The sequence below is a fragment of the Vibrio sp. 10N.286.49.B3 genome (assembly GCF_002873395.1).
Classification (GTDB): Bacteria; Pseudomonadota; Gammaproteobacteria; order Enterobacterales; family Vibrionaceae; genus Vibrio.
In genome coordinates, this window is record NZ_MCUV01000001.1 from 1 (window position 1) to 57,671 (window position 57,671).

47 protein-coding genes are annotated in these 57,671 nt (G+C 39.7%); 25 read left to right on the forward strand and 22 right to left on the reverse strand.

Annotation, left to right across the window (positions count from 1 at the left end):
* A partial coding sequence (locus tag BCU68_RS00005; protein ID WP_133126115.1) for a VWA domain-containing protein occupies positions 1-2,491 on the forward strand: 2,491 nt, incomplete at its 5' end.
* A 106-nt stretch (positions 2,492-2,597) separates the two neighbouring features.
* Here BCU68_RS00005 and BCU68_RS00010 read toward each other — a convergent pair.
* From BCU68_RS00010 to BCU68_RS00040, 7 genes are all read right to left on the reverse strand, one after another.
* Complete coding sequence (locus BCU68_RS00010; protein ID WP_102562744.1) at positions 2,598-3,791, reverse strand: class I SAM-dependent methyltransferase; 1,194 nt, start codon at positions 3,789-3,791, stop codon at positions 2,598-2,600.
* Positions 3,792-3,893: 102 nt separating this feature from the next.
* Positions 3,894-4,223: a TusE/DsrC/DsvC family sulfur relay protein gene (locus tag BCU68_RS00015; RefSeq protein WP_102562745.1), complete on the reverse strand. Its 330-nt coding sequence runs from the start codon at positions 4,221-4,223 to the stop codon at positions 3,894-3,896.
* 143 nt (positions 4,224-4,366) lie between these two features.
* Positions 4,367-5,029, reverse strand: coding sequence for a Bax inhibitor-1/YccA family protein (locus BCU68_RS00020; RefSeq protein WP_102562746.1), 663 nt, complete (start codon positions 5,027-5,029; stop codon positions 4,367-4,369).
* A 195-nt stretch (positions 5,030-5,224) separates the two neighbouring features.
* Positions 5,225-6,001: an amino acid ABC transporter ATP-binding protein gene (locus BCU68_RS00025; protein ID WP_277868775.1), complete on the reverse strand. Its 777-nt coding sequence runs from the start codon at positions 5,999-6,001 to the stop codon at positions 5,225-5,227.
* A 36-nt stretch (positions 6,002-6,037) separates the two neighbouring features.
* Positions 6,038-7,135: an amino acid ABC transporter permease gene (locus BCU68_RS00030; protein WP_102562747.1), complete on the reverse strand. Its 1,098-nt coding sequence runs from the start codon at positions 7,133-7,135 to the stop codon at positions 6,038-6,040.
* Between the two features lies 1 nt (position 7,136).
* Positions 7,137-8,339, reverse strand: coding sequence for an amino acid ABC transporter permease (locus BCU68_RS00035; protein WP_102562748.1), 1,203 nt, complete (start codon positions 8,337-8,339; stop codon positions 7,137-7,139).
* A gap of 78 nt (positions 8,340-8,417) precedes the next feature.
* On the reverse strand, positions 8,418-9,446 hold the full coding sequence (locus tag BCU68_RS00040; protein WP_102562749.1) for an amino acid ABC transporter substrate-binding protein: 1,029 nt from the start codon (positions 9,444-9,446) through the stop codon (positions 8,418-8,420).
* A gap of 441 nt (positions 9,447-9,887) precedes the next feature.
* Here BCU68_RS00040 and BCU68_RS00045 point away from each other — a divergent pair, with 441 nt between their 5' ends.
* A complete protein-coding gene (locus tag BCU68_RS00045) occupies positions 9,888-10,829 on the forward strand; it encodes a bifunctional precorrin-2 dehydrogenase/sirohydrochlorin ferrochelatase (protein WP_102562750.1) in 942 nt (313 codons plus the stop codon).
* Between the two features lie 64 nt (positions 10,830-10,893).
* On the opposite strand, the gene BCU68_RS00050 is transcribed toward BCU68_RS00045, so the two are convergent.
* Complete coding sequence (locus BCU68_RS00050; RefSeq protein WP_102562751.1) at positions 10,894-11,379, reverse strand: YajQ family cyclic di-GMP-binding protein; 486 nt, start codon at positions 11,377-11,379, stop codon at positions 10,894-10,896.
* A gap of 16 nt (positions 11,380-11,395) precedes the next feature.
* Positions 11,396-12,460 (reverse strand): 3-deoxy-7-phosphoheptulonate synthase, encoded by a 1,065-nt coding sequence (locus BCU68_RS00055; protein WP_102562752.1) that lies wholly within the window; start codon positions 12,458-12,460, stop codon positions 11,396-11,398.
* 210 nt (positions 12,461-12,670) lie between these two features.
* On the opposite strand from BCU68_RS00055, the gene BCU68_RS00060 reads away from it, so the two are divergent.
* Together BCU68_RS00060 and BCU68_RS00065 are read left to right on the forward strand one after the other, a co-directional pair.
* Positions 12,671-13,558 (forward strand): putative PEP-binding protein, encoded by an 888-nt coding sequence (locus tag BCU68_RS00060; protein ID WP_102562753.1) that lies wholly within the window; start codon positions 12,671-12,673, stop codon positions 13,556-13,558.
* A gap of 133 nt (positions 13,559-13,691) precedes the next feature.
* Positions 13,692-14,189: a DUF4442 domain-containing protein gene (locus BCU68_RS00065; protein WP_102562754.1), complete on the forward strand. Its 498-nt coding sequence runs from the start codon at positions 13,692-13,694 to the stop codon at positions 14,187-14,189.
* A gap of 6 nt (positions 14,190-14,195) precedes the next feature.
* On the opposite strand, the gene BCU68_RS00070 is transcribed toward BCU68_RS00065, so the two are convergent.
* Entirely contained in the window at positions 14,196-15,578 is a 1,383-nt protein-coding gene (locus BCU68_RS00070; protein WP_102562755.1) for a hypothetical protein, read from the reverse strand.
* A gap of 96 nt (positions 15,579-15,674) precedes the next feature.
* Between BCU68_RS00070 and BCU68_RS00075 the strand changes: the two genes are divergently transcribed.
* The gene (locus BCU68_RS00075; RefSeq protein ID WP_102562756.1) at positions 15,675-16,523 is read left to right on the forward strand and encodes a S1-like domain-containing RNA-binding protein; all 849 of its coding nucleotides are present in this window, start codon (positions 15,675-15,677) and stop codon (positions 16,521-16,523) included.
* A 140-nt stretch (positions 16,524-16,663) separates the two neighbouring features.
* Here BCU68_RS00075 and BCU68_RS00080 read toward each other — a convergent pair whose 3' ends face one another.
* From BCU68_RS00080 to BCU68_RS00105, 6 genes are all read right to left on the reverse strand, one after another.
* Complete coding sequence (locus BCU68_RS00080) at positions 16,664-17,764, reverse strand: alkene reductase (RefSeq protein ID WP_102562757.1); 1,101 nt, start codon at positions 17,762-17,764, stop codon at positions 16,664-16,666.
* Between the two features lie 17 nt (positions 17,765-17,781).
* On the reverse strand, positions 17,782-18,165 hold the full coding sequence (gene gloA / locus BCU68_RS00085) for a lactoylglutathione lyase (RefSeq protein ID WP_241901231.1): 384 nt from the start codon (positions 18,163-18,165) through the stop codon (positions 17,782-17,784).
* Between the two features lie 225 nt (positions 18,166-18,390).
* Positions 18,391-19,821, reverse strand: coding sequence for a 16S rRNA (cytosine(1407)-C(5))-methyltransferase RsmF (rsmF, locus tag BCU68_RS00090; protein WP_102563144.1), 1,431 nt, complete (start codon positions 19,819-19,821; stop codon positions 18,391-18,393).
* A gap of 108 nt (positions 19,822-19,929) precedes the next feature.
* A complete protein-coding gene (locus BCU68_RS00095) occupies positions 19,930-22,587 on the reverse strand; it encodes an MlaD family protein (RefSeq protein WP_102562759.1) in 2,658 nt (885 codons plus the stop codon).
* A complete protein-coding gene (locus BCU68_RS00100; protein ID WP_102562760.1) occupies positions 22,580-23,827 on the reverse strand; it encodes a paraquat-inducible protein A in 1,248 nt (415 codons plus the stop codon). Before BCU68_RS00100 ends, BCU68_RS00095 begins: the two co-directional genes overlap by 8 nt.
* 21 nt (positions 23,828-23,848) lie before the next feature.
* On the reverse strand, positions 23,849-25,645 hold the full coding sequence (locus BCU68_RS00105) for an ABC transporter ATP-binding protein (RefSeq protein ID WP_102562761.1): 1,797 nt from the start codon (positions 25,643-25,645) through the stop codon (positions 23,849-23,851).
* A 109-nt stretch (positions 25,646-25,754) separates the two neighbouring features.
* Between BCU68_RS00105 and BCU68_RS00110 the strand changes: the two genes are divergently transcribed.
* The 14 genes from BCU68_RS00110 to rmf all read left to right on the forward strand — a co-directional run bounded on the left by BCU68_RS00110 (position 25,755) and on the right by rmf (position 46,682).
* Positions 25,755-26,246 carry a GAF domain-containing protein gene (locus BCU68_RS00110; RefSeq protein WP_102562762.1) on the forward strand — a complete coding sequence of 164 codons (492 nt, stop codon included), beginning with the start codon at positions 25,755-25,757 and terminating at the stop codon, positions 26,244-26,246.
* A 101-nt stretch (positions 26,247-26,347) separates the two neighbouring features.
* Complete coding sequence (gene proQ, locus BCU68_RS00115) at positions 26,348-26,983, forward strand: RNA chaperone ProQ (protein ID WP_102562763.1); 636 nt, start codon at positions 26,348-26,350, stop codon at positions 26,981-26,983.
* A gap of 17 nt (positions 26,984-27,000) precedes the next feature.
* Entirely contained in the window at positions 27,001-28,995 is a 1,995-nt protein-coding gene (gene prc / locus BCU68_RS00120; RefSeq protein ID WP_102562764.1) for a carboxy terminal-processing peptidase, read from the forward strand.
* 144 nt (positions 28,996-29,139) lie between these two features.
* The gene (locus tag BCU68_RS00125; protein WP_102563145.1) at positions 29,140-29,826 is read left to right on the forward strand and encodes a hypothetical protein; all 687 of its coding nucleotides are present in this window, start codon (positions 29,140-29,142) and stop codon (positions 29,824-29,826) included.
* Positions 29,827-30,063: 237 nt separating this feature from the next.
* On the forward strand, positions 30,064-32,670 hold the full coding sequence (gene pepN / locus BCU68_RS00130) for an aminopeptidase N (RefSeq protein WP_102562765.1): 2,607 nt from the start codon (positions 30,064-30,066) through the stop codon (positions 32,668-32,670).
* Between the two features lie 77 nt (positions 32,671-32,747).
* Entirely contained in the window at positions 32,748-32,966 is a 219-nt protein-coding gene (locus BCU68_RS00135) for a DUF2835 domain-containing protein (protein WP_102562766.1), read from the forward strand.
* A gap of 225 nt (positions 32,967-33,191) precedes the next feature.
* Positions 33,192-38,033, forward strand: coding sequence for an NAD-glutamate dehydrogenase (locus tag BCU68_RS00140; RefSeq protein WP_102562767.1), 4,842 nt, complete (start codon positions 33,192-33,194; stop codon positions 38,031-38,033).
* Between the two features lie 47 nt (positions 38,034-38,080).
* Positions 38,081-39,091 carry a quinone-dependent dihydroorotate dehydrogenase gene (pyrD, locus tag BCU68_RS00145; RefSeq protein ID WP_102562768.1) on the forward strand — a complete coding sequence of 337 codons (1,011 nt, stop codon included), beginning with the start codon at positions 38,081-38,083 and terminating at the stop codon, positions 39,089-39,091.
* Between the two features lie 174 nt (positions 39,092-39,265).
* Entirely contained in the window at positions 39,266-39,808 is a 543-nt protein-coding gene (locus BCU68_RS00150) for a cell division protein ZapC (RefSeq protein ID WP_102562769.1), read from the forward strand.
* Between the two features lie 506 nt (positions 39,809-40,314).
* A complete protein-coding gene (gene rlmKL / locus BCU68_RS00155) occupies positions 40,315-42,441 on the forward strand; it encodes a bifunctional 23S rRNA (guanine(2069)-N(7))-methyltransferase RlmK/23S rRNA (guanine(2445)-N(2))-methyltransferase RlmL (RefSeq protein ID WP_102562770.1) in 2,127 nt (708 codons plus the stop codon).
* 18 nt (positions 42,442-42,459) lie between these two features.
* On the forward strand, positions 42,460-42,702 hold the full coding sequence (locus tag BCU68_RS00160) for a glutaredoxin family protein (protein WP_102562771.1): 243 nt from the start codon (positions 42,460-42,462) through the stop codon (positions 42,700-42,702).
* A complete protein-coding gene (locus tag BCU68_RS00165) occupies positions 42,680-44,596 on the forward strand; it encodes an ABC transporter ATP-binding protein (RefSeq protein ID WP_102562772.1) in 1,917 nt (638 codons plus the stop codon). The genes BCU68_RS00160 and BCU68_RS00165 overlap by 23 nt, the downstream gene beginning before the upstream one ends.
* A 6-nt stretch (positions 44,597-44,602) precedes the next feature.
* Positions 44,603-46,348: a DUF3466 family protein gene (locus BCU68_RS00170; RefSeq protein ID WP_102562773.1), complete on the forward strand. Its 1,746-nt coding sequence runs from the start codon at positions 44,603-44,605 to the stop codon at positions 46,346-46,348.
* 160 nt (positions 46,349-46,508) lie between these two features.
* Positions 46,509-46,682: a ribosome modulation factor gene (rmf, locus tag BCU68_RS00175; protein WP_102562774.1), complete on the forward strand. Its 174-nt coding sequence runs from the start codon at positions 46,509-46,511 to the stop codon at positions 46,680-46,682.
* Between the two features lie 133 nt (positions 46,683-46,815).
* Here rmf and fabA read toward each other — a convergent pair whose 3' ends face one another.
* Together fabA and BCU68_RS00185 are read right to left on the reverse strand one after the other, a co-directional pair.
* Positions 46,816-47,334, reverse strand: a complete 519-nt coding sequence (gene fabA / locus BCU68_RS00180; RefSeq protein ID WP_102562775.1) for a bifunctional 3-hydroxydecanoyl-ACP dehydratase/trans-2-decenoyl-ACP isomerase — start codon at positions 47,332-47,334, stop codon at positions 46,816-46,818.
* A gap of 72 nt (positions 47,335-47,406) precedes the next feature.
* A complete protein-coding gene (locus BCU68_RS00185) occupies positions 47,407-49,050 on the reverse strand; it encodes a Lon protease family protein (RefSeq protein WP_102562776.1) in 1,644 nt (547 codons plus the stop codon).
* Between the two features lie 185 nt (positions 49,051-49,235).
* Here BCU68_RS00185 and matP point away from each other — a divergent pair, with 185 nt between their 5' ends.
* Together matP and BCU68_RS00195 are read left to right on the forward strand one after the other, a co-directional pair.
* Complete coding sequence (gene matP / locus BCU68_RS00190; protein WP_102562777.1) at positions 49,236-49,685, forward strand: macrodomain Ter protein MatP; 450 nt, start codon at positions 49,236-49,238, stop codon at positions 49,683-49,685.
* Between the two features lie 22 nt (positions 49,686-49,707).
* Complete coding sequence (locus tag BCU68_RS00195; protein ID WP_102563146.1) at positions 49,708-50,019, forward strand: DUF3634 family protein; 312 nt, start codon at positions 49,708-49,710, stop codon at positions 50,017-50,019.
* On the opposite strand, the gene BCU68_RS00200 is transcribed toward BCU68_RS00195, so the two are convergent.
* The 4 genes from BCU68_RS00200 to BCU68_RS00215 form a co-directional block, all read right to left on the reverse strand.
* Positions 50,016-50,429 carry a response regulator gene (locus BCU68_RS00200; protein ID WP_102562778.1) on the reverse strand — a complete coding sequence of 138 codons (414 nt, stop codon included), beginning with the start codon at positions 50,427-50,429 and terminating at the stop codon, positions 50,016-50,018. The genes BCU68_RS00195 and BCU68_RS00200 overlap by 4 nt on opposite strands.
* 410 nt (positions 50,430-50,839) lie before the next feature.
* Positions 50,840-52,552 (reverse strand): ATP-binding protein, encoded by a 1,713-nt coding sequence (locus BCU68_RS00205; protein ID WP_102562779.1) that lies wholly within the window; start codon positions 52,550-52,552, stop codon positions 50,840-50,842.
* A complete protein-coding gene (locus tag BCU68_RS00210) occupies positions 52,552-53,760 on the reverse strand; it encodes an FIST N-terminal domain-containing protein (protein ID WP_102562780.1) in 1,209 nt (402 codons plus the stop codon). Before BCU68_RS00210 ends, BCU68_RS00205 begins: the two co-directional genes overlap by 1 nt.
* A gap of 59 nt (positions 53,761-53,819) precedes the next feature.
* On the reverse strand, positions 53,820-54,182 hold the full coding sequence (locus tag BCU68_RS00215) for a hypothetical protein (RefSeq protein WP_102562781.1): 363 nt from the start codon (positions 54,180-54,182) through the stop codon (positions 53,820-53,822).
* Between the two features lie 253 nt (positions 54,183-54,435).
* Here BCU68_RS00215 and ccoN point away from each other — a divergent pair, with 253 nt between their 5' ends.
* From ccoN to ccoP, 4 genes are read left to right on the forward strand one after another with little or no spacing between them, the layout of a single operon-like run.
* Positions 54,436-55,863, forward strand: coding sequence for a cytochrome-c oxidase, cbb3-type subunit I (ccoN, locus tag BCU68_RS00220; protein ID WP_198591662.1), 1,428 nt, complete (start codon positions 54,436-54,438; stop codon positions 55,861-55,863).
* Positions 55,864-55,875: 12 nt separating this feature from the next.
* Positions 55,876-56,496, forward strand: coding sequence for a cytochrome-c oxidase, cbb3-type subunit II (ccoO, locus tag BCU68_RS00225; protein ID WP_102562783.1), 621 nt, complete (start codon positions 55,876-55,878; stop codon positions 56,494-56,496).
* 9 nt (positions 56,497-56,505) lie between these two features.
* On the forward strand, positions 56,506-56,679 hold the full coding sequence (locus BCU68_RS00230) for a CcoQ/FixQ family Cbb3-type cytochrome c oxidase assembly chaperone (RefSeq protein WP_102562784.1): 174 nt from the start codon (positions 56,506-56,508) through the stop codon (positions 56,677-56,679).
* Positions 56,679-57,656 carry a cytochrome-c oxidase, cbb3-type subunit III gene (gene ccoP, locus BCU68_RS00235; RefSeq protein ID WP_102562785.1) on the forward strand — a complete coding sequence of 326 codons (978 nt, stop codon included), beginning with the start codon at positions 56,679-56,681 and terminating at the stop codon, positions 57,654-57,656. Before BCU68_RS00230 ends, ccoP begins: the two co-directional genes overlap by 1 nt.
* Positions 57,657-57,671 lie beyond the last annotated feature (15 nt).

The window sequence follows — 57,671 nt, forward strand, 5'->3', positions numbered from 1 at the left end:
TATTCCAACCACGCAAGATGATGTCTATGAGGGCGATGAGACCTTTGGCCTTGTGGTCACAGAAGCAAACGATATCACCACCAATGGTGATCCGGGCGTCACCGGTCAAGCGACCATCATCGATGATGAACTTCCACCTACAGCACCTGTGGTTGGAACAGCAACAGCATCAGTATCTGAGGAAGGGTTATCAAATGCTATTGCTGATGAAACGGATAAAGGGGCTTCTGGCGATAAAGATACAACCGATGAAGTGACTTTCTCTGGCACGATTGCAATTTCAGATGTTAACGACAATATAGATACCGTTGAACTTGTTCTTCCTTCCAATCCGAGTTCTTTAACATCGAATGGTGTAGGTATTATATGGAGTCAATCTGATAGCCAAACCTTAATAGGTAAAGCAGGAAGTGAGACAATAGTTGAGATCACCATTGATGATGCTGGTGCTTATGATGTCACTTTAAGTGGCCCTGTTGACCATACTGATGGAGACAATGTTGAAGATATTGTTTCATTGAATATTGGCGTGAAAGTGACAGATGATACTAATTTAAGTACTACTGGGACACTATCGATTAATATCGAAGACGATAGCCCTGATGCCGCTGAAATAAGCCATGATGTGGCAGCTGAAACTAAAGAAGGAGCGAATGTTCAATTAATTCTTGATGTTTCCGGTTCTATGGGGAACAACGCCGGTAATGGTAAGAGTCGTTTGCAGGTCATGAAAGAATCTTCAATCCAACTTTTGCGAGAATATGAGTCAATTGGTCAAACAAAAGTTCAAGTTATTAAATTTTCTAGCTCGGCTTCGGTGTTTGGCTCCTCAACAACCGTATGGATGTCAGTAGATAGTGCGATCAGCTATATTAACGGATTATCTGCAGGTGGTGTAACGGATTATGATCATGCAGTTTCTGTGGCAGAGGATAACTGGAATGTTAATGATGCTGACAAAATAGTGAATGGTTCCAATGTTAGCTACTTCCTCTCGGATGGTGTACCTGTTGGTAGTGATAATGGAAATAGCAATGCAATAAATAGCACCGAACAAGAAGCATGGGAAACACACTTAAAAGATAACGATGTGACAGCGTTAGCCTATGGGATTGGCGTTAATGTACCAGCATCAGATTTGGCAACGGTTGCTTATGATGGTTTAACTGAGCAAAATATAGACCCAGTCATTGTACCTGATGTTACGCAGTTACCTCCTGTACTACTTCAATCGGTCTTACAACCAGTTGGCGGTAATCTACTTAATGATCAAGTTGGTGGAGATGTTACAGGTATTGGTGCGGATGGTGGGGTAGTCAAATCAATCACTCTTGGTGGGTTAACGGTTACTTTTGATGGTGATGACAGTGTAAGCCAGTCAGGTTCTGAATCAGATGTAACTTATGCATTTGACTCATCAACCAATACACTTTCTATTTATATTGATGAGCAGCACTCATTTGTCGTTGATATGGATGATGGCGGCTATAGCTTCTTTGGTGCATCAGGTCGTTTATCTCAAGAGTATGATTTTGGGTATACACTTATTGATAATGACGGTGATACCAGTTCCAGTAATGTTGTCTTCACGATTGATCCAAATAAAGTCTATGCTGATGTTATTTCTTCGACTGATATTGTTGATACTGTCACCGTTTCAGCAGCAGGGCAAGTAGTTTGGCAACCAACTGGGCAAACAGGGGAAACCTTCTCATTGGTGGATTCACAAGCGGGCTTGGCAATTGATGTGGGTTCAGCAGCTGATAATGTACATGTCAGTTCTGGTGACGATGCCATATTCTTAGGAGACAGTAATTCCGCTCAAGATTCTAATAATACGGCTGAAACTTTACTAAATAGTTATGCTGTGGGTAAAGATTCGGACTTCCTTGTTAACCCTAATGATGAAACCAGCGCATTTAATATCAATACTAATACAGCCTATGCTGACTTAGCCCATGGTGGCGCCGGTGATGATACTATCTTTGGTGAAGAAGGCACTGATATCATCTTTGGTAGTTCTGGTGATGATAAGCTCGATGGTGGCGAAGGTGATGATGGTCTTCGAGGTGGTACTGGTGATGATGTTTTAATCGGTGGTGCTGGTGACGATATCCTGATTGGTGGCCTTGGTGATGACATTTTAACCGGGGGAGATGATGATAATTTATTCAAGTGGGTTGATGCTTCTCTAGATGATGGCACCGATGTTATTACCGACTTTACTGATGGTGAAGACAAGATTGATCTCAGTGAGCTTTTAGCTGATACCAATAGTAATGATATGAATGACTTGCTTGCTAATATTTCAGTAGAAGTCGATGGTGATAATATTAATCTCATTATACCTCATGACAATGATACACAATCACAAACGATAGTGCTTAAAAATGGTGCGACGGAGTTTAGTAGTTATGTTGATGCCTCAAGTGGTGAAATCACGAGTGTCACTAACTTCTTAAATGACATCATGGTGAATAATACGCCTTAATAATAGGTTTAATAAGCGCTTCGCTATAGAAGCTCTCATTGAAACAAAAAAAGCATGTTCAATACGAACATGCTTTTTATTACTCGCTTAATTTGTGAAAAGCGTATTATAAAACTTTACAAGCGAAGCCTTTCAAGTAGAAACCTTCAGGATAAGCAGTATCTGTTGGGTGATCGGCGGCTTGCTCAAAGCGTTCGATAAACTTCACACTGCGTTTTGCATCTAATGCTGCATCTGCAATAATTTTTTGGAATAGCGGCTGATCCATTAGCCCAGAGCAAGAGTAAGTCAATAGGGTTCCGCCAGGCTTTAGGATTTGCATTGCTAGCATATTAATATCTTTATACCCACGACAAGCTCCATTTAGCTGTGCCTTTGACTCAGCAAATTTTGGTGGGTCCATAATAACGACATCAAACTTTGTGCCTTGATCACGGTATTCACGTAGCAACTTGAATACATCGGCATTTAAGAATACTGCACGCTTCTTGCTAATATCAAATCCATTTAATTCTGCATTGGTTTTTGCAGTATCAAGAGCCGGTTGAGATACATCGGCATTAATCACGCGGCTTGCACCAGCTTTAAGTGCATATAAACCAAATCCACCAGTATATGAGAAGCAGTTTAAAACCTCTTTCTCATGACAATATTTCATTGCTTGCTGGCGGCTATCACGTTGATCTAGGTAAAATCCTGTTTTATGACCACCTTTAATATCGACGTTGATCTTGATGCCATTTTCTTCAATAACGACAGACTTTGGTGGCTCATCACCATGAAGTACGCCCATTGTTTCTTCTAAGCCTTCTTTTTTACGTACTGATACATCAGAGCGCTCATAGATATTACAGCTAGGGAAGCATTCGATTAGAGCTTCAATGAGGGTTGATTTTTGATATTCAGCGCCCGCACTTAGTAGTTGGCATACTAAGAAATCTTGATACTTATCAATAGTAATGCCAGGCAAACCATCAGATTCTGCTGCAATTAAGCGATAACCCGTCAATCCATCACGCTCAATAATATCTTCACGTAGTAATTGAGCATCTTTAATGCGTTGTACGAAAAATGCTTTATCAATATCTTGCTTTTTGAAGCTCCACACTCGCGCACGAATTTGCGAATTTGGTGAATATGCCGCTTTAGCTAGCCATTGACCATCATTAGCAAATACATCGATGGTTTCTCCAAGCTCTGGTTCACCTTCGATACGTTGGATTCCGCGAGAAAAAACCCATGGGTGTTGACGACGAAGAGATTTGTCACGGCCTTTGACTAGGTAAATAGCAGGTGTCATTAGATAGCTCTATGTAGATAAGGTAATAGGGTATTGTCTGTGATGTATGTCATAAAAGCAAATAAGAAAGTTATTTGCGATAGAGATTTTAATAAAACTACATTAGAGACATTTTGCTGGTTTAGGTAACCCTGCCAGTTTTGTTGCTTGCTTAGCTGGACCTTGTTTAAAAAGCTTAAATAAATATTTGCTATTGCCTTTCTCTGGGCCGTGCGCTTTCTCAATGGCTTTAACCAACATACGCACTGCAGGGGAGGTATTAAATTCTTCATAGAAGTGGCGAACAAACAGAACAACTTCAATATGAGCCTCGGTTAATTCAATGCCTTCTTCATTTGCTAAGATAGCGATCATTCCTTCATCCCAATCTTTATAATTTAATAAGTAACCTTGAGCATCCGTTGCAATATCATTGCCGTTGTATTCAAACATATTTGTTCCAAAGCGAAATAATTATGCTTATAAGGGTATACCAACAACGGATTTGCGCTCAAGTATTTTGCTCAGTAGAAATGAAAAAACCCAAGAGATAATCCCTTGGGTTTTTATAATTACGATAAAAAAGTAATCAGTAATTAATCGTCATTCATAATGCCTAAGATGCTTAGTAGGCTGATGAAGATGTTGTATATTGATACATATAAGCTAACGGTTGCTGAGATGTAGTTTGTTTCACCACCGCGAACAATGTTCTGTGTCGTAAGAAGAATGACACCAGTAGAGAACAGAATAAACATAGCGCTCATTGCTAAGTGGATGATAGGCATTTGTAGGAAGATATTTGCTACCATACCGACAAGTAGTACAACAAAACCAGCCATTAGCATACCGTTAAGGAATGATAAATCACGCTTGGTTGTTAGTGCATAAGCAGATGCTGACATAAAGGCTAGAGCTGTTCCGCCAAGTGCTGTTACGATGACATCACCCATACCTGCACCTAGGTACATGCTTAGGATTGGGCCCGTGGTGTAACCTAAAAAGCCTGTGAATAGGAAAGTGAAGACAAGACCCATGCTATTGTCACGGTTTTTCTCCGTTAAGAATAGCAAACCATAGAAGCCGACCAACATAATAATTAAGCCAGGACGAGGTAGGTTCATTGCCATTGATACGCCAGCAACTACTGCAGACCATAGTAAAGTCATTGATAGTAAAGCGTAAGTGTTACGTAGTACTTTATTTGTTTGTAGTACGCTGCTGCTAGTTGAGCTGCGAGATACCATAGGGCTAGTCATAATCTTCCTCATTGGAGATATTTATTATTCATAAGTATATTTATGGGGGCAAACAACCCATAAATCAAGTCTTTCAAAACATATGAAATAATAATCAAATTGTTGAATGAAGTATGTAGCAAGTTGTAACTAAATATGAACAGTTGAGAGGCCGAGGTAAAAAGTTTACCTCGGCTATTAATGCCAATGATACTTTTAGTGGTGTAATATCTGGCTTAGGAAGTTTTGAGTTCTATCTGATTGCGGGTTCTCAAAAAAGTCTTTCGGATTATTTTCTTCGATAATTTCACCGGCATCCATAAAAATAACTCGGTCTGCTACTTCTTTTGCAAAACCCATTTCGTGAGTTACACAAAGCATTGTCATCCCTTCATCAGCCAGCTCAACCATAACATCAAGCACTTCACGAACCATTTCCGGGTCAAGTGCAGAAGTTGGTTCATCAAACAGCATAACTTGAGGGTTCATACAAAGAGAGCGAGCGATGGCAACACGTTGCTGCTGCCCACCAGAAAGTTGTCCTGGGTACTTGTCGGCTTGATCTGGGATCTTTACACGCTCAAGAAACTTCATTGCAATCGCTTCTGCTTCTTCTTTAGGGAACTTCTTAACCCAAATAGGGGCAAGGGTGCAGTTTTCTAGTACCGTTAAGTGAGGGAATAGATTGAAGTGTTGGAAGCACATGCCAACTTCTCTACGTACTGCCTCGATATTTTTTAGATCTTCAGTTAGCTCTTTACCTGAAACAAAAATGTGGCCTTTTTGATGCTCTTCTAAACGGTTAATACAACGAATCATTGTTGATTTACCCGATCCAGAAGGACCACAAATGACAATTTTTTCGCCTTTTTTAACCTGTAGGTTTATGTTCTTCAATACGTGAAATTCGCCGTACCACTTATTCATGTCATTGAGTTCAATCATTAACTGTTCTGATTGGCTTTCACTATCTTTAGTGGTTTCGTTAGGCATTGATTGTTGATTCATAATACGTCCTTGAATTCTTATTTATCTTTTATGACCAGTATGGAGTTTGTTTTCCAGCCAAATTGAATATCTTGACATGCTAAAACAGAAAACCCAAAAAACGAGAGCAACAAAGAAGTAGCTTTCCGTGGAAAAACCGAGCCACTCTGGGTCTGTATTTGCAGCTTGACCAATCCCTAAGACATCAAACATACCAATAATGAGTACTAAACTTGTATCTTTAAATAGACCAATGAAGGTGTTAACTATTGATGGGATGGTAATTTTTAAAGCTTGAGGTAAGATAATTAAGCCGGTTTTTTTCCAGTAACTTAGGCCTAGAGCATCTGCTGCCTCATATTGTCCTTTCGGGATTGCTTGTAAGCCACCTCGAATAACTTCCGCCATATATGCAGCGCTGAATAAGACAACCCCAACTAAAGCGCGTAGTAGCTTATCTGTTTCTGAACCAGACGCTAAAAATAGAGGTAACATTACCGAAGCCATGAATAGAACGGTAATTAATGGTACCCCTCGCCAGATTTCAATGTAAACCGTTGATAGGCTACGAATAACAGGCATATCCGAGCGTCTACCCAGAGCAAGCACAATACCAATTGGTAGTGATACAACTATACCGACTAAAGCGATAACTAGAGTGATTAATAGTCCACCCCAGTTGTGCGTATCCACTTTCTCTAACCCTGCGAAACCACCATATAACAGCCCCGCAATAAGGAAAGGATAAATATTGACAACAAAAAGCCAAATCCATATTTTTTTTGGTGTCTTTTCATAGGCAAGCAAACCAATAAACAGTGCTAAAGTGGCATAAAACAGTTGTGGTCTCCACAATTCACTTTCAGGATAAAACCCGTACATAAATTGATTCCAACGCACACTAATAAATACCCAACAAGCGCCATCACTAGAGCAGGCATCACGGGTTGTACCTATCCAATCGGCTTGAAATATTGCCCAGTTAAGCGTTCCCCATACTAAATTAATGACTAAATAGGCGAGGATTAATGTCACGATGGAGTTTATCGGTCCATTAAATAAGTTCTTTCTTAACCAACTAATCGGTCCAACAGTATTCGCTGGAGGTGGAAGGTCAGGTTGAAACTGATGTGTTGTCATTTTATCTCTCCACTAAAGCGACTTTGCGGTTATAAACATTCATTAGTGCTGAAGTTAATAAGCTTAAAGTTAAATATACACCCATGGTCATGGCGATAATTTCAATCGCTTGACCAGTTTGGTTGAGCGTCGTACCAGCAAACACAGATACAAGATCTGGATAGCCAATCGCCATTGCTAACGAGGAGTTCTTAGTTAAGTTTAAGTACTGGCTGGTTAATGGAGGGATAATTATTCTCAAGGCCTGAGGGATAACCACCAGCTTTAAAGTGCGAGTTCGTGGCAGACCTAGTGACATGGCCGCTTCCGTTTGGCCATGATTTACAGCGTTAATCCCTGAACGGACGATTTCAGCGATAAATGAAGCGGTATAAATACTTAATGCAAGTACGAGAGCAGCAAGCTCAGGAATAATTGAAACCCCACCTTTAAAGTTAAAGCCTTTTAACACCGGAAGTTCTGCTGTAATAGGTTGACCAGCAATAAAGTAAATGATTGTTGGTAACACTATTGATAACAGTAAGAAAACTTTAAGCGTTGGTGTTTGCTGTCCAGTCAATTTTTGACGATTGCTTGCCCATACCTTAATGACTATAGATAAAACTAAACCAATGATAAATGCACCAACAACAAACTGACTACCAGGTCCGAAAATAGGCGCAGGGAAATATAGCCCTCGTACATTAAGAAATATAGCTTCGCCTAAACTTAAACTATTTCTTGCTGAAGGGAGTGCTTGTAGTACTGCAAAATACCAAAAAAAGATCTGCAAAAGGAGTGGGATATTACGAAATATTTCGATGTAAACCGCGGCTAATCGGCTAACTAACCAGTTAGAAGACAATCTAGCTATACCGACAGAAAAACCAATAATTGTCGCAAAAAATATCCCTAAGACTGAAACAAGGGCAGTGTTTAACAAGCCAATGAAAAAAGTTCGTCCATATGAGAAGGTTTCATCGTATTCGATAAGGGTTAAACCGATACCAAAGCCTGCTTCTTGAGATAAAAAGTCAAATCCAGTTGCGATACCACGAGCACTTAAGTTAGTTAATGCATTATTTACGATGGTATAGATGAAAAAGACAAGTGCTGCGATAGCTAAAAACTGAAAAACAGCAGAGCGAAAAGTAGGGTTATAAAATAAGTTAATTTTATTTGGTGAGAGGCTCGATTGAGCGTTTGTTTTATTTGTAGTGTTCATACAGCTATAACCTCAAATCCATAAGGAAGGGCGGTAAAGTTACCGCCCAAATTATACCTAATTATTCATGACATGAGTTTAGCGAATTGGTGGAGCGTACATGAATCCACCAGCATTCCATAAGGCATTGACACCACGACTAATTTCTAGAGGGGAACCTTGACCTACAGTACGTTCAAAGCTTTCTTCATAGTTACCGACTTGTTTGATAATTTGGTAACCCCAGTCATCACGAATGCCTAAGCCTTTACCTTGAGGACCATCAACACCTAGAATACGTTTGATATTAGGATCATTTGACTTAAGCATAGCATCAGCATTTTTAGATGTAATACCGTACTCTTCAGCATTGACCATCGCAGAAAGTACCCATTTTGCAACGTTAAACCATTTATCATCATCTTGACGTACTACAGGACCTAGTGGTTCTTTAGAGATGATTTCTGGTAGTACTTCTGCAGAAGTTGGATCTTTAAGGTTTAGACGTAATCCATACAAACCTGATTGGTCAGTGGTTAATACATCACAACGGCCAGCATCAAAGCCTTTTGCTGTTTGAGAAGCAGTATCAAAAACAACTGGCTTATATGTCATGCTATTGTTGCGAAAGTAATCCGCTAAATTAAGCTCTGTTGTCGTACCAGATTGAACACAGACTGATGCGCCATCTAATTCTTTAGCACTGCTTAACCCTAGCTCTTTTTTGACCATAAAGCCTTGGCCGTCGTAGTAGTTAACACCAACGAAGTTAAAACCAAGAGCGGAATCACGATGCAGTGTCCACGTTGTATTACGTGATAGCACATCAATCTCACCAGACTGTAGAGCAGTAAAGCGTTCTTTAGCTGTCAGAGGAACGTATTTTACTTTTGTTTTATCGCCAAGTACTGCAGCAGCAAGTGCCTGACAATATTCAACATCAATACCTTCCCATTCACCCTTAGAGTTAGGGTTTGAAAAGCCTGGTAAACCAGTACTCACCCCACAAGTTAAAAAACCTTGTGATGTGACTTTGTCCAGTGTGCTATCAGCAGCAAATGCCGAAGCTGATAAAAGTGCGGTAGAGACTGCAATGGCAGAAGTTAATAGAGTTAGTTTGTTTTTCATGTGTGTCCTTCCCATATAATCCATATTCAATCAGGCCTTACCTTGGTATGGTATAGCGCAGATGTTCTCATAGTGCTCTAGATTGGTGCTTAGGTTTATTCTAGTGCACAGTAAGCTTAGGTAAGGTTTCGATGATTCTCAACGTTATAATTTCAAAAGAGTTTTGATTATCATCTTCATCCTTGTAGTATTAGAATGTATAAATGTAGACTAAATGTAAATAGTGCAACCATGCACAGATGTGATGCGATGAAATATTAGTCTTAATTTTATGCTTTTTGTGGGGTTATATGTCGCTTATTATCATATATAAAGTTTTTTAATGTGTAGAAGAGAGGTTTGTTGATAGTAAAAAATTCCAACACATTATTAAATTAACATTTATCGCACAAGTTTAGTGCATGTCACTAAAATCGTTATATAAAACAGATAAGGATCGAAATGCGTTATTTTCCAATTTTCTTAAACCTTGAAAATAAGCCTGTTTTAGTTGTTGGTGGTGGTGAGGTTGCATGCCGTAAAGTAGAAGCACTACTAAAAGCGAAAGCCGCAGTAACCATAGTGTCACCTAAGGTCGAGCGTTACCTTGCTGAATTGATAGAGCAGCGCCAATGTACTTGGCTTAAAGAAGGATACTCATCTGAGCTATTGCTGCCAGGCTATGAGCAAGTGTGGGCTACAACAGATGACCCAGCGCTTAATCACCAGGTTCACCATGATGCTAAAAAACTAGCCATTATGGTCAATGTTGTCGATGATCTGCCTTATTGTGATTTCATTACACCTTCTATGCTAAGTAGAGGTCGAGTTCAAATTGCTATCTCAAGTGGTGGTGCATCACCGGTTTTAATTCGTAATATACGAGAAAAGTTAGAAGCGGTTTTACCTCTAAACTTATCGTTATTAGCTGACTTTGGCGCGTCAAAGCGAGATTCAATTAAGCAACATTTGCCGACAGTTGATATGAGACGAAAATTTTGGGAGCAATTTTTTGCATTATCTGATGTTGAAAATACAAGTAACCTTAATCAGTTAGAAGATTTATACCAAGCATCATTAAATTCATCATTGGATTTAGCAGGACGCCGTTCTTGGATTGAATTTGGAGATAACCCTGAATTACTCTCTTTAAAAGCATTAAGACTGATGCAAGAGGCAGAGCTACTGTTATTTCCTTCATTATGCCCTGAGGCTTATATTGAGCTATCAAGAAGAGATGCGGAAAGAGAGGCGTTTCATGCATGCTCGGATTTAGCGATAAAATTGAATGATGCAAGAATGGTAGGTAAGCGAATTTGTATCTTTATACCAGCAAAAGATAAAAGCTTTGTACCTTTAATATCAGTAGGTGAATCTAAATTAAGCTTAGCCATTGAGAGTTAATGGCATATAGAATCATTGAAGGGGGAGTATTGTTTCCCCCTTGATAGCACAATAGCTTCGGAGTTTAGTCTCTGAAGTTATCGAATTGGAAAGGCTGTCCTAGGTCAGCAGCACGCACCTCAGCCATTACCGCTTGAAGATCATCACGCTTTTTACCAGTAACACGTACTTGGTCACCTTGAATAGAAGCTTGCACCTTTAGCTTCTTGTCTTTAATAAGTTTAACAATTTTCTTTGCTACAGCGGTATCAACACCTTGTTTGAATACGATGTCTTGATGCCAGAATTTACCAGACTGATCCGATTTTTGTGATTCCATTGAGTTAGAATCAACACCACGCTTTGTTAGGTGGTTACGTAGAATGTCGCGCATTTGTTTCAGTTGAAAGTCGTCTTGAGCAGAAAGCTTTACAGTTTCTTCTTTCTTCAATTCAAAACTTGCTTCAACATTACGAAAATCAAAGCGAGTTGTTAGTTCACGGTTTGAGTTTTCTACAGCGTGACGAAGATCAACAGTATTGACTTCAGAAATAATGTCAAAAGAAGGCATGGTTTTATTCCTTAAATTAAATCTTATTAGTGTTACGATCTTTTATTGCAACAGCAAGCATATCAAGCATAGTGACAGTGTCACCCCAACTTAAGCATGGATCCGTAATAGATTGGCCATAAGTTAGGTTATCTAAATCGTCCATTGATTGATTTCCTTCGACAAGGAAGCTTTCCGCCATTATACCAGCAACTTGGTTTTTGCCCGATTTTATTTGTTCACAAATGTTTTCAGCAACTTCTAACTGCTTACGGTGTTGTTTTTGGCAATTCGCATGGCTAAAATCGACAACTAAGCGCTCAGGTAGTCCAACATCAGCAAGTTGTTTACATGCCTGTTCGACAGAATCTGCATCAAAGTTAGGGCCTTTATCACCACCACGAAGAATGACATGACCGTATGGATTACCACTAGTTCGGTACACTGTCATACGACCATTCTTATCTGGTGAATAAAAGTAATGTGAAGCTTGAGAGGCACGAATCGCGTCAATGGCAATTTTGATATTACCATTCGTACCATTTTTAAAGCCGACAGGGCATGACAAAGCTGAAGCCATTTCTCGGTGGATTTGTGACTCAGTAGTTCGAGCACCAATCGCTCCCCAAGTGATCAGATCAGCAATGTATTGACCAGTGATCATATCAAGAAACTCAGTGGCCGTTGCTAAGCCTAGTTTATTAATATCAAGTAGCAGTTGACGCGCTTTATGCAACCCTGCTTCAAGTGCGTAAGAGCCATTTAAATTCGGATCAGTAATTAAGCCTTTCCAACCCACAATGGTTCGAGGCTTTTCAAAGTAAGTTCGCATGACAATGAACAGTTCATCTTCATACTGTTTTTGAATGTCACTTAAGCGTTGTGCGTAATCAAGTGCAGCATCCGTATCATGAACAGAACAAGGACCAACAATCACAAGCAGGCGATCGTCTTCTCCGGTTAAAATAGCTTCGATTTGGCGGCGAGATTTTGCTATGCGATCCGCAACTTCTGCTGTTATTGGATGTGCAACACCGAGTTCTGCTGGTGTTGGCATTGGACCCAAAGCTTGGGTTCTCAATTCATCTGTTTTCAATGGCATAATTATCGCCTGTTTATATTATTGATAATCGCTAAAGATAACGGAAATAGTGGTAGGAATAAACTGTTAAAAGTGAAACTTATCAACCATGCCGAGAATTTTGACCAGTTTCCTGATAGCAAGGTAATAAAATTGCGGTTAGTACTTGTATTCATTAGCCTCAATAGGTATTTTCAGACACATACCCCTCATGAAATAACTGGAGTCGTCATGATTCGTGATAACCAAGGTAGCATTCACCCTGATTTAATTTTAGGGGATGTATTACCTTCATATGCAGAACCTCAGAACTCTAACCACTTATTTGTTTCTTTATCTGAGTTGGTGATGGAGCGTATTTTTTATCATCCTGCAATTGAAAAAGTCATTGACCAATTATCAGATATCGAAAAGTCATCACTTGAAGCTATGCTCGATGGTCAAACGGTAGCAGAGCATTTTGTTTCGACTTTAACTGCTGCAATCATGGCTTCAATTGAAGAAACACATAAAACGGTTCGCGTAAGCTTAAGCAGTGCTGATAGCTATGCTTTCTGCTCGTTATTGGGTGGGGTGATTGAGCAAGAAGAGGTTAACCCTTTACTTGGTTTAAGAGGCGTTTCTCGCTTTGCTAGTGATACTTATGCCGATTGCTTTGCGTTAGAGTGCTCGGTTATCAAAGCGTTAAGAGAACAAGGTGTTGATGTTGAGATCGTCGTTCCTTTTGTGCGTGGTTTAAGCGACGCGGCTAAAATTAACGATCTTTTAGCAGAGCAAGGTCTTCCGCGTGGATTAGGCGGTCTGAAAGTATTCTTTTCTTGTGATATTCCATCGTCTATTTTACTTGCAGAGCGTTTGTTGCATTATTTTGATGGTATGGCGGTCAATGTCGATAATATCACTCAGTTTGCGTTAGGCGTAGATAAGGCGAATGAAGCATTAGAGCATCAGTTTAATCCAGAAAGCGAAGCAGTGTTGACCTTAATTGATTTAGCCGTAAAAGCAGCGAGTCAAACGAAGAAGCCTGTGCTTATCGTGACGCATGCATTAAGTGAATACCCTAAACTACAAAATCAATTAGTGGATTATTCAAATATCCAAACCGTTGTTGTGATGTAGCGAGTCGTTTTTATCACTAAATAGCAAAAAGAGAGGTAAATATCTGTTTACCTCTCTTTTTTTATCCTATTATTTTGACATATCGGCGTTGCTTAACTTAACTGGTCAGACTACTTGGTTTTAGGTGAATGCTATGTCGACTTCTTTTTCTTTTCTATCTCCGCTACAAAGAGCCAACATGTACCTTAATATGTTCGGCTTTTTTAAAGTTCCTCTGATATGGCTATGCCGACCTAAATTGATCTGTTTGGATGAAAAAAGTGTTGAAGTGAAAATCCCATTAAAGCGGCGCACAAAAAATCATTTAAATAGCATGTACTTCGGGGTATTAGCGGTTGGTGCAGATGTCGCTGGTGGTTTTTTAGCTATGGATAAAGCCGATAAGCAGGGGGAGAGAGTATCGTTAGCATTTAAGGCGTTGGATGCGAATTTTTTAAAAAGACCGGAAGGTGATGTGCATTTTATTTGTCATGATGGTCCTCTTATCGATCAGATGCTTGAAGAAACGATGAGTACTGGCGAACGAGTGAACCAAGCGGTGAAGATAGTTGCCACTTGCCCATCACTGCATGGTGATGAGCCAATGGCGGAGTTCTTATTAACCTTATCGTTAAAAAAAGTACAAAAATAAGATCGGTTACTTTTGCTCAATCTGCTCAATGTCGACAATTTTTGAACGATTCATAACAATTTTCCACCGGTAGTAATTAAGGCTTCCATCGTGGTTGTTTTCTTTGATAATTAAATTGAGCAGGTGTCGCTTTTCTACCGATTCACGACTGACTTGCCCTTCTTTTAACTGGTAAATTTTGTTCGATCCTTTATCCATTAATCGAGTGAGTGTTCGTAAGCTAATGTTCATCGTTTCTCGAGTCTCTTCATAACCACTCATGAAGCGAGAAGTCGACATTTGAGTTTGAGAATGATAGTGAAGGATCTGTTCCTCACGTTGTGCGACGCGTTTTTTGCGTATTTTTTGGATTCGCTGCGGTAAAGCTGAATAATTGGAGTAGTCGAGCCACTCTAGCTTTTGACCTACATTTTTCTTTGTGGATGGATCAAAATAGCGACGCTTCCATTTCGGCTTTCCTTTCCTGATCCAGCGCCACATAATATCTCGCAAGTCATCTTTAAATATCTCTCTTAATGCATAGACAAACGACATTGCAATAATAAAAGAAGCGGTGATCTCACCTAGAAAATCACGAGCCAAAATAGCGATAGAGGTAACAAATACCATCACCAACCCCGTTGCTATGCCTTTTACTGCCCGTTTTATATTGCTACCCATAGAGGTGGTTTTTTCTTGCAGAATGATAGGGTGTTCAATAAGACGACGCAGTAGGCGCATCTTGTTACTCATTCGAGTGAGATCATTGCGGACTTTTTTCGAGTTATAGTTATTCATCTTACGATGAACTTGCTCTTTTTCACATAAGGTCACTAAACGCTCTTTGATAATGCTGTATTCACTATCTCTTGGCAGATGTGCAATTAAGGAAAGTAATCTTTGTTCGGTATACCAAGAGAGGTAATTATCAATATTGGCGTAATAGCGCTTTAACGTTTCTTCGTAGGGAATACTACGACGTAGTTTTTTTAATATATCGAGGGCTAAAACAATAACAGTATCGACTTTATCTGAGGTGAGTGTTTCATCTTTTACCTCATCATCAGTGACGCTGTCACCAATGTTTTTATTGAGGTCACTGATCGCCTTATCAAGAGCTATCACATACTGATAAGCGAATAAACTTAAGCTGACACGATATTGGGTATTGGAAAGGCGTCCTCGTTTAGCAAGTCGGCTATGCACCAATGGAAGTAGTGTTTTGTCACTAAAATAGGCTCGGTTTTGCGTTATTGAGTTATAAAAGAATTCACTTTCAGAGACAACGTGTTGATTTAGACCTAGTTCTCCTGGAATAAAAAGAAAAAAATCCAAATCAAGTGTTTTTGTTTTTGCCATTGCATGGGTGATTTTAAGTGTAATAGCATCTTGTTTATCAACAGTGATCAACGATAACTCCTATACCATAATTAAATTCTCTCAAACTAGCGCAAGCATACCAGAGATCACGTATAATCTCTGTAAATTTGAAAAGAGACAATTTAAATGATTAATGTTGGTCGAGTTAACAGCTTAGAAGTAGCAAAGAAAGCAGATTTTGGATTATTCCTTAATGCGGGAGAATATGGAACTGTCTTACTGCCAAAAAGGTTTGCGCCTGATGATGCTGACATTGGTCAAAACCTAGATGTATTTTTATATATCGATTCTGATAACCAAATTGCAGCAACAACGGAAACGGCTATTGCTCAAGTTGGTGAATGGGGGTTGATGACCGTAACAAGTGTAAACAGTATTGGTGCTTTCGTTGATTGGGGCGTAAAAGGAAAAGACTTACTCATTCCATTTAGTGAGCAAAGAGCGCGTTTTAATGAAGGACAAACGCTTTTAGTTTATGTTTACATTGATAAAGCGTCAGAGCGTATTGTTGGCACAACGAAATTTAATAAGCTTTTAGACAAGACACCTGTCACTTATAAAACCAATGATCAAGTTGACCTATTGATTGCTGAACGTAGTGAGTTAGGCTACAAAGCCATTATCAATGGTGAACACTGGGGAATGATCTTCCCATCAGAGGTAATTGGTAAATTATTTATTGGTAAAAAGCTGAAAGGCTTTATTAAAAATGTTCGTGAAGAAGATAGCAAAATCGATTTATCACTACAAAAAATCGGGGTTGGTAAAATGGATGATCTGAGCATTAAGGTGTTAGATTTATTAGAAAAGAAAGGTGGTTTCTTGCCTTTAAATGATAAATCAACTCCTGATGCTATTTTCTCGACTTTCCGTACAAGTAAAGGCACATTCAAGAAAACAATTGGCGGCTTATACAAGCAAGGTAAGATTACTATCGATAAAGATGGTATTACTTTGGTAACAACAGAAGCTTAAGTCACTTTTGGCAGCTAAGCACCTTAAGATAAGCACTTAATGATAAAAGCCCCTCGGTCTTGAACTGAGGGGCTTTTTATTGTGGACGGTTTTGCTTTTGTGCGACTAAGCCCATTTTTATAGGGTTTAGTGCCTAGTTATTAATCTGCAGAGTACTCTGGGTAGTCAGTCAGACCTTTTTCACCGCCACCAAATAAAGTATCTGGGTCATGAGCAACAAGAGGGTAACCTTGTTTGATTCTATTTGGCAAATCAGGGTTAGCGACAAATGGACGACCGAAACCTACCATATCGGTAATTCCATCCTCAATGGCTTGTGCGCCTTTTTCTCCATCATAACGCCCAGCATAGATCAGTACACCTTGGTATGCTGAACGAACAGCAGGTTTAAACTCTTGTGGTGTTTCTGGTGCGTCATCCCAGTCAACTTCAGCAATATGGATATAAACCACATTATGTGTATTCAATAATGCAGCTGCTGCGGTGTAAGTTTCAACAGGCGTTGCATCGACAGTGCCATTAAGAGATGTAAATGGTGCAAGACGAACACCGACTTTATCTGCGCCAATAGCTTCTATCATTGCTGCGACCACTTCACTTAAAAAACGTAAGCGATTTTCAATGGAACCACCATACTCATCGGTGCGAGTATTGGCTTCTGAGTCAATGAACTGATTAATTAGGTAGCCATTGGCAGCATGCAATTCAATCCCATCAAAGCCAGCTTCAATCGCATTTAATGCTGCTTGACGATACTCTTCGACAACACTTTTAATGTCTGCTTTTGTCATGGCACGAGGCTCAACAACATCAACAAACCCTGGTGCATCAGTACCGTTATCAATAAATACTTTTACGTTTTCTGCTTTTAAAGAAGACGACGAAATAGGTTGTTCACCACCGATGTTATCAGGATGAGTGACACGACCTACGTGCCAAAGTTGAGCAAAAATAGCACCATTGTTAGCGTGTACAGCATCGGTTACTTTTTTCCAGCCAGCAATTTGATCAGCAGTGTAGATACCAGGAGTCCAAGCGTAGCCTTGTCCCATTGCCGAAATCTGCGTACCTTCAGCAACGATTAATCCTGCGGAAGCTCGTTGAGCGTAGTATTTTGCCATCATCTCATTGGCAAGGTTACCTGGTTGGGTAGCGCGTGAACGTGTCATCGGAGGCATGACGATACGATTTTTTAGGGTAAGTTTACCTAATTGAATCGATTGAAATAGAGTATTTGTCATCGTATATATCCTTGTCATTAGCGTGTTTGGATGAGTTCAATTTGATAGCCATCTGGATCGGTAATAAAAGCGATATGAGTTTCGCCTCCTTTTACTGGTCCAGCTTCACGAGTTACCTTACCACCAAGCGCTTTGATGTTATCACATGCCGCATAGATATCTTCTACACCAAGGGCGATATGGCCAAAAGCATTACCATGGTCATATTGATCTGTATCCCAGTTGTAAGTTAACTCGATGGTCGTACCATTAGCTTGATTTTCAAAACCGACAAAAACTAATGTATAACGGTATTCAGTGTTTTCGAATCTCTCTAGTAGCTTCATGCCTAAGACATTGGTGTAGAAGGTGATAGATTTCTCTAGATCGGCGACTCTTAACATGGTGTGTAAAAACTTCATACTCTTTCCTTTGCAGTGTGCGATTAGATTAAATAAAGCTATAAGTAATACCGTTCGAGACATAAACCAGCGGTATTTGATGGAGAGAAGATACACAAGAGGAAGAAGGATTGGAAATTATCAATAGTTATGCTTTTGATAAAATTTTATTATAGATGGGTTAGGTTATAAAAAAAGCGAGCGGAACATAGCCAACTCGCTTATAAAAATTAAAGGGGTAAGCGATTAAAAAAGGTTCTTATCGCGAACCAGCTCTCGAGGAAGCCCGTTTTTAATACGATTGCCAACCCATTTACCCAGACCAATGACGTCTTTACCTAGCATAACAAAAACTTCACCTTTACCTGATTGACCTTCAGGTCGAATATCTCGCCCCATAAACCATTCACGGGCATCATCAATCGACACGATGGCACTTTGAGCTTCAACATCGATACCGGTTGTTAAACTGGTTGCAACCTGATGCTGCCAGCGATAGCCCTTTTTATGAGTCTCGGCAATCTTGATTCCCATACGTGAAAAGCGTAACTCACCAATCATTGGTTCTAGCGCAGTAGGGAATAACCAAACATCTTTATCACGCAGCCAGAGTTGGCTATCTTTAGGCAAGTTAATTTTAAGCGTGTCCTGCAATGACTGAGCAATGTCTTGTGCGACTTTTGCAGAAGCTTTTTCAAAAGGAAATTTACCCATACGTTTTTTCACTTCAGGTGGTGTGACTGAAGCTAGTTTACGGATTTTTGCCACAAAGAAACCTTCCGAGTCGAAGATTTGTGGGTAGATGTGTAAGAAACCTTCTTCTGTCGTTGCCGCTTGAGCGTTATCAAATAAAGAATCTAACGGCTCAAACGTCACAGCGTCACCAAAGGTCTCTTTTAAATGCAGACAAACATGCTGGTTCTCTTCCAAGCTTAAAGTACAGGTAGAGTAGACCATAACACCATTTGGCTTTAATGCATGGAAGGCACTTTCAATCAGATCACGTTGGGTGTTACCAATATCGATGACAGAAGCCATACTCCAATTTTTCATTGCATCAGCATCTTTACGGATAGTACCTTCGCCTGAGCATGGCGCATCCAGTAATACGGCATCAAATTGCTCTGGTAGCCAACCACCAAAAACACGGCCATCAAAGTTGCTTAGTGCTGTGTTACGTACACCACAACGCTCGATATTGGCATGCAATACTTTTACGCGACTTGCTGAAAATTCATTAGCAACAAGTACACCCGAGTTATCCATAAGAGCTGCAATTTGCGTTGTTTTTGAGCCTGGTGCTGCCGCCATATCTAAAACCGCGCTAAATTCGCTATCTTGGTTTTGGAAAAGAGCAGAAGGAGGCATCATTGAACTTGCTTCTTGGATATAGAACAAACCCGACATATGTTCGGCAGTATTGCCCAGTGGTACTTGTGATTCGTCCGCGTTAATCCAAAAACCAGTGTCACACCAAGGAACTGGAGATAATTCCCAGCCTTTTTCTTGCGCACGAACTAAAAAATCACTGACCGATATTTTTAAGGTATTAACTCGAATACTTTTACGCAATGGTCTTTTACAAGCAGCAATAAACGCATCCATATCTAGATGGCTTGGCATAATCGCTTTAATATTACGCAGGAATTCTTCAGGCAATTGAATATTTGGGTGCAATGGTGTGTACTCTGATACAAAATGAAGAAGGGATTTTAATGCAATTTTGCTAATGACTAAACCAAAAATGCAGCCCGAAAGCTGCATTTTTACTAATTAGAATCAATTTTATGGTTTAGGAATTGGGGTCCGCCACTTTTTCCATTGATCTTCAGCTTTATCGTGCAGCAAGAAAGATTGATTCTCTTTTGCTGGTGGCTGAAGTTGATTTTGCTCTGGTGTCGCAAATGTAATACCGCCACGCATTAAGCTATCTATTGTGCCAGCTTTTATATTCGCACCAGTTAGACCAATAGACACATCAATACCAGAAATATTCCAGAAAATAGAATTTTGGCGAATAAGGTAAGCGTAGTCAGGTTGAATCGAGATGGTAGAAATGATTCTATCGGCAAAATCCCCCAAAACCACATTAGTCACTTTCCCGATTTCAATATCACGGTATAAGATTGGGGTTCCTTTCATGATTGAGCCACGATGTTCACTTTGCAGAGTGAATGTCATGCCAACTTGTTCAGCTTTCCCTTTGACTAATGGAAATTGAAATAGAGCTTCTCCGTTACCTGGACTAACTTCGATAAAGGGGGCTAAGATTGCCCCTAAATTTTCGACACCATCCAAACCTAACTTAGGTTCAGCAAGCCAAAAACGACTGCCTGATCGCGCGATGTGTCCGACATACTCTGGCAAAACACGGGCATAAATTTGCACATTTTTGATTTGAAAGTTTGGTTTAACCTGAGTCACTTCACCAATATTGACCCCTTGGTATTTGATGGGTGTGCCTGGCTCTATCTCTTGGTTATGAGCGGTTGTTAATATAATCTCACGACCGAATTTCTGGGCTTGTTTATGATCGGCATACAGCTTCCAGTTATTGGCCACTTTGTTTTCTATTCCTGGAATATCATCAAAAGCAATGCCTCCCTGTAATAAGGTCTTTAAAGGCGCTGCTTTTATACTGACACCTGCAAGCGTGGCATCAACCTCAACGCCTGAACGATTCCAAAAAACCGTTTTATTGCTAATCAGATGCTTATAGCGATTTTCTATTGTGGCATTAATTTTTACGCCACCATCAATTAGGTGAAAGTCTGCAACACTACCGACTTGTAAGTTGCGGTAAAGCAGAGGGCTTCCTTTTGAAATCGAGGGGAGTTCATCAGAAAATAAACGAATGGTTTCCGAACCAGATAAATTATATTTTGCTAATTCAGCGAGCGATTGACTCTGAAAAAGTTGATATTCATTTTTGGTCTTATTATTTCCTTCACTGACAAAGCTGATTGAGCCTGACAGAAGTTGTGCTGCTGGTGGTACCGTAACACTTAAGCCGGCTTCGGTAAGTTCTGCCGTTGCACTGCCGGTCACAAAGAAACGGTTTTGAGACTTAATTAATGGTGCGTATTGATTATCAATTAATACGTCCATATAAACTTCATTGGTTTGGTTGTTAATACCCACGGTATCGATAAGACCAACGTTGATGACCGATCCAATCGCAATGCCTTTATAAAGAATATTGGTTCCTTCACCTAGCCCAAATGAGTTATTTGAGACTAAGCGTAGGGCGATAGATTGAGCTTGTTGCTGACTGAACTCATGTTTACGAATCGCGGTAAAGTCACGAGATTTTTCCCCTTCACCAGGTACTATGGTCAAAAAGTTACCCGTGATCAGGTTGCTAATATTCTCTACGCCACTTAATGAGACCTTTGCTTCTTCAAGAATAAACTTGGTACCTGAAGTGAGCATGTCATTAAAGGTCGGTTGAATAGCAGCAGAGGCTCTAATTGTCTCTCTGTCTCTACTCAGTGTCACGTTGGTAATTTGACCGATCTCTAAGCCTCTATACATAATCGGTGTGCCAGAAGCGTTAATGTTATTATCATCGGGCAGAGCAATATTAATCGCAATGCCTCGACCTGCCGTTTTAAGATCGGGATATAAACGGAAGGAGGCTTCATCATCAACCGGCTCACCTTTGTTTGGTGAGTCTACGGCAATCGAGCCATTTAACAAAGCACTGAAACTTTCTAGGCGAACATCAACCCCTTCAAAACCTATACTTGCGCCAAGTCCACTGACATTCCAAAAGCGGCTATCTTTATTAATTAAGTGACGGTATTCATTGTTGATAGACGCTTCTATATCAACAGATTTAGCGTTTTCCGCTAATTTATAGCTATAGACTTCACCAATAGGGATTTTTTTATAAATAATCTGTGAACCGACGGATATGCCACCTAAATCTTTAGCTTTTAGATTGATATTCAACCCTTGTGAAGCAAGTAGATCGGCTGGAGCACTATCTAGTCCATTGAACACTCGTTGAGGTTGATCGGAAGTACTGCTTGGGTGAATCGCAATGTAATTACCAGACACTAAGGCATCAAGCCCCGAAATTCCCGATAAACTTGCTGTTGGTTTAACGAGCCAAAAGCGAGTGCCTTCAGAGAGTAGACTCGTGGCTTCAGGGTATATATCAGCATCGACATAGATATTAGATAAATCTTCAGACAGAGTGATGTCTCTTACCATCCCCACCTCTAAACCTTGGTAGCGGATCGTCGTTCGACCAGCAACTAACCCTTGTGCATCAGGGAAGTAAATTTGAACTCGTTGACCAGCACCATGAATTGATTTCATTACTAACCAACCGGCTAAAACTAAAGTCAGAATAGGTAATATCCATAAAGGAGAGATCATTCTACTTTTTTTAATTTCAGGCTTATATGATGCTTGAGAGTTAGTTTCTTTATTCATTCCCTGACTCATTATTTGATGTGTTTTGGTAGTTATCCCAGATGTATCTAGGATCAATGCTTTCAGCAGCTAACATAGTGAATACGACGACTAGGCCAAAGGCAACCGCGCCATAACCGGGTGTAAAATTAAGGATCTGACCTCTATCAACTAAAGTCATCATGATTGAAATAACAAAAAGATCCATCACTGACCACTTACCAATCCACTTGACTGCAAAGTAAATGACCATTCTTTGGCGATGGAAAAGAGTATGCTTGAATTGAATGCAGAGCAAAATATACGCAAGACCTAAAATTTTAGCGACTGGAACAATGATACTGGCTATAAATATAATTGCGGCTATGCCATACATGTCATGTTGAATTAATCCAGCGACACCTGAGAATATCGTATCTTCTAATTGCTGACCATTAGTGATTAACACCGAAATAGGGATCAAGTTAGCAGGGAAGATTGCCACACATGCCGCGAGTAGATAAGCCCATGTCTTTTGGATGGAGTTAGGCTTTCTATGGCGAAGTGGTGAGTGGCATCGTAAGCAATGAGTCGTATTGCTTTGTGATAAATGACAATGGTGGCAATGTGCCTCTTTATGGGCACTAGAATAGTTACACTCGGATTTCCATTGCTCCCAATAGCGACGAGTACTTATGCGGCTAATTAATAAGACAGTACAAACTTGTAACAGGATTAGACCAAGCAGACCAGGGCCAATATAGATATCAGAGTAATCTTGTAGCTTAAAGCACGATACTGCAATGCTAACGAGAAAAACATCGGTCATCATCCAATGCTTTAAGTAGTGGATAAGTAATAATGAGTATCGAAGAGAGTGAAACCAGCGCTTCTTTAATGCAAGGTGCGCCATCACGACAGAGGAGCAGACAATAAAGGGCGCTATTGAGCTACAAAATAGAACCAGTAATGCGAGTAAGACAAAACCATCACTAATCAAAGCCATAATACCAGCTGGTAGTGTCGCTGGTATCATTACCCCGACAAGGCGAATACTAATGTATTCAAAAAAATGTGATGGGATGAAAAGTAACAAGCAAGTAATGGCAATTGCTAAATTGCCAGAAAGGGAAGGAGAGCCCCCTCGATAAAGTTGCATACCACAGCGAGGGCAGTATGCAGAGTATCTTTTATCGAGGGGGATAGTGTCGACAGGTAGCTCACAACCTTGGCATAGGCGTGTGGTTTGAGGTGCGCTACCATGAGAAGAACAAAGGGTCATACAACCCCTGTTAGGAACAGGTTAAGCATTTGACTGTAGTGTGCCGTACAGAGCTTGGTATAATCCATCTTGTTCAACGAGTTCTCCGTGTGTGCCAGTTTGACTAACTTGTCCATCTTCTAGTACATAAATAAGATCAGCTTGTTTTACCGCTGAGAGGCGATGGGCGACGATTAGCGTCGTTCTATTTTTTAGAAAGTCAGTGAGCGCTTTATGTAATGCTGATTCTGTTGCTGTATCTAAAGCGGATGTTGCTTCATCTAAAATCACAAATTGTGGATTACTTAATACCATTCGAGCAATGGCTAATCGTTGTCTCTGACCGCCAGAAAGACGAATACCGTTACGTCCAATTTGTGTCTCTAAACCATCACTGAGTTGCTTAATAATATCTTGTAATTGAGCAACTTCCAACGCTTTCCAAAGTTGAGCATCATCATATTGACCACCTAAAGTAAGATTATGCCTTAAGCTGTCATTAAATAATATCGGTTGTTGTAAAACAACGGCAATTTGCTCTCTTATAATTTCATAACTAATATCATCGGCCTTTTCACCATTATATCGAATAACACCAGTATCCGGTCTATAAACCCCCATGAGTAATTGAATTAACGTCGATTTGCCACCACCACTTGTGCCAACGAGGGCAATTTTTTTACCTGCTGGGATCGTTAATGAGAAGTTTTTAAGCACATTTCGCTCAGCACTATAAGCAAAAGTGACATTATCAACATTAATATCGACCGCTCGTTGATCAGTAAAGGGGTTCACTTTGCTAACCGGTCGATACTCTTCTTCTAGTGATAACAAGGCATTGATACGCGTTAATGCTGCTTTTGCGCTATACCATGAAAATTGAATGCCGAGTAACTCTTGAACTGGAGAAAGCATAAACCATAAATAACTAAAGACGGCAAAAATCTGACCTATGGTTAAATCACTAAAGAGAACCATAAGCATAGCAATAGCTCTAAATAGCTCAAAACCAAGTAAGAAGAGTAAGAAAGAAACCCGTCCAGCGGCTTCCGATTGCCAAGCATACTTATCAGCATCAATACGAATTTGGTCAGCCTGTAGCTTGAGCTCGCTTAAAAACTCACGCTCTCGGTTGGCTGCTCGTAGCTGGTATATCCCATCAAGGGTTTCAACTAAACGATTTTGGAATTGTTCAAATGATTGATTTTCTTGTTTTTTTAAGTGTTTTACCATGCCGCCAAGTTTGCGTGAAAAATACACAACAACTGGATTGACAATAAGAATAAACAAACCTAGACGCCACTCTAACCATAGTAGGACGCCAGCAGTACCTATAACAGTAAGCAAACTAATTAGAAAGCGACTAAGCGTTGAGCCAATAAACTTATCGATAGTTTCAATATCGGTAATTAAGTGTGCATTAATACCGCCACTACCCGTTGTTTCATACTGACGAATACTGATGCGACCTAATTTATCGATCATTAGAGTGCGCATTTGATAAGTGATGGTCTTGGAGACTAAAGTAAACTGGCGACTTTGAAGGATATTAAAGGCTTGGCTTAAAGTACGCATCAGAATGACAAGAACAAGCGTTAGCGCTATATAGCCAATAGGACTCTGCCAAGCTGTAGGGAGAAGCATGTTCATTAGATCTAAGCCTGAAGCCGGCTGATCTAATAGCACTTCATCAACCATTAATGGCATTAATAAAGGAATAGGGACACTAATCAATGTCGCAATGACAGCAATAAAGTTAGCAAAAATCAGCTTGGTTTTATGTTTTTTTGCTTGAGTTATTAACCAAGAGCGGCTAATAGTAGCATTTGAATTAGACATTGTAGTGAGAATGAGTCCTATTTAGGTTGGTATTGGCATTTTACTGAAATGCCCCCATAATGGAAGTATCAATTTAATCAGATTGCTACAATAGTATTAGGAAGTTACTATGAAAATAGAACACTATGAGCGCTTAACCAAACAAGCTTTAGCATTAATTGAATCAGAAAGTGACCTAGTAGCCAACTTAGCGAATATAAGTGCGCTATTATCAATGGAGTTAGAACACTTAAATTGGGTCGGCTTTTACTTAGTTAAGCCAAGTAAAAGTAGCCAAGAGAAAGAGTTGGTTTTAGGACCATTCCAAGGCTTACCAGCTTGTGTCAGAATTCCATTTGGAAGAGGGGTGTGTGGTACGGCGGTTCAAACTAATACCGTACAGCGTATACATGACGTTCATACCTTTGAAGGGCATATTGCCTGCGATGCAGCAAGTAACTCGGAACTCGTGATTCCTTTTTCAATTGGTGGTGAAATAGCGGGAGTGTTAGATATCGATAGCCCAAATGTTGGTCGATTTAGCGAAATTGATGAGCAAGGGCTGACAAAATTGATGTCAGAAGCCGAAAAGGTGCTCAATTCACACGCTAACAAGCATTAATTAATATTTGAGTGTGGTTTTTCCGTTGCATCTCTCTATAATACGTAAATTATTTTATCTTAATGATGCCAGCGGAATAACCGCAATAACCAGGAACCCTCATGGAAAACACTGAAAAGTTAAAAAACAGCAAAGAAGTTATCGCATATATTGCTGAATGTTTCCCTAAATGCTTTACTTTAGAAGGTGAAGCTAAACCACTTAAAATTGGTATTTTTCAAGATCTTGCTGAACGTCTAAATGAAGATGAAAAAGTAAGTAAAACTCAACTGCGTGCAGCTTTACGTCAGTACACTTCATCATGGCGCTACCTTCACGGTGCTAAACCTGGTGCTGTTCGTGTTGATCTAGATGGCAATGACGCTGGTGAGTTAGAAGAAGAACATGTAGAGCACGCAAAAACAGCACTTGCTGAAAGCAAAGCTCGCGTACAAGCTCGTCGTAAAGAGCAAGCACAAAAAGCACGTGAAGAGAACAAAGCAGCAGCGAAAGCAAAAACTGCTAAAAAACCTCAAGCTCGTCGTGCTGCACCAAAAGCAAAACCGGCGACACAAGATAAGCCAGTTGAAACTCGCGCTCTAAATGCTGATGAACTAATCACAGGTAAGAACGTAAATATCAACATGGGTAAAGGAAACATGGCTGCGACCATTGTTGAAATCAATAAGGAAGATGTGCGTGTTCAACTTGCAAACGGCCTACAAATGGTTGTGAAAGCGGAGCACTTGCGCGCATAAAGGAGATACTCCTACGCATGAAATGCCGTTCAAAATTGACATTGATCACTGCTAGCTTATGGCTAGCAGTATCATCTGCTCAGGCTTTAGAAGCCAAACTTGATAAAGATGATCTACCTTTATTAACTCCAGAAGCTCAACATGAGACTGCGAGTAAAAGGGTTACATCACGCTTTACCCGTTCTCACTATAAACACTTCAACCTAAACGACGATTTCTCTAAAGCCATTTTCGAACGCTATATCGAAATGCTGGACTTTAATCGTAATATCTTTACACAGGCTGATATTGACTCTTTTTCTGAGTGGTCGATTCAACTCGATGACCAGCTGAAAGTTGGTAATAACCAGATTGCTTTTGATGTTTATAACTTATCAATGCAAAAACGTTTCGAACGCTTTCAATACGCTTTATCTTTGCTTGATGATGAAATCAAATTCGATGCCGATGAATCCATAGAACTCGATCGTTCAGAAGCTAACTGGCCTCAAAACCAAGCCGAAGTGGATGAGTTATGGCGTAAGCGTGTTAAGTATGATGCATTGAACTTGAAATTAACTGGTAAAGAGTGGTCTGAAATTCAAGAGACTTTAGCGAAGCGCTACAACAATGCCATGAAGCGCTTAACTCAATCTCATAATGAAGATGCATTTCAGCTTTATATGAACGCCTTTGCTCGTGAAGTCGACCCTCATACCAGTTATCTTTCGCCAAGAAATGCCGAACAATTCCAATCGGAAATGAATCTCTCTTTGGAAGGAATCGGAGCCGTCTTACAAATGACGGATGACTATACAGTTATTCGTTCGCTCGTTGCTGGTGGACCGGCATCAAGTAGTAAGCAGCTTGGTGAAGGGGATCGCATTGTTGGTGTTGGTCAAGATGGTAAAGAGATCGTTGATGTTATTGGCTGGCGACTTGATGATGTTGTTCAATTAATCAAAGGGCCGAAAGGTACTAAGGTTCAGTTGCAAATTTTACCAGAAGGTAAAGATGCTAAGAATCGCGTTGTGACTATTGTTCGAGATAAAATTCGTTTAGAAGATCGCGCGGTAAAATCGGAAGTTATAGAAAAAGCGGGTAAAAAAATAGGGGTTCTTGAAGTTCCTAGTTTCTATGTTGGCTTAGCAAAAGACACCGATAAACTTATTAGCGAACTGAAGCAGAAAGAGATCGACGGTATTATTGTTGACCTTCGTAACAATGGTGGCGGTGCGTTAACAGAAGCAACAGCACTCTCAGGGCTCTTTATTGAAAGTGGTCCAGTGGTTCAAGTTCGTGATAGCTACGGTCGCGTCAACGTTAATAGTGACACTGGTGGAGAAATCAGTTATCAAGGTCCGTTGACTGTTTTAGTTAACCGCTATAGCGCTTCTGCCTCAGAAATTTTTGCTGCAGCAATGCAAGATTACGGTCGAGCTATTGTACTGGGTGAAAACTCTTTTGGTAAAGGAACGGTACAGCAGCATCGTTCTTTAAGTCATATATATGATCTAGGCGATAAAAAGCTTGGTTACGTTCAATATACGATTCAAAAGTTTTATCGAATCAATGGTGGTAGTACACAGAATAAAGGGGTGATTCCTGATATTTCATTCCCAACCGCTATTAATCCTGCTGAAACAGGCGAAAGTGTTGAAGATAATGCTCTGCCTTGGGATCGCATTGATAAAGCAAAATATGATGTATTACAAGGTAACGAAAAGCAGATCGCGAGTTTAACAACGCTTCATGAAAAACGTATTGCTTCAGATATGGAGTTTGGCTTTATTGCTCAAGATATTGCTAAATACAAAGCAGATAAAGATGATAACACTTTATCTCTCAATGAAGCCGTTCGTCAGAAAGAAGCCGATGATGCCGATGAGTTGCGTTTAAGTCGTATTAACCAGCGTCAAAAAGTATTGGGTGAAGAAACTTTTGCTCAATTAGACGATGTGCCAAAAGACTATGAAGCTCCAGATAGTTATTTAAATGAATCTGTAGCGATTATGGTCGATATGCTGAAGTAATATAACTCATTGAATATAAAATATATAAAGCGAGCCTGGTGCTCGCTTTTTTTATTTGCGCAAATAAAAAGTGTGATTTAGATCAAGTTTTTTAGCTTTATTGTTTAACTCAATCTAGACTTAAAAAAAAGAGAGGGTTTTATGATGAAATGGATAATGATCGTGTGTGTATGTTTTAGTGTATTTTTGACGAATTTAACCAGTGTGCAAGCATCCACGCAAAAGCGAGATAATAGTGATCTAACTCAATTTGATTTACCCCTCCTGATTGGCGATTGGTACTTACTCAATCCAAACCCAGAGTCATCCAATGAAGATTTCTTAGCGATAAAACTGACGCTTTCTTCAAATTATGATTTTTCTATTGATATCCAAAAGAAAGATTACACTGTTGATCATTGGGAAGGGTTATTCACCGCCAATACCGACACTATTATTCTTGGTATCAATACGCCTCAGCCCCAAGCCTATAAGTACGATAGTAATCATAATATTTTAGATTTAAATGGCGTTCGTTTTACCAAAGCTCTGCCTAATGCATTAGCTGGTATTTGGTCTAGTGAGCATTTAGGTGGTGAGGGCTTGTTAGCCAGTGAAGTTGATCAAATGGATTTAGTACTGCAGCCTGATTTTGTTTTTATGTTCAAAGTTAGCTCTGACGAAGGGGATGAAGTGGTCCACCAAGGGATCTATTATACCGAAGGCAACCACCTTGTATTGTTGTACCCTGAAGGTGAACATGAAACAACGTATACCTTATCTCAAGATAAACTGACTTTAGAAGGTGAAGGTGGCGATATGTTTGCGGTTTTAAATCGAGTGAATAATTAACTGTATATAAATACAGTGGTGGCTGTTTTGGTATAAAATAGCCATTTAATTCGCTACCAAGCTTATATGTTGCTCGTTTTTTCGCCGCTAATGGCATGATATCGTTTGTATATGATAAAATCTGTCACAAAATTGAGGTATTAAACTTAAATACCTCAATTTTATCCATTTATACTTGTTTTCTTAGCAAACTCCCCGTAGAAATATAACTAAGATTAAGCGAACAAGGACTCAGACATGGCACATACTCCCCAAGCCAAATATCGCAAAGACTATCAAGCTCCAACTCATCTCATTTCAGACATTGATCTCACCTTTGACTTACATGACACATCAACATTGGTTACCGCTGTGTCAAGTGTCACACAGCAAACAGAGGTAACAACATTATTTTTAGCCGGAGAAAACCTAACTCTAAAAGAGCTAAAAATTAATGGTGAGTTATGGACGGAATATCAATCTAGTGATCTTGGTTTAACCATTTCTGGACTACCAGCAGAATTTGCCCTATCAATTATTACTCAAGTGAATCCGCAAGCGAATAGTGCATTAGAAGGTTTATATAAATCTGGTGGTGCATTCTGTACCCAATGTGAAGCAGAAGGTTTCCGTCGTATTACCTATTATATGGATCGACCGGATGTGCTAGCGAAATACACGACAACTGTTATTGCGGATAAAGCTGAAAACCCGTTTCTCCTTAGTAATGGTAACCGAATTGACCAGGGTGATTTAGACGATGGTCGTCACTGGGTTAAATGGCAAGATCCGCATCCTAAACCCGCTTATCTATTTGCTTTGGTTGCTGGTGATTTCGATGTGCAGCGAGATACATTTACTACTAAATCAGGTCGTGATGTTGCGCTAGAGATATTTGTTGATAAAGGTAATTTAAATCGAGCTGGGCATGCCATGACATCATTGATTAATTCGATGAAGTGGGATGAAGCACGTTTCAATCTAGAATATGACCTTGATATATACATGATCGTTGCTGTCGACTTTTTTAATATGGGCGCCATGGAGAATAAAGGTTTAAACGTCTTTAACTCTAAATTTGTTCTAGCTAATGAGCAAACGGCTACCGATACCGATTATCTAGGGATTGAGGCGGTTATTGGTCATGAATATTTCCATAACTGGACAGGTAACCGTGTTACTTGCCGCGACTGGTTTCAATTAAGCTTGAAAGAAGGTTTAACCGTTTTTCGTGATCAAGAGTTCTCTTCAGACTTAGGGTCAAGAGCCGTCAACCGAATTAGTAATGTCCGTACTATCCGTGGACCTCAATTTGCTGAAGACGCAAGTCCTATGTCACACCCAATTCGCCCAGATAAAGTTATCGAAATGAATAACTTCTATACGTTAACGGTGTATGAAAAGGGCAGTGAAGTTATTCGCATGATGCATACCCTCCTTGGTGAAAATGCTTTCCAGAAAGGTATGGCACTTTATTTCGAACGCCATGACGGTACAGCCGCGACTTGTGAAGACTTTGTTTGTGCAATGGAAAATGCATCAGGTATTGACCTTAGTCAGTTCCGTTTATGGTATAGCCAGTCAGGAACACCCACACTTAAAGTTTCAAGTCACTATGATGCACAAAAACAGTCGTATGCATTAACCATTGAGCAATCTACTGAAGCAACGCATGAGCAAAAAGAGAAACGTGCACTACATATCCCATTTGATATTGAGCTCTATGCACCATCAGGTGAGGTGGTGGAGTTACAATGTAACGGTAAGCCAGTACATAACGTATTAGATGTAACAGAAGAAAAGCAGACGTTCGTATTTGATCAGGTAACTGTCGAGCCTATTCCATCTTTACTGCGTGAGTTTTCTGCACCAGTTAAATTAGAATACAACTATTCAGATGATGAACTGATTTTCTTAATGAGTCATGCTCGTAATGATTTTGCTCGTTGGGATGCAGGTCAAATACTACTGGGTAAATACATTCGCTCTAATGTACTTAATATCCAAAGAGGGGAAGCTTATCAATTAGATGAAGCTGTGATTGATGCATTTCGTGGGATTTTATTAAGTAAAGACTTGGAACCTGCCTTTATTGCCGAAGTCTTATCATTGCCGAGTCACAATGAAGTATCAGGTTGGTATAAAAAAGTAGACGTTGATGCGATTAGTCATGTTTTACGATGGCTAAAGAAAACATTAGCAGAGGCATTAGTTGATGAATTCACAGCGCTTTACCATCACTTGTCTCAAGAAGAGTACAGTGTAGAGCACCATGCTATTGGTCAGCGCGCATTACGCAATATCTGTTTGGCTTTCTTAGCCTATACCAACGCTGGTAATGAACTTGTACTTGAGCAATATCAACAAGCGAATAATATGACAGATACCATCGCAGCCATGTCCGCAGCAAATGCGTGTCAATTAGCATGTCGTGAAAGCTTAATGCAAGATTACAGCAATAAGTGGCAGCATGACGGTTTAGTTATGGATAAGTGGTTTGCACTGCAAGGCTCAAACCCTGCGGATAATGTATTAGCTGAAATTAAGACAGCGATGCAGCACTCTGCATTTAGCTTAAAGAACCCAAATCGAACACGTAACTTGATTGGTGCCTTCTTAAATATGAACCCAGTACAGTTTCATGCCGTTGATGGTAAAGGTTATCAATTTGCCGGTGAGATCTTGCGACAATTAAATAGTAGTAATCCACAGGTTGCTTCACGTTTAATCGATCCATTATTAAAATATCGTCGTTATGATAAAGTTCGCCAAGATCTAATCAAGACGGAATTAGAGTCGTTACGTGCTATGGATGATCTTGCCAAAGATCTTTTCGAGAAAGTAACCAAGGCACTCGAAGACTAATAACCCTTAATTATTAATAAATAATAGCCAAATGGATCGAAAGGATCTATTTGGCTTTACTATGTGAATATATCGCTATGAAATACCATTTTTTTCGCTTAAACATTTCCTACCAAGCATTTCTTGCGCATTACTCAGGTAGAGCATCCTATGTACAGGTGACGACAGAAGAGGGGCTAAGCTTAAAATTACCCGCCTTTCGTTTTCGTCCGTTACTGACTCATAGAGGTATCGAAGGACGCTTCAAGTTAACGACCGATGTGAACAATAAATTCTTACGTTTAGAGATGATATAACCCATTTAAATACAACAGATTAAAAAGGAACGAATTCTTTAAGATAAATATTATGCAATCTCACTCGCACTTCACAATTAAACCTATTAACCTTTAGGTAATAATGTATTTACAATGTAGTCATGCATTATTAGCGCTTAAGTCTATTGCGTCTGCGGTTAGCATCCGTTTAATGCGATGTTTAAGCCATTCCCTATAAAAACAATACAAATTGTGGAGTGTGTTATGACCGCACGAGAAACAGTTGTTCCCGTCCTAATAGAGAAAGTATACCAACTCATTCATGAGAAGTTAGGTGTTACTTATCAGCCACTTGTTACTCAATTAGCCCAACACCTTTTTAATAATATTGCTCAACAAGACTTGCATCACCGCAATGAGTCTGACTTATACGGTGCCGTTGTCAGTCTGTGGCACCACGTCAATGAGAAAAAAGCGCAGGATATCTCTGTCCGAGTATTTAATCCAACGGTAAGTCAGCAAGGTTGGCAGTCAACGCATACGATTGTTGAAATTGTTGTTCCGGATGGTCCATTTCTGGTTGATTCAATCAAAATGGCATTAAGTCGTCTTGAGCGTTCATCGCATCTAATGTTGCATGGTCCGACGCAATTGAAGCGCTCAAAAGCGGGTCATGTGGTGGCTATTAATGACGGAAGTGGCGATGTTCAATCCTTATTTCATATTGAAGTGGATAGGTTAAGCAATAAAGAAGAGATGCATGCATTAAAAGCAGAGCTACTTGATATTTTATTTGATTCAGGCTTAGTGGTTAATGACTGGCAAAAGATGGTTGATCGTTTGCGAGAAGTTACTGATCATGTCGAGCAGCAAAAAGATCATGCTTTGTTGGATAATAGTCATCATGAAGAAACATTGGCTTTTTTACGTTGGTTAGCAGAGCATAACTTTACTTTTATGGGTTACAAAGAATATGACCTAATTCATGATCATGGGGAAGTCACATTAACCCCAACCCCTGATGATGGTTTAGGGCTGTTTGCTAAGAAAAAGCGAGTGCGAAGTGTTCGACTTGATGAGTTTGCCGATTCTGCCCGTTTGGAAGCACAAAAGGCATTTAGACTCATCCTCACAAAAGGCAACACCCCTTCGCGTATTCACCGCCCAGCTTATACCGATTATGTTGGAATTAAGAAGTTTGATGAGAAAGGTCGTGTTATTGGTGAGCATCGCTTTACCGGTCTTTATACTTCCTCTGTATATAATCAAGGTGTTGCCAGCATTCCGTTAATTCGAGATAAAGTCGATCGCATCTTACAAGCGAGTGGCTACCACAAAGGTTCCTATTCTTATAAAGCACTGCATAACATACTTGAAAATTACCCTCGTGATGAACTGCTTCAAGCTAAAGAGGAAGAGTTACTTGAAGTGGCAATGGGAGTGGTACAGATGCAAGATAGGGACATGCTACGTCTGTTTGTACGTAAAGACCCCTTTGGACGTTTCTTTAGCTGTATGGTGTATGTAACCAAGGAGCGTTATAACACAGAGCTACGTCGTCAAACTCAACGTATCTTTAAGCAATTCTTTGGCTGTCAGCAGGAAGTTGAATTTACCACTTACTTTTCAGAAAGCCCTCTCGCTCGAACGCATTATATTGTCCGCGTTGATAACAATAATATGGATGTTGATGTGAAAGTGATCGAACAAAACCTCATGGAAGTGTCATCATCGTGGGATGATCGCCTTTCTCAATCTATTGTGGCTAACTTTGGAGAGAGCCAAGGACTACCACTTTCAAAAGAGTATATGCGCGCGTTCCCTCGTTCTTATAAAGAAGATGTTATGCCAGGTTCAGCAATGGCTGATATTGAACGTTTAGAGCACCTTAATGAAAATAATAAACTCGGTATGCTGTTTTACCGAGCTCAAGAAGAAGCAAAAGACTCAAAAGCCGTTCGGTTAAAGCTTTATCATAGCGATGAACCTATACACCTTTCAGATGTTATGCCTATGCTCGAAAATTTAGGTTTAAGAGTTATAGGGGAGTCACCTTATGAGATATCGAAAACCAATGGGCGTACATATTGGATCTTAGATTTCTCTATGCTACATAAAGGCAATGAGGGTGTTGATATTAGTGAGACGCAAGAGCGCTTTCAACAAGCATTTGCTGCAGTTTGGCATGGTAAGGTAGATAGCGATGGGTTTAATCGTCTTGTCTTAGGGGCAGGCTTAGAGGCTCGAGAAATATCAATTTTACGTGCTTATGCGCGATATATGCGCCAAGTCGGTTTTCCATTTAGTCAGCAATATATAGAAGATACCCTGTCACATTACCCCGATCTTGCGAAAGCGCTGGTGGATCTGTTTGTTGGGCGCTTTGATCCGAAATTAAAAAAGAATGTCAATCGTCAAGAAGGGCTGATCAAGAAGATCACCGAGAAGCTTATTGATGTCGAAAGCTTAGATGACGATCGTATTATACGCCGTTATATGGAAATGATTTGCGCCACTTTACGTACCAATTACTTCCAACACGATAATAAAGGGCAGCCTAAACCTTGGCTAGCGCTCAAGATGCAACCATGCTTGATTCCTGAAATTCCTGCGCCGGTTCCTGCCTTTGAAATTTTTGTTTATGCACCTGATATTGAAGGGGTTCATCTACGTGGCGGCAAGGTCGCTCGAGGAGGGTTACGTTGGTCAGATAGACAAGAAGACTTTAGAACAGAAATACTCGGTCTTGTAAAAGCTCAGCAAGTGAAAAATACGGTTATTGTGCCTGTGGGTGCAAAAGGTGGCTTTGTATGTAAGCGTCAATATTTGCTGACAACACGGGATGAGGTTTTTGCCGAAGGTCAACGTTGTTATCAGCGCTTTATTCGAGCGCTATTGGATGTCAGTGATAATATCATTGATGGTGTAATCGCCCCTCCGATCGATGTTGTCCGTCATGATCACGATGATCCTTATCTTGTTGTGGCAGCAGACAAAGGAACGGCAACCTTTTCCGATCTCGCTAACTCCGTTTCTGAGGAATATAACTTTTGGCTCGGTGATGCATTTGCTTCAGGTGGTTCGAATGGTTATGACCATAAAGCAATGGGGATCACGGCAAAAGGTGCTTGGGAGTCCGTAAAACGTCATTTTAGAGAGATGGGTATTGATTGTCAGCAAACCGACTTTACCACGATAGGTGTCGGTGACATGGCTGGAGATGTATTTGGTAATGGTATGTTGTTATCAAAGCATATTTGTTTACAAGCTGCATTCAATCATTTGCATATATTTATCGATCCCAACCCTGATGCTGCTATTACTTGGCAAGAAAGAGAACGTTTATTTAATTTACCTCGTTCAAGTTGGGATGATTATAACAAAGCACTTATTTCAAAAGGCGGTGGTATATTTTCGCGTCGGGCAAAATCCGTTACCTTGTCACCTGAAATACAATCTATGCTTGGAATTAAAAAGTCAGCAATGGCTCCAAATGATCTTATTAAAGCGATTCTATTAATGGAAGTGGACCTGTTATGGAATGGTGGGATAGGAACCTATGTTAAATCGACGTCTGAGAGTCATGTGGATGTCGGTGATCGTGCGAATGATAGCTTAAGAGTTGATGGGAAAGACTTGCGAGCAAAAGTTATTGGGGAAGGTGGCAATTTAGGTATGACTCAATTAGGTCGTATTGAATATGCCTTAGCTGGTGGTCGTGCTAATACTGATTTTGTTGATAATGTTGGTGGAGTGGATTGTTCAGATAACGAAGTGAATATCAAAATTTTCTTAAATGGATTAGTCACGAATGGTGATCTGACTGTTAAGCAAAGAAATCATATTCTCGAGTCAATGGAAGATGAGGTTGGTGAGATTGTATTAGATGATGCTTATTGCCAAGCAGAGTCTATTTCGGTAACAGAAGCGCAGGGGACACAATTAGTAAAAGAACAAATTCGCTTTATTCATTCAATGGAAAAGTCGGGGCACCTCGATAGGGCACTCGAGTATATCCCTAATGATGAAACTCTGTTAGAGCGTGAGAAACAAGGTTTTGGCTTAACTCGTCCAGAACTTGCTGTATTGGTTGCTTATGGAAAAATGGTTTTAAAAGAAGACTTAGTTGTGGATGAAATTGTTCAGGATAGCTTTCATGCCAAGCAATTAATTCAATATTTCCCTAATGAGTTACGATGTCACTATTTGGCACACATGGATAACCATCCACTACGATCGGAAATCATTGCGACGGGTCTTGCAAACCAAATGGTTAATGAAATGGGATGTAATTTTGTCACTCGTCTACAAGATGAAACGGGAGCAAGTGTTAGTGCGATTGCAAATGCCTATGCGGCTTCTCGAGAAATCTATGCTTTTGAAGCTGTTTTTAAGCAAATTCGTCAATTAGATAACAAAGCACAAACGGCAGCTCAATATGAACTTATTTTTCAGGTGAGACGCACTTTACGTCGGTTATCGCGTTGGATGCTAAGAAATCGTAGCGTTAAGCTCTCTGTAGACTCCCTGATAGAGCTTTATCAACATGATGTCAATGTGATATCAGATAAGCTCGATAGCATGCTGGTGGCTTCTGAGGTCGATGAGCACAATGCTTTAGCACAGAGTTGGATAGAACAGGGAATAGATAGTCCTTTAGCAAATCATGTTGCTCGTTTGTCGAGTTTAAACTCAATACTGGATATATCTACAGTATCTCGTGAAAGTGGTAAAAATATAGAACAAGCCGCTAAGTTATATTTCACTTTGGGCGATAAATTGTCATTGCATTGGTTTTTAAAACAAATTAATAATCAAGCAACGGATAATCATTGGCAGGCACTAGCAAGAGCGGCATTTAGAGAAGATCTAGATTGGCAACAAAGACAGCTGACAAAACAAGTTTTAAATTGCACTTGTTCTAATAAGGACTTTGATGTTTTGCAGGCATTAGATAACTGGATGGAGACCAATACCGTGTCACTTTGCCGCTGGGAAAGCATTTTAAATGAGTTCAAAGTGGGCTCTGTACATGAATTTGCAAAATTTTCGGTCGCTTTGCGAGAATTAATGCTATTAAATTTGAATTGTTCTTCAAATAAGTAAATAATACAGCCCCGTTTATAACGGGGTTTTTTTCTTTCGGAGGCACAATGCTTTACCGTCTAGCCAGAACTGGCTTTTTTCAACTTGATGCCGAAAAGGCACACGATCTTGCAATTCAAAATTTCAAACGCCTAACAGGCACTCCTCTTGATCTTTTTTATCGCCAACAGTTACCACATCGTCCAGTAGAATGCATGGGCTTAACCTTTAAAAATCCAGTAGGCTTAGCGGCTGGTTTGGATAAAAATGGCGAATGTATTGATGCATTTGGCGCTATGGGTTTTGGCTTTGTTGAAGTTGGTACCGTGACACCTCGTCCTCAATCAGGAAATGATAAGCCACGCTTATTCCGTTTGGTTGAAGCTGAAGGGATCATTAACCGCATGGGCTTTAATAACCTTGGTGTTGATAACCTTGTTGAAAATGTTAAGAAGTCAAATTATGACGGTATTATCGGGATTAATATTGGTAAGAACAAAGATACGCCAATAGAGAAGGGAGCGGAAGATTATCTGATCTGTATGGAGAAGGTATATCAATACGCAGGCTACATTGCTGTCAATATCTCTTCACCTAACACTCCTGGCTTGCGTAGTTTGCAATATGGTGAGGCGTTAGATGAGCTTCTTGCTGAACTAAAAGCAAAACAATTAGAACTAAAAGAGAAGCATGGTAAATATGTTCCTTTAGCTTTAAAAATTGCACCTGATTTAAGTGATGATGAAATTTCTCAAATTTGTGAGTCATTGCTGAAAAATAATATCGATGGTGTGATAGCAACCAATACAACTTTGGACCGCACGGTTGTTGAAGGTATGAAACATGCTAATGAAGCTGGTGGACTAAGTGGTCGCCCTGTTCAATCTCGTAGTACAGAGGTTGTTCGTCGCTTACATCAAGAGCTTGGTGATACGATTCCTGTTATCGGGGTTGGTGGTGTTGACTCGTTTGTAGCAGCGAAAGAAAAAATGATGGCAGGTGCAAAACTTGTTCAAGTTTATTCTGGCTTTATCTACAAGGGACCTGGTTTAGTAAAAGAAATTGTTAAAAACCTTTAATAATTGATCGCTAAGTAGTCACTTTAAATAGTTTGTAACAAAAAAGAGGAATTTATTTTCCTCTTTTTTTTTATACTCCACTTTGTAAAAATATATTAACAATAACGAAGATAGCTAGTGTTTATTACTTATCTTCGGGTAACACCTTACCGCTTGACTATTGAGAGACGAATAATGCTTAAACCCAGCAATACATGGAATTGGTACTATGAAGAGAATAAACAGACTCTTATGCTGGACCTGGGCGATGATCTCGTTTTTCAAACGAACCTTGCGCGTAAGTTATTAGTTAACTGTGCTTTATCAGCCAATGAATTTACGGTTGATGATGCAACCTCCTTTCAAACTTTCCGAGATCCAATCCACTCTTTATCGCTTTCTGAGCCCCGCCAGGCAGAGTTAACGCTCTATTGCGTAGCAGCAAAGCGCTTCCATAAACCTGTGCAACCTAGAAGCTGGTTCTTTGACCATCAAAGTGAAGGCTATGCGCCACAAGAGGCCGATGTGATTCGATTGGTGAATCAATACGGCTCTGGCTTATTTATTGTATTAGAAGTAGGGGACGGCTCTAGTCTTTGTACTTTTGTTGAGCTTGAAGAGATGGAACTGACCTCAGCAAAATCATTGAAGTTTGGTGACTCAATTAAAGTCATGCACGATAGAATGGTATGTGCGAACCATATGTTAAATACAGAAACGATTGCACTGGTCGGTTAATCACTTAATTCACACCAGATATAATGCCTTTCTTACCCAGCCCTAACGCTTAACACCCATTCGATATCGCTTAAATCCCTCAACATTTATCTGTTTGTCTGCCACTAAAACCCGATCTTGGTTACATAAATGCAATAAATATGCTGCGCCTTTGTTGCTGCTGGATGGTGTTAATCTGCATATTAAATAGATATCTATCACAATAATTCCTCTTTTTAGGGGTTGGAAATGACTTTAAATCGATCTGGTATATACCAATTTGGAAGTGAATATTAATTCGCGGGTGGTTTATGTTATTGTTATATTTGGTTTTAATTGCTTATGCCCTCAAACCTTTTATATTGCAGGCTTGTTTGGTTTCTAAAGGTAGGAAAACTGAAAATGCGATGGTTTGATGAAATAAACACCAATGATTCGATTTATTTACTTCATAAAGGCAGTTAGTTTGGTGTCAATAGTGGAAAGTCAGGTATAATTGAGACAATATTTATCAAGAAAAGAACACTATGAATCAATATCTAGCGGTTACCTCAAACGGCCTTGAGAACCTATTAGTTGAAGAACTAACACAATTAGGAATTTCTAACGCAAAGCCAGTACAAGCAGGCGTAAAGTTTAAAGCAACGAATGAACAAATTTATCGTTGCTGTTTGTGGAGCCGATTAGCCTCTCGATTTGTACGTATTCTTTCGGAGTTTAACTGTGTTGATGATATGGATTTATACCTATCTTCAACCGCAGTGAACTGGGTAAACCAATTCCATAGTTCAAAGTGTTTTGTGGTTGATTTTAACGGAACAAACCGTGAAATTCGCAACAGCCAATATGGTGCGATGAAAGTGAAAGATGCCATTGTTGATTGCTTTGAAAAGAAAGGTTTACCTCGTCCGTCAATCAGCAAAGAGCAACCAGACGTTCGTGTCCATGTTCGTTTACACCGTGAAAAAGCAATTTTAGGTGTTGATATGGTTGGTAGTGGTTTGCACCAACGTGGCTACCGTCCAGAGTCAGGCCGAGCACCACTGCGTGAAACTTTAGCTGCAGCGATCATTTTGCGTAGTGGCTGGAATCCAACTAAACCTTTCTTAGATCCTATGTGTGGTTCAGGTACCCTGGTTATTGAAGCTGCGATGATGGCAGCTAACATGGCGCCAGGTCTAAAACGTCAGCGTTGGAGCTTTGAGTCTTTAGAAGATTTCGAGCCTGAGTTATGGGCTGAAGTTAAGTCAGAAGCTAATGTGCAAGGTCGACGTGGTGTTAAAAAAGTCGAATGTAAATTCTATGGCTGTGATAACGATCCACGTGTTTTGCAAACGGCACGTGATAATGCTCGTCGCGCTGGTGTTGCTGATATTATTGAGTTCAAAGAAGGTGATGCTGCATCGGTTACCCGACCAAGTGAATTCACTGATGGTGTTTTAGTCTCTAACCCTCCATATGGTGAGCGTTTAGGTACTGCACCAGGCTTGATTGCTTTATACACAGCATTTGGTGCGCAACTGAAAGCTGAGTTTGGTGGATGCCAAGCGTCAATTTTTTCAAGTAACGATGAGCTATTGAGTTGCTTACGCATGCGTGCTGATAAGCAATTTAAACTGAGCAACGGTGCGTTACCTTGTCACCAAAAGAACTACTCAATTTCAGACCGTCCGATGTCAGAGCGTCCAACGGAGCAAAAAGAGTCCGTTATCGCACCAGACTTTGCGAACCGTCTAAAGAAAAATATCGGTAAAATAGGCAAATGGGCAAAACGTGAGCAACTGGATTGTTACCGTATCTATGATGCTGATTTACCAGAATACAATGTAGCGATTGATGTTTATCAAGACCATTTAGTTATTCAAGAGTATGCAGCGCCAAAAGACATCCCTGAAGAAAAGGCAAAGCGTCGACTAACCGATATCATTCGTGCAAGCATTCAAGTAACGGGTGTTGAAGCGAATAATGTTATTTTGAAAGTACGTGAACGTCAAAAAGGCCGCTCGCAATACCAAAAACTCGGTAAGCAGTCGCCAAAAATGGAAGTTGCAGAATACGGTGTGAAGTTAATCGTTAACTTACATGACTACTTAGATACTGGTCTTTTCCTTGATCACAAACTCACTCGTCGTCGTTTAGGTGAGTTAGCTGGCGGTAAAGACTTCTTAAACCTGTTTGCTTATACTGGCTCGGCAACCGTTCACGCTGCATGTGGTGGTGCTAAGTCAACAACAACAGTTGATATGTCAAATACCTACCTTGAGTGGGCAAAAGACAATATGACATTAAACGGAAAAGGCGGTAAACAGCACCAGTTTATTCAAGCCGATTGTTTGCAGTGGCTTGAGCGCGCAACCGGACAATATGACCTTATTTTTATTGATCCACCAACATTCTCAAACTCAAAGAGAATGGAGCAATCATTTGATATTCAAAGAGATCATATGATGTTAATGGAAAACTTAAAGCGTCTGTTGCGAACAAACGGTACGATTGTATTCTCAAATAACAAACGTCACTTCAAGATGGATTTAGATGCGATGGCGGAATTAGGGCTAAATGCTCAAAATATTTCATCACAAACGTTACCTCTAGATTTCTCTCGTAACAAACATATTCATAACTGCTGGGTGATTACTCATAAAGGTGAATGAATATAAGGACTGGCTAGGATGCTGATTCTTTATAGTACCAAAGGGTGTCATCTATGTGAGATGGCACTCTCTTTACTCCAACAACTGAATCTTGATGAACACGTTACTCTTATCGATATTGCTTTTGATGATGAACTGTTTTCTCGTTACGGCGTCACTATCCCCGTACTTCAATATCAAGATTCAGACCTTAACTGGCCTTTTGGGCCACATGAATTACAAGATTGGTTAACAAAACATGGCATTACTTACCATACATAATGGACAACTAGCGTTTGGCGATCACCCTTTATTGGATCGTGCAGATTTTGCATTACAAGAAAATGAACGTGTTTGTTTAGTCGGCCGTAACGGTGCTGGCAAATCAACATTGATGAAAATTTTAGCCGGTGAAATCATCATGGATGACGGCAAAATGCAGATCACTCAAGATGTGGTTGTTTCTCGTTTAGAGCAAGATCCACCACGAAATGAGCAAGGCACCGTTTACGATTACGTATCTGGTGGTTTAGCGGAAGTTGGTGAACAACTTAAAGCATATCATGAACTGCTGGATCTGATCGCATTAGAGCCAACTGAAAAGAACTTTAATAAATTATCACGAGTTCAAGAGCAGTTAGATCACTCAAATGCATGGCGCTTTGAAGATCGCGTAAGCAATGTACTTGCAGCGCTAAAGTTAGATGCAAGCATAAAGCTGACAGAACTATCGGGCGGTTGGCAACGTAAAGCAGCACTTGCTCGTGCACTTGTTTGTGATCCTGATGTGTTACTGCTTGATGAACCAACCAACCACCTTGATGTAACAACGATCGAGTGGTTAGAAGGTTTCTTAAAAGATTTCCGTGGTTCAATTATTTTCATCTCGCATGACCGTGCTTTCATCAAATCTATGTCGACACGAATTGTTGATCTTGACCGAGGTAAGTTAAGTTCATTCCCTGGTGACTACGAAAATTACTTAGTTGCTAAAGAAGAAGCTCTACGTGTTGAAGAGATGCAAAATGCAGAGTTTGATAAAAAACTCGCTCAAGAAGAAGTATGGATTCGTCAGGGTATTAAAGCTCGCCGAACTCGTAATGAAGGTCGAGTTCGTGCATTAGAAAAATTACGCCAAGAGCGTTCAGATCGTCGTTCAGTTCAAGGTAAAGCGAATATCCAACTGGATGAGTCAGCACGTTCGGGTAAAATTGTTTTTGAAGCTGAAAACCTTAGCTTTGCATTTGAAGGCAAGCAAATTGTTTCTGACTTCAGTTTCAATATCATGCGTGGTGATCGCATCGCATTAATTGGACCAAATGGTTGTGGTAAAAGTACCGTCCTTAAATTGCTACTTGATCAATTAAAACCAGATTCTGGTCGCTTACATTGTGGTACCAAATTAGAAGTTGCTTACTTTGACCAATACCGTGAAATCTTAGACCCTGAGAAATCAGTTATTGATAACCTGGCAGATGGTAAACAGGAAGTCACTATTGGTGGTCGAGAGCGTCACGCTTTAAGTTATCTACAAGATTTCTTATTCTCGCCAAAACGAGCTCGTACACCAGTAAAAGCCTTGTCAGGTGGTGAGAAAAACCGTTTACTTTTAGCGCGTATTTTCCTTAAATCAAACAACCTGTTAATTCTTGATGAACCAACCAATGATTTAGATATCGAAACATTGGAACTTTTAGAAGAATTACTTGCCAACTATCAGGGTACTTTGTTATTGGTAAGCCATGACCGTCAGTTTGTTGATAATACGGTTGCAACTAGCTGGATATTTGATGGGCAAGGGCAAGTTGAAGAGTTTGTTGGTGGTTACCATGATGCTCATGCACAGAAAAAACAAGCTGAAGCTTATAAAGTGGTTACAAAGCCAGCGGTTGCAGTAAAAGAGGTAGAGGAAACTCGCAAAAATACGGTAACAAAGGCACCAACAAAGAAGTTATCATATAAGCTGCAAAGAGAATTAGAGTCTCTACCTAATCTTTTAGAAGAGCTAGAAACAAAAATCGAAGCATTGCAAGTTCAAGTTAATGATGGCGATTTTTTTAGTAAGCCTATAGAAGAGACCAAAACTATATTAGATGAGTTATCTGTTGCAGAGCAGGAACTTGAAGTAGCTTTTGAGCGTTGGGAAGAGCTTGAGGCACTACAACAGGAAAGTTAATTAAGAATGAGTCATTTAAAATTTAAGCTAACCAGTGTTGCGGCACTGGTTTTATCCGCGACAAGTGCTAATGCCGCTTTATATCAAATCATTGAAGTTGAGCCTGTTGGGGTAAGCCTAACAGACACCACTGAAGTGTATGGTGAAGCTATTCAACCAGTGAGCAATTTAGAAACAGTAGATGAGCTAGGCTCTTTAGGTTGCTTTGATACTAGTGCTGATGCCGGTGTTTGTGAATCATATTTAGTTGCCGGTGATACTCGTGATGGTATTGAAGGCGTAAGCTTTCGTGAAGAAGTTGCTTTTAGTTTAGATAATAGCTTCTATTATATCCAAACGGATGATGGTGATGATTACTTCGAAAGTTATTGTTATCGTTACCTTGGTTATAGCACTTGTGAAGATAGTTGGGCTCCAGAGCAATGGTCTGGTTTCTCTTTGGAACGTAATGATGAAACTGTAGCTCAAGCTTTTATTGAAGGTGACGATAATGCTTTTGATAATAGTTATAATACGGTTATTAATAGCTTAACTGTTGAAGGTAAAGCTGCTGGCAATATGCGCACAGGTGCATCTTCACAAAGTGACTTTCAGGATAACCGTAATGAAGCGTTTTCTCCTGTACCTTTACCAGAACAACTACCAGATGATTATGACTACCAATCTCGTGCTTGGTTTACTGATGGCACATTCACTGTCGGCAGTGTGTCTAAAAAGTATACCAATGACAACGGCAATAGCTACCTATCTAAAGCAGCGATTTGGTCAGAGACAGACATACATACTTTTGATTGGACAGCGAGTCGAGAGAAAGATGGCGATCAACTATCTCAATCTAGTTTAAGATCTTTAAAGCAAAAAAACGAAAAGATCTATGCAGTTGGTTATGATACTTATTATGCTGACTCAAACTTGAATATGAATGCTTCGATTTTTGTTAGTGACTCAACCGAACTCGATGGTGCAGTATGGTCAACTTTACCGATAAACGGTGTTCAGATCGATAGTGACCGTATTTATGCGAACTCTGTAGCGACAGATATCAATAGCAACTTGGTCGTATTAGGGCAAGCGAAGCACTATAACGATAGAAACCCTGAGAATGGTGCGTATCCGGACAAAATTTTTGTTGCTGATTACACCGGCAATAATTCTTCTTCTGATACTTGGTCATCAGTGAAGTTTTTGAACTCAATGGGACAATCTATTTTCTTTAATGGTGCAGGTGGTAAAGCTGGCGCTATTAATAACTTCAATGAGATTGTTGGACAAATTGATTCTCAACAAAATCGAGAAGAAAATGGTAAGCAGCGTCGTCGCCGTGGGTTCATTTATCCATACGATCCAGTAGTTAGTGACCGAGCTGATATTTTTCAGAATAAAGCATGGTTACTTGATGACTTAACTAATGGTGGTGAATATAGTGATGCAAATAACCACTACCGTATCTATGATGCTACTGATATCAATGATGCCGGTGTGATTTCTGCTACAGCATTGAAATGTACTAATTCAAGCGGTGAAAGTTTGTCATATGACAGTACAGATCATAACTCTTACTGTAATGGTGGTGTTGGTAATACTGAAAAATTAGTTGCTGTTAAGTTAGTACCAATTCCTCAAGCAGATTCATCTTCAGATGAGGGGATTGTTCCTCGTGATTACATCAATGAATCAGCGGAACGCCAAGGAGCTGGACTTGGTTGGCTTGCTTTGACCTTCTTAGGTTGGATTAGTTTCCGTCGAAAATAATTTAATTTGTAAACGAGAGCAGAAGATCACAAATGTGGTTTTCTGTTTTTTTTGTGCTTGTGAAATCTCACATAATGGTCGATTATTAATCGTGCGCGTTGTATAAGGGCGCGCTATCAATAACCGCTGTACGTAAATGATTCCGTATGAGGACTGTACTATGAAGAGACAAAAACGCGATCGCTTAGAACGAGCTCAATCTCAAGGTTACAAAGCAGGCTTGAATGGTCGTTCACAAGAAGCTTGTCCATATCAACAAATGGACTCACGTTCTTATTGGTTAGGTGGTTGGCGAGACGCAAAAGATGACAAACAATCCGGTCTTTATAAATAGTAAGTAACATACCTTGTAAAAACAGCCCCCTAAATCTTACAGGGGGTTATTTTTATAACCGATGACGCACTATAACTAAAAATCAAACCAAAAAAATAACGGCTAGGTAATAGCCGCTATAAATAAGCCAATATTAAAAAGAAGAAGTATCTTGGAAAAGACCAACTTTAAGGTCTTTTGCTACATAAATCTCTTTACCGTCTACTAAAACTCGACCATCAGCCAATCCCATAACTAATCGACGATTGACAACACGCTTCATGTTTATTTCATAAGTGACTTTTTTGGCTGTCGGTAAGATTTGCCCTGTGAACTTAACTTCACCAACACCAAGAGCACGACCTTTACCTTCGCCGCCAACCCAACCTAAAAAGAAACCAACCAGTTGCCACATTGCATCTAAACCAAGGCAACCTGGCATTACAGGGTCACCTGGGAAGTGACAATCAAAAAACCATAAATCTGGAGTAATATCTAATTCAGCTAGAATTAAACCTTTCCCGAATTCACCCTCGGTTTCTGACATTTTAGTAATACGATCCATCATTAGCATATTAGGTGCAGGTAGTTGTGGGCCTGTAGGGCCGAAAAGCTCACCTTGACTAGAAGCTAAAAGGTCTTCACGAGTGTAAGAATCACGTTTGTTTTGCATTATCAATTTACTCCAATTTTTGATACGTGCATTTTAAGTGAACAAGTGTACGCTAAACAAGTCCGATCAGTACTAGACAAACCAGTTTCTAATGCGTCCCACCAAACCCGGTGGATGTTCGTGTCTTTCAAAATTTTCAATACGTTGCGTTATTTTATTAACAATACTGTCTTCATCTTCACCTTGAAATGGTTTACCAAGGATAAGCGGAATAGCTTCATCAACATTTGAGACTGACCAGATGTGAAACTCACCATTCTTGATGCTTTCTACCACATCTTTATGTAAGGCAAGATGCTTCATATTTACTGCTGGAAGAATCACGCCTTGATGGCCAGTAAAACCTTGATGTTGGCAGACATGATAAAAACCTTCAATTTTTTCATTTAAACCACCAACTGCTTGGATACGACCAAACTGATCGACAGAACCCGTCACTGCGATTTGCTGGTTGATTGGGCATTCAGATAGGGCGCTGACTAATGAACAAAGCTCAGCAAAAGAAGCACTATCACCATCAATTTCACTATAAGATTGTTCAAATGCGATGGATGCAGTGTAGGGTAATGACTCATCAAGATTAAGCGCTCGGCTAACAAATGCTTGGATAATCATCATACCTTTTGCATGTAAATTTCCGCCAAGTTCTGCTTTTCGCTCTATGTCTGAAACATCACCATCGCCAAAGTGGACAATACATGAAACTCGAGCAGGTTCACCATAAGAGATAGGATGACCTGGAACATCGATAACCGTTAATGCATTAATTTGTCCAATGCGTTCACCCGTAGTTTCAATCAGCACCTGACCATCCAGAATATCATCTAAGGCTCTTAGAGGTAGGTAAGATTCACCGTAATACTTATGTTCAATGGCTGTATCTAGATCTTGAGAAGAGAGATCATGACTGTTGCTATTAATCGCGGCTTCCGCTAAAAGTGCATTATGCCAAATAACACACAAGGGAAGACAAGTTTGATCTTCGGTTTCTCTCGCGCAAGCGGTTAATAGACGCGGCAGTGCATCCATTGTTAAGTTAGGTAGTTGAAAGTGAAGGCTTATCCACTTTAGGTAACCTAAGTAACGAGATAAGTTATCTTCATTTAGCTTAATGTCCATCTCAAGCTCAGCAAATAAACATAAGCCCGTTTGGATATCACTATCTAAATAATCGATATCACCCAGTTGAGAGCGATCACCCATTATGATTAGTTTCACATCATAGGTATGGCTTTGAGGTGATTCAATTGGGGTGCGCGGATCACAGTTAATAACAGGAACGGCATCGCCCAAGACGGCTGACTTTAAAATCCCCCAAGAGCTAGGGTTTGCTAAGATCAGATTAGCTGAGATAATTAAGTAACCACCTTGCGCCTGAGTCATAAGACCAGGAATCAATCGAGAAGAAGTGCCAGAGTATTGATCAAATAGGGAATTTATATCTAAAGACTCTGTTTTTATGATCGGTTTCTCTGTACCAAGCAGAATTTCTTGCTTCAAACCATCAACAATAATATTGTGATAAATAGAATTATCTGGCGCATTTATCAGCAACATCCGTGAAAGATTAGATAGCTTTTCAAACCTTGTTAACACTTGCTTTAGCCTTGGCTGCATGTCAAAAAAGGACAGGGGAGCTAGCGCTGAGAATTGATTTAATTGAGAGCTAAACTGATCATATTGTGGAGTGACTGCGCACCAGTTTTCTTGATTCATTGATTTCACAAATTGGTAATATAGACAGCAATTATATAGAAATAATAGCGTAGGGAATAGCGCTATCCATAATAATACTTCGATCATTCACAAAGGCTAAAATCGCACTGTTTTTTGACCATAATTGTTGTCTTTATAAAGCCAGTGAGTTACGCTGTCACTATAACCCTTATGAGCTAACAGTAATGAAATATCAACAACTTGAAAATTTGGAATGTGGCTGGAAATGGCAATATTTGGTCAGAAAGCACAAGGAAGGAGAGTCGATTACTTGTTACATTGACTCCAGTGAAATTGATCAGTCAATTCAAGCATTATTCGATATTGAGCATGAACCTCGCTTAGTTTTAGAATGGATTGATAAAAACTTAGCACCAGAATTAGATAACAAACTCAAGCAAGCGATCAGAGCGAAAAGAAAACGCCACTTTAACGCTGAGCAACTGCATACAAAAAAGAAATCGATTGATCTTGATTATCGTGTTTGGGAGAAACTCTCGCAACAGGCTAATGAATTAGGCTGTACATTATCAGATGCTATTGAGTATTTGGTTAGTGAAGCATCTCGCAGTGAAAAAGCGAGTCAAACAGTGACAAACTTAAAAGAAGATTTAAATAAATTACTAGCGGACTAACAAGGAGTAAGTTATGCCAGTCATGATGTATGTCATCATATTTTCCGCCATTTTATTATGTTGGTTATTTGCCTTTGATAAACCAACACTAAGAATTAAATTCAAAGATGGTAAAATAGAAAGTTTCAAAGGCCATTTACCACCATCTTTCAAACATAACCTGGTGGAGCTCGGTCGTAATACTCCTTTTAGTGGTGAGTTAAAAGCTTACCGCCAAAAGTCGGGAACCAGAATTAAGTTTTCAAAAACAATCCCGAATAAAATCCAGCAACGTATTCGCAATGTCTTCCCACACCAAGCGATTAAGTCTAGTGGGAAAAAGCGTAGTCGTTAATGCGCTGAATAAGCATCTAAAATTAGCTCAGATTTGAAAATTTTGGTTAAGCAGTTTTGCAGCTTTTGCATGGAAAGAGGCTTAACCAAATATCCATTGGGCTTAAGTGCCAAAACTTTCTTTACCGTATTCATTTCATTTTCACCGCTAACAATAATCACAGGTAACTCTGGGTATTGCTGCTTGATATAGACAAGAACGGGAATACCATCTAATTCTGTAGAAAGGTTTAAGTCTAAAAAAATACAATCGTACATTGTTTTTGATAAAGCATTATACGCAGCTTGAGTTGTAGGGGCATGCGAGATAGTTTGTAGCCTCAAACATTTCCGTAAGAGCTGACCTAGGATTTTTGCCATGACTTTGTTATCTTCAATAATTAAAACACGGTTCATATCAACAATATCCATTTGCTTGATTTGAAGGGATACCTTAAGTGTAGTCAGTGTTTTTTGTTTTTGGATCAAAATGACAAGATATCAATAACATACTAGAGTAAATTGAACGAGCAAAAATGGATGTATAAAGTATACATGCAGGGACATTTTAACTTGGTTGAATAAGGACATTATCGCTTTGCGCTTACAAATAAAGTGCGCATTATGTATATTATGTTAAATAGGGTCTTGTGGTAAGGGTACGGATAAGATATTTACATGAACTATTAATGATAACACTGTAGATTACACTCCTCTCTTTTTATTCTTTAATGAACAATGTACTTCTGTCACAGCGTCACTTACTAATGCATTGAACATAATTGTATTTACCATAAAATACCTAATAATCATATTAGTAATCTACGATTCTATAATGATTATTAGGATAAGAAATCTATAATGATCTCTTTGATATCTGGGATTCGAACTGGTTTGGCAATAAAACCATCCATACCTGACTTTGAACAATTACAGCGATCGGTATCTGTTGTATGCGCCGTTAATGCTATGACTGGTGTTTTTATACCTAGCTTTCTGATTTCTCTTGTTGCAGCTAGACCATCCATTACTGGCATTGAAATATCCATGAAGATCATATCAATTGACGGTTCATGCATCGAAAGGAATTCTAACGCTTCTTTACCATTATTAGTGATAAACACATTATGACCTAGGCGGTTTAGCATCATCTTGATCACCATCTGATTGGATTGTGTATCATCGACAATCAGAAAACTTTTTCCTTGTTCAAAACGCACATTATCAGACAGGACTTCAGCATGCTTAGTAGGTTTTGAGATGCTTGGGATTGTTATCGTAAATTCACTACCAATATCAATATTGCTGCTAATTCGGATATTGCCTCGCATTAACTCAATAAGGTGTTTTGTAATGGCCAAGCCTAAACCTGTTCCACCAAAACGCCTCGTTATAGAGTTATCTGCTTGCTTAAACGGTGAAAAAAGCTGATCTATTTTCTCTTGTTCAATGCCGATACCAGTATCTGAGACTTTTATTAGGATATTTTTATGTTGGTCATGGTAAATATGCACATAAATGCCACCAAACTCGGTAAATTTTATCGCATTACCAACAATATTGAACAATATCTGGGTCAACCGTGTTGGATCGAGCCAAAATAAACTTTCATTATCAATGTCATATTGAAGGTTAAAAATTAATTCCTTGTCTGCTGCGATACTCTTTTGCTGTGACAATACAGCAGTTACCGTGTCACTAAGGCTAATCCACTGTTCATTTAGTGAGAAGTTACCAGACTCTATCTTAGACAAATCTAAAATATCACCAATAATAGCTAATAAGAGTTCGGCAGAACATTCCATTTGAGCCAAAACATTCCATTGATCTTGGTTTATCTGGGTTTGCTTTAATACATCCAGCATCCCAATAACACTATTTAGTGGTGTTCTAATTTCATGACTCATCATCGCTAGAAATTCAGATTTGGCTTTATTGGCTTTATCTGCTTCTTTTTGCGCATAGATGAGCTCTTGAGTTCTAGCATCCACTAAGCTGTGTAGATTCTCTTTATTTTCAATATCAATGACCGCTCGCTCAATCAATGGACTAAATCGTTTTAGCGTCTCTTTTGTTTCAATACGAAACTGCCCTTTTGTGTGACCAAATAAAAGTATGACCACTTCAGTCACTGGTGTTTTTACTCCCGTGACTAGAGCGGAAGATATTTCATCTTTAATATAATGATTTAAATGCCTAAATTCATTAAGCTTTGATGGCTCGTATAAAATGATGCATTCGCCATTTAGCACTCGAGTAAATTTAGTATCATTACTCCATGTCTTATCAGCAAAGATACTATTCGTACAGTGGAGAGTTTTAAATAGATCCGTATTTCCAGAACGAGAAATCACGACTAGGTCATCAAAGTTAATATATTTTGATAAAACATCGTTTAGTCTGGCAAAAATTTGATTACGGTTTTTGGCTCCACTCATCGCAGAGATTGCCGCAAGAATGGCTTGATTCTCTTCAAACAAACGTCTTTCTCTTGCTCTTGAACGCTGAAGTTCAACCAAAGCATCTTGCAAGCTTTCTTGATTATGTAAATCCATTAGTAACTCTTTGGTTTATGGAATACGGCGCTTGAAATCATTAAGTTTCCATGCGCATTTTCACCACCAATGAACCTTCCCTGTTCACCAAATGTGAATGGACATATGAAAGGCTTTCCATCTAATGCATCTCTCATCTGTAAACAAATAAATTCTAAATGTTCTTTTATCAACACCATGGGTCCTGCGCAAAAAATATTAATCCCCCCCAATTTTATCATATCTTCGAGTCTTTGATTGTAGGCTGAATCGATCACTTTGGCTGATCGAGTGATCAATTGATCTTTATTGCCATGCATTAAATAGATCTCATCACCTTGATTAAAAGAAGTGAAGAATTCAATGCAATCGTTTTTTATTTTCCTGACCGGATGTGACAACTTAAAATAAGGACGCTGATAAATACTTCCTGCAACTCTCCCTAGTGGATAGGACGTTGCCTTTTCAAAAATGCGCTCATTATCATCATAACTCAGATAATAATTTGCCCATTGGTTATAAACTTCAACAGCAGGTTTATTATCAATTTCCATCAGTACCCTACCGTTAACTTTAGTGACGGTTCCACGGTATTGCGTTGGTTGATATCCAGCACTAAATGAGGTGAATACGGAGTATTCTGAATAAACTAAAGTGACGGAAGCCCCTGATTGTGTATGACCATTTTCAGTGAAAATTGACCATTTCTGATCAATATGATTATCTCCTGCACTGCCACCAATTAAAGGGACTAATGTGCCAAATTTATTATCAATAGAGGTCATCATTAGCTCTTCAAAGCCTGGGGTCGCATGCATAATAATCAAGCTCGGTATTTCCCCTACTCGATCAGCATTCAATAAAGCTTGATCTAAGGCTTGGGTAATACACAATCCAACTTCATCATGACTAGGGTTTACTGCATCATCTAACGTTGAAATTCCGGTACCAAAAACACTCTTATAAGTATTATCATATATAGCTAATAGACCAACGACAGGGCCATCATGGTAACCTTTTTCTGTCATTATACCTTGGTAGGAACTACAACCTTGAACAGGTATACCTGGAAAGTACTCTGTTATTGCTTTTTTTAATTGCTCAACATCATAATCTTCTGTGTAGTAACAAATTAAGCTCACTAAATGTTGATGCGATAGTTTTTGTTGAATTTGCTTAATAGCTGCGCTTTCCGTCAGCATATAAGAAATTGAAGATTGTAAATACATATTAAAATAATACTTATTGATGATAATTAGTTATTTTGAAATCACTAATATAACGAGCACTAATAATCATTTAGTTTCAAATAGATCGTCTCTTGATCTGATTTGCTAAAGCTTATTATTAGTTCTTCTTGTGTATCTAAAATGTTAACGCCATTCGGATTACTAGCAATTTTAGATGTGCCTTTTTCTATTTTAACAGAAGCCTCATCTAAGATTAAACCTTGAATAAAGTAATTGTTTTTATTTTTCGAAATGGATAACTTTTCACCCCAAAAGTGTATATAACACGGGTAAGCCTTCGAACACTCTAATGTAGAGGGCTGTTTACTTGATAATGTTCCCCATGCATAGGCAACAAACAGTACCAATAATGTGATCGATATTTGCCATAATCTTTGCTTCGTTAACCTTTCCGCTGCCATTTTTCATTCACTCCTTGTTACAAACTTCAAAGTTTTTAAATAAAACATTAAATCCTTTACCCAACAAAGGTTAACGCACTGTCATTAAAATGTTAACTGACGTATAGTATTAATTGAAAGTACCTCTTTTATTAAAGTCAGGAATAGAAATAAAACCCTAAAAGGCGGTATTTCTGTGCCGATTTGGAGGTATTGCGACTTATGTCGTGTTGGAAAGTAAAGTGTAGTTAATAATAAAATTGGAAGCATGGAAATGAGCCAAGAAATGCAACTTGAGCAAAACTACAACTATACTGTCGTACGCCAGTTTACCCTAGTTACTATACTATGGGGAATTGTTGGTATGGCCGTTGGTGTATTAATTGCCGCTCAATTAGTTTGGCCACAGCTGAACTTTGATACCCCGTGGTTGACGTACAGTCGTTTACGTCCTCTACATACAAATGCGGTTATTTTTGCGTTTGGTACCAGTGCTCTTTTTGCAACATCCTATTATGTTGTACAAAGAACCTGCCGAACTCGGTTATTTGGTGGTCCTTTAGTCCCGTTTACCTTTTGGGGTTGGCAGGCAATTATTCTCTCAGCAGCGATAACCCTACCTTTAGGTTACACTTCTGGCAAAGAGTATGCTGAACTAGAGTGGCCAATTGATATAGCGATAACTTTTGTCTGGGTAGCCTATGCCATCGTATTTTTTGGTACGATGATAAAGCGTAAGACCTCGCACATTTATGTAGCAAACTGGTTCTTTGGTGCCTTTATACTCACCGTTGCTGTTTTGCATATTGTGAATAGTCTTGCTGTTCCTGTCTCTAGCTTTAAATCCTACTCCCTCTATTCTGGCGCTGTCGATGCTATGATCCAATGGTGGTATGGGCATAATGCGGTTGGCTTCTTATTAACTGCTGGCTTTCTTGGAATGATGTATTACTTTGTTCCAAAACAAGCAGAGCGCCCTGTCTATTCTTACCGCTTATCCATTGTTCACTTCTGGGCATTAGTATCCTTGTATATTTGGGCTGGTCCTCACCACCTTCACTACACTGCCTTACCCGATTGGACTCAATCATTAGGTATGGTGATGTCATTGGTTTTATTCGCGCCTTCTTGGGGGGGAATGATCAATGGGATTATGACCCTGTCAGGTGCTTGGCATAAGCTTCGCTATGATCCAATCTTGCGCTTTTTAATTGTTTCACTCTCCTTCTATGGGATGTCTACTTTTGAAGGACCTATGATGGCAATTAAAACCGTTAATGCACTCTCTCACTATACAGACTGGACGATTGGGCATGTTCACTCTGGTGCATTAGGCTGGGTTGCGATGGTGTCTATTGGTTCTATTTATCACTTAATCCCTCGCCTATTTGGTCAGGAAAGAATGTACTCTGTTAGCCTTATTAATGTGCATTTCTGGCTAGCAACCATAGGTACGGTTCTTTATATCGTGGCAATGTGGATCTCTGGTGTGATGCAAGGTCTGATGTGGCGAGCAGTTAATTCTGATGGCACACTAACTTACAGCTTTGTTGAATCGGTACAAGCTTCTTACCCATTCTACTTTGTGCGTTTCTTAGGTGGTCTAATATTCCTTTCTGGTATGTTTTTATTAGCTTATAACACTTATAAAACGGTATCAGCCCCTAAAGATAGCCTTAAAGCTATCCCACAACCGGCATAAGGAGATTTCATCATGAGTTCTAATTCGAATAATCGCCATGAAATTGTTGAACGCAATGTCGGTTTGCTTGCCATACTCATTGTTTTTGCCATTAGCCTTGGTGCGTTAGTAGAAATTGTACCCCTGATGTTTCAAAAGCAAACAACAGAGCCGGTTGAAAACTTACGGGCTTATACGGCGCTTGAAATGGAAGGCCGCGATGTCTACATTCGAGAAGGTTGTAATGTCTGTCACAGCCAGATGATTCGTCCATTCCGTTCAGAAACAGAACGTTACGGTCACTACTCTGTTGCTGGGGAAAGTGTTTGGGAGCATCCATTTTTATGGGGTTCGAAACGAACAGGTCCAGATCTAGCCCGAGTTGGTGAACGTTATTCCGATGAATGGCACCGTGTACACCTCATTAACCCTCGTGAACTTGTGCCTGAATCAAATATGCCAGGTTTCCCGTGGTTAGCTAAAAATGAGCTGGATGGTAAATTGACGCAGAAGAAGCTTGAAATTTTTCGGCATCAATTTGGTGTTCCATACACAGATGAACAGATCGCAAACGCTTCAAGTGACGTAAAGGGTAAAACAGAGATGGATGCCATCATTGCTTACCTGCAGTCTCTTGGCCATGCAATGAAGTAAGGAGTTGATATGGATATCGGAACTATTCACAGTATTTGGACTGTCTTATTGTTCGTTAGCTTTATTGGCGTGACATGGTGGGCTTATGGCAAAAATCGTAAAGCCCGCTTTGAAGAAGATGCAAATTTAATCTTTGCCGATGAAGAAGAGCGTTCTTCTAAAGATCAAGGAGTGACTAAGTAATGACTACATTCTGGAGTCTTTGGATTATTATCATCACAGTCGGGACCTTAGTCGGCTGTGCAGCCCTTCTTACTTGGTGCCTTAAGGACAAAATGGGCGTGGAAGAAGGTGAAGACATGGGGCACGAATATGATGGTATTCGTGAACTAAATAACCCACTACCAAAATGGTGGACCTATTTATTCATTAGTACACTCGTATTTTCTGCTATTTATCTCGCGCTTTACCCTGGACTTGGTAATTTTAAAGGCTTTTTAGGCTGGGAAAGTTCGGACCAAAGCGTGACGACATTAGAGCAATCAAAAGTCTCTATTGCCGCAGCCCAAGCGGATAAAAGACCCGTGCAATACGCAAAAGAACTTGATGATGCTAAAACCTATTTCGGTGAAGCATTTCAGCGTCTAGCTTACGACTCTTCGGGTACGACATTACGCTCTATTCCTGAAATAGCAGCGGATAACGATGCCATTAAAGTTGGTCAGCGTCTCTTCTTGCAAAATTGCTCCCAGTGCCATGGCTCAGATGCTCGTGGTCAAAAAGGCTTCCCTAACCTTACCGATAATGCATGGTTATATGGTGGTGAGCCCGACGCCATTGTTACAACAATCATGGCTGGTCGTATAGGACAAATGCCAGGTTGGAAAGATGCTTTAGGTGAAGACGGTGTTAATGAGGTAGTCAGTTATACCCTCAGTCTTTCTGGTCGTTCAGTGAATGCCCGAGAAGCAGAAGCAGGTAAAAAACGGTTTGTTGTCTGCGCAGCATGTCACGGCACTGATGGCAAAGGAAACCCTGCAGTTGGAGCGCCTGATTTAACAGATAGAAACTGGTTATTCGGTGACTCTCGAGCTGATGTCACTGAAACTGTAATGAATGGTCGTTCTGGAGTGATGCCTGCTTGGGCGGATATCCTTGGCGAAGATAAAGTTCAATTAGTCGCGGCTTATGTATGGAGCCTAAGTAATAGTAAAGACTAATACACATCATGACAG

Excerpts from the sequence above, each read along its gene's own strand:
- BCU68_RS00010 (WP_102562744.1), bottom strand. The coding sequence starts at position 3,791 with ATGACACCTGCTATTTACCTAGTCAAAGGCCGTGACAAATCTCTTCGT.
- BCU68_RS00015 (WP_102562745.1), bottom strand. The coding sequence starts at position 4,223 with ATGTTTGAATACAACGGCAATGATATTGCAACGGATGCTCAAGGTTAC.
- BCU68_RS00020 (WP_102562746.1), bottom strand. The coding sequence starts at position 5,029 with ATGACTAGCCCTATGGTATCTCGCAGCTCAACTAGCAGCAGCGTACTA.
- BCU68_RS00025 (WP_277868775.1), bottom strand. The coding sequence starts at position 6,001 with ATGCCTAACGAAACCACTAAAGATAGTGAAAGCCAATCAGAACAGTTA.
- BCU68_RS00030 (WP_102562747.1), bottom strand. The coding sequence starts at position 7,135 with ATGACAACACATCAGTTTCAACCTGACCTTCCACCTCCAGCGAATACT.
- BCU68_RS00035 (WP_102562748.1), bottom strand. The coding sequence starts at position 8,339 with ATGAACACTACAAATAAAACAAACGCTCAATCGAGCCTCTCACCAAAT.
- BCU68_RS00040 (WP_102562749.1), bottom strand. The coding sequence starts at position 9,446 with ATGAAAAACAAACTAACTCTATTAACTTCTGCCATTGCAGTCTCTACC.
- BCU68_RS00045 (WP_102562750.1), top strand. The coding sequence starts at position 9,888 with ATGCGTTATTTTCCAATTTTCTTAAACCTTGAAAATAAGCCTGTTTTA.
- BCU68_RS00050 (WP_102562751.1), bottom strand. The coding sequence starts at position 11,379 with ATGCCTTCTTTTGACATTATTTCTGAAGTCAATACTGTTGATCTTCGT.
- BCU68_RS00055 (WP_102562752.1), bottom strand. The coding sequence starts at position 12,460 with ATGCCATTGAAAACAGATGAATTGAGAACCCAAGCTTTGGGTCCAATG.
- BCU68_RS00060 (WP_102562753.1), top strand. The coding sequence starts at position 12,671 with ATGATTCGTGATAACCAAGGTAGCATTCACCCTGATTTAATTTTAGGG.
- BCU68_RS00065 (WP_102562754.1), top strand. The coding sequence starts at position 13,692 with ATGTCGACTTCTTTTTCTTTTCTATCTCCGCTACAAAGAGCCAACATG.
- BCU68_RS00075 (WP_102562756.1), top strand. The coding sequence starts at position 15,675 with ATGATTAATGTTGGTCGAGTTAACAGCTTAGAAGTAGCAAAGAAAGCA.
- BCU68_RS00080 (WP_102562757.1), bottom strand. The coding sequence starts at position 17,764 with ATGACAAATACTCTATTTCAATCGATTCAATTAGGTAAACTTACCCTA.
- gloA (WP_241901231.1), bottom strand. The coding sequence starts at position 18,165 with ATGAAGTTTTTACACACCATGTTAAGAGTCGCCGATCTAGAGAAATCT.
- BCU68_RS00095 (WP_102562759.1), bottom strand. The coding sequence starts at position 22,587 with ATGAATAAAGAAACTAACTCTCAAGCATCATATAAGCCTGAAATTAAA.
- BCU68_RS00100 (WP_102562760.1), bottom strand. The coding sequence starts at position 23,827 with ATGACCCTTTGTTCTTCTCATGGTAGCGCACCTCAAACCACACGCCTA.
- BCU68_RS00105 (WP_102562761.1), bottom strand. The coding sequence starts at position 25,645 with ATGTCTAATTCAAATGCTACTATTAGCCGCTCTTGGTTAATAACTCAA.
- BCU68_RS00110 (WP_102562762.1), top strand. The coding sequence starts at position 25,755 with ATGAAAATAGAACACTATGAGCGCTTAACCAAACAAGCTTTAGCATTA.
- proQ (WP_102562763.1), top strand. The coding sequence starts at position 26,348 with ATGGAAAACACTGAAAAGTTAAAAAACAGCAAAGAAGTTATCGCATAT.
- prc (WP_102562764.1), top strand. The coding sequence starts at position 27,001 with ATGAAATGCCGTTCAAAATTGACATTGATCACTGCTAGCTTATGGCTA.
- BCU68_RS00125 (WP_102563145.1), top strand. The coding sequence starts at position 29,140 with ATGAAATGGATAATGATCGTGTGTGTATGTTTTAGTGTATTTTTGACG.
- pepN (WP_102562765.1), top strand. The coding sequence starts at position 30,064 with ATGGCACATACTCCCCAAGCCAAATATCGCAAAGACTATCAAGCTCCA.
- BCU68_RS00135 (WP_102562766.1), top strand. The coding sequence starts at position 32,748 with ATGAAATACCATTTTTTTCGCTTAAACATTTCCTACCAAGCATTTCTT.
- BCU68_RS00140 (WP_102562767.1), top strand. The coding sequence starts at position 33,192 with ATGACCGCACGAGAAACAGTTGTTCCCGTCCTAATAGAGAAAGTATAC.
- pyrD (WP_102562768.1), top strand. The coding sequence starts at position 38,081 with ATGCTTTACCGTCTAGCCAGAACTGGCTTTTTTCAACTTGATGCCGAA.
- BCU68_RS00150 (WP_102562769.1), top strand. The coding sequence starts at position 39,266 with ATGCTTAAACCCAGCAATACATGGAATTGGTACTATGAAGAGAATAAA.
- rlmKL (WP_102562770.1), top strand. The coding sequence starts at position 40,315 with ATGAATCAATATCTAGCGGTTACCTCAAACGGCCTTGAGAACCTATTA.
- BCU68_RS00160 (WP_102562771.1), top strand. The coding sequence starts at position 42,460 with ATGCTGATTCTTTATAGTACCAAAGGGTGTCATCTATGTGAGATGGCA.
- BCU68_RS00165 (WP_102562772.1), top strand. The coding sequence starts at position 42,680 with ATGGCATTACTTACCATACATAATGGACAACTAGCGTTTGGCGATCAC.
- BCU68_RS00170 (WP_102562773.1), top strand. The coding sequence starts at position 44,603 with ATGAGTCATTTAAAATTTAAGCTAACCAGTGTTGCGGCACTGGTTTTA.
- rmf (WP_102562774.1), top strand. The coding sequence starts at position 46,509 with ATGAAGAGACAAAAACGCGATCGCTTAGAACGAGCTCAATCTCAAGGT.
- fabA (WP_102562775.1), bottom strand. The coding sequence starts at position 47,334 with ATGCAAAACAAACGTGATTCTTACACTCGTGAAGACCTTTTAGCTTCT.
- BCU68_RS00185 (WP_102562776.1), bottom strand. The coding sequence starts at position 49,050 with ATGAATCAAGAAAACTGGTGCGCAGTCACTCCACAATATGATCAGTTT.
- matP (WP_102562777.1), top strand. The coding sequence starts at position 49,236 with ATGAAATATCAACAACTTGAAAATTTGGAATGTGGCTGGAAATGGCAA.
- BCU68_RS00195 (WP_102563146.1), top strand. The coding sequence starts at position 49,708 with ATGATGTATGTCATCATATTTTCCGCCATTTTATTATGTTGGTTATTT.
- BCU68_RS00200 (WP_102562778.1), bottom strand. The coding sequence starts at position 50,429 with ATGGATATTGTTGATATGAACCGTGTTTTAATTATTGAAGATAACAAA.
- BCU68_RS00205 (WP_102562779.1), bottom strand. The coding sequence starts at position 52,552 with ATGGATTTACATAATCAAGAAAGCTTGCAAGATGCTTTGGTTGAACTT.
- BCU68_RS00210 (WP_102562780.1), bottom strand. The coding sequence starts at position 53,760 with ATGTATTTACAATCTTCAATTTCTTATATGCTGACGGAAAGCGCAGCT.
- BCU68_RS00215 (WP_102562781.1), bottom strand. The coding sequence starts at position 54,182 with ATGGCAGCGGAAAGGTTAACGAAGCAAAGATTATGGCAAATATCGATC.
- ccoN (WP_198591662.1), top strand. The coding sequence starts at position 54,436 with ATGAGCCAAGAAATGCAACTTGAGCAAAACTACAACTATACTGTCGTA.
- ccoO (WP_102562783.1), top strand. The coding sequence starts at position 55,876 with ATGAGTTCTAATTCGAATAATCGCCATGAAATTGTTGAACGCAATGTC.
- BCU68_RS00230 (WP_102562784.1), top strand. The coding sequence starts at position 56,506 with ATGGATATCGGAACTATTCACAGTATTTGGACTGTCTTATTGTTCGTT.
- ccoP (WP_102562785.1), top strand. The coding sequence starts at position 56,679 with ATGACTACATTCTGGAGTCTTTGGATTATTATCATCACAGTCGGGACC.